Below are 57,671 nucleotides of genomic sequence, written 5' to 3' on the forward strand. Positions count from 1 at the left end.
GATCAACAAGCTCGGTTTACAAGCCAGCGCCCGTCCAATCGCCAACTGCTGTTGCTGGCCGCCGGACAGATCGCCTCCCCGGCGATGCTTCATCTCCAGCAGGACCGGGAACAGGTGATAGATGTGGTCGGGAACCTGTTTGGCTTGGCTGCCCGGGAAGCGCGACAGCCCCATCAGCAGGTTTTCCTCCACCGTCAGGCGAGGAAAAATATCGCGACCCTGCGGGACATAGGCAATGCCCGCCTGCACCCGCTGGTGGGGTTTACGGCCATTGATGGTTTCTCCCTGCCAGTTGATGGTGCCGGACTTGGCCGGGATCAGCCCCATCAGGCATTTCAGCAGCGTGGTTTTGCCAACGCCGTTGCGGCCGAGCAGGCAGGTGACTTCGCCGATTTTTGCCTCGAAGCTTAACCCGCGTAGAATATGGCTTCCGCCGTAAAACTGATTCAGTTCATTGACTTGCAGCATAATGGTTCCTCAGTTTTAGCGTCCCAAATAGACTTCAATAACCTGCTCGTTGGCCTGCACCTGTTGCAATGAGCCTTCCGCCAGCACTTGCCCCTGATGCAGCACGGTGACGTGGTCGGCGATGCTCTCCACAAACCCCATGTCGTGCTCGACCACCATCAGCGAGTGCTTGCCCGCCAGCTGCTTGAACAGCTCGGCGGTGTATTCGGTTTCGGCGTCGGTCATCCCGGCGGCAGGCTCGTCGAGCAGCAGCAGGTGCGGCTCCTGCACCAGCAGCATGCCGATTTCCAGAAACTGCTTCTGGCCGTGAGACAGTAACCCCGCTAGCCGATGGCGCTCACCGGCAAGGCGCAGCGTCACCAGCATTTCGTCGATTCTGTCGCGTTGTTCGCTGTTCAGTTTGGCGCGCAGACAGGCCCACACCGACTTATTGGTTTTCTGGGCGATCTCAAGGTTCTCGAACACGGTTAGTGCTTCAAACACCGTCGGTTTCTGAAATTTCCGCCCAATGCCTGATTGCGCAATCCGCTCTGGATCAAGCTGGGTAAGGTCAGTGGTCTGGTCGTAAAATACCCGGCCACTCTGCGGCTTAGTTTTGCCGGTGATCACGTCCATCAGGGTGGTTTTCCCCGCGCCGTTAGGGCCAATTACGCAGCGCAGCTCGCCCACGCCGATGCGCAATGACAGGTTGGTCAGCGCCTTAAAGCCGTCGAAACTGACATTGATATTTTCCAGCAGCAAAACCGGGTCGGTCTGCTGGCGAAAACGGTCAGACGGATAGGATTGCGTGAACAGCTCTTCGGTCATAGTCATTGAATTCATGAGGATTTTCTCTTACGCAGCAACCCAATCACGCCTTGCGGCAGGAACAGCGTCACCAGAATAAACATGCCACCGAGGATAAATTGCCAATACTCGGGAATTGCGACGGTGAACCAGCTTTTCGCGCCATTGACGATGCCAGCGCCGAGAATCGGGCCGATCAGCGTGCCGCGCCCGCCGAGGGCCACCCAGATTGCCGCCTCGATTGAGTTAGTCGGCGACATCTCGCTGGGGTTGATAATGCCCACTTGCGGCACGTACAGCGCCCCGGCGATGCCACACAGCATGGCGGAAACCGTCCAGACGAACAGCTTGAAGCCCTTCGGGTCATAGCCGCAGAAGATCAATCGGTTTTCGGCGTCGCGCACGGCGGTCAGCACTCGGCCATATTTGCTGCGCGCCAGAGCGAAACCCAGTGCCAGACTGGCGGCGAGCACGATAACGGTCATCAAAAATAGGCCGATGCGCGTGCCGGTTGCCGTGACCTGAAAGCCGAGCAGGGTAGTGAAACCGGTGAAGCCGTTGTTGCCGCCAAATCCGGTTTCATTGCGAAAGAACAGCAGCATGCCCGCGTAGGTCAGCGCCTGCGTCATGATCGAGAAGTAGACGCCTTTGATTTTCGAGCGAAAAGCGAAGTAGCCGAAGACAAATGCCAGCGTGCCCGGCACCAGCACAATCAGGCACAGCGCCCAGGCGAAATGCTGGGTTCCGGCCCAAAACCACGGCAGCTCGCTCCACGAGAGGAATGACATAAAGTCCGGCAGGCCGCTGCCCGCCGCCTGACGCATCAGGTACATGCCCATGGCGTAGCCGCCGAGGGCGAAAAACAGGCCGTGGCCGAGGGAGAGCAAACCGGCATAGCCCCACACCAGATCGAGGGCGATCGCGACGATCGCGTAACAGAGGATCTTGCCGACTAATGTCAGCGTGTAGGTGGAGACTGCCAGCGGGTTAGTCGCTGGCAGTAATGCCAGAAAAGGCATGACAATCAGCGCAATAAACACCAGTGCGCCAATCGTCAGGGCGGCTTTCGGCGCTTTTTGTACGCCAGAAACAGTGAGCGGTTGATTCATCAGTCGATCACCCTGCCTTTGAAGGCGAAGAGTCCCTGCGGACGTTTTTGAATAAACAGAATTATCAGCGCGAGGATCAGGATTTTCCCCAGAACCGCACCGATCTCCGGCTCAAGAATCTTGTTCACAATGCCCAGACCAAAGGCGGCGACCACCGTGCCGGCCAGTTGGCCCACGCCGCCGAGCACCACCACTAAGAATGAGTCGATGATGTAGCCTTGACCCAACTCCGGGCCGACGTTACTCAGCTGCGACAGCGCCACGCCGCCCAGCCCGGCAATACCGGAGCCGAGGCCGAAGGCCAGCATATCTACGCGGCCCGTGGGCACGCCGCAGCAGGCCGCCATGGCGCGGTTTTGCGTCACGGCGCGCACATTCATCCCCAGACGGGTTTTGTTCAGCAGCAGCCAGGTCAGGGCCAGCACCAGCAGCACGAAGATGATCACCGCGATGCGGTTATACGGCAGCACCAGATTCGGCAGCAGCTGGATACCGCCCGACAGCCAGCCGGGGTTGGCGACTTCGACGTTTTGCGCGCCAAAGAGTACCCGCACCGCCTGAATCAAAATTAGGCTGATGCCCCAGGTAGCCAGCAGGGTTTCCAGCGGGCGGCCGTATAAATGGCGGATCACCGTGCGCTCTAGCGCCATGCCAATTCCAGCAGTAATAAAGAAGGCCACCGGCAGCGCGACCAGTGGGTAGAGCGCCAGCAGGCCCGGCGCGTAGTGCTCAAACAGCGACTGAACCATATAAGTGGAGTAGGAGCCAAGCATCAGCATTTCGCCATGGGCCATGTTGATCACCCCCAGCAGGCCGTAGGTGATCGCCAGACCCAGCGCCGCCAGCAGCAAAATCGAGCCGAGCGACAGGCCGGTAAACGCCTGACCAATCAGGTCGCCGATCAGCAAACGGTGCTCAACGGCTTTCAGGCTAGCCTGCGCGGCTTTGCGCACATCGGCGTCGGCTTCGGTTTTCGGGTCAGTCAGCGCCTGAAGGCGGCCCTGCGTGTCTGGGTCCCCTGAAGCGCCCAGCAGCTCGACGGCTTTCAGCCGCACCTGCGGGTTAGCATCGGCGAGCTGCAAATTCGCCAGCGCGATATTCAGGGCATCATGCACAGCAGGGTCTTTTTCCAGCGCCAGACGATGGGTCAGCAGCGGCAACTGGTCGGCCTGCGCCTCGCGCTGCAAGGATTTGGCCGCCTGTAGCCGCACATTGTTGTCAGTACTGACCAGACGATGCGCCGACAGCGCGTTGGCAATCAAAATGCGTAAACGGTTGTTGAGCCAAACCTTCTTGGTGTCACCCTGCGGCTTGGCATCGCCATCTAGCGGGGTCAGCGCGTCGCCCTGTTGCACAAAGGCGTGTTTGGCGTCGTCGATCACCACATTTTCCTGCTTCAGCCCCTCCAGCAGTGGTAAACGCTCCGGCTGCGGGTCGGCGGCCCACTGCTGTAATAACGTGGCTTGCTGGCTGCGATTGGCCGCCGCAAAGTCATTGGCCGCCCCGGCCTGAGCCAGCAGCGGCAGGCAACAAAGCAGGAAAAGCAGTGGCCTGAAGTTAAATAAAAGTGTCGTCATGGTGTTTTCCCGTTGCCCAAAGTTATCGCTAGCATGCTCCCTCGCCTTTTTAAGCAGAGGACAGAGGTGAGGTTTATCACTTCGGATGGAAACCACCCCTCATCCCAGCCTTCTCCCCGTGAAGGGAGAAGGAGCAATCCAATCAGTTAGTGCTTTTCACCGGAGTGTCAGGCTTTTTGTCGTTACCGGCGATATACGGGCTCCACGGCTGGGCGCGGATAGGTTTGTCGGTCTGCCATACCACGTTGAACTGGCCGTTGGACTCAATCTCGCCAATCATCACCGGTTTGTGCAGGTGGTGGTTGGTGGCATCCATGGTCAGCGTGAAGCCAGACGGCGCGGCGAAGGTCTGCCCGGCCATGGCGGCGCGGACTTTATCGACATCCGTCGTTCCGGCCTTTTCCACGGCCTGCGCCCACATATGAATGCCCACGTAGGTGGCTTCCATCGGGTCATTAGTGACGGCTGTATCGGCGTTCGGCAGCTTGTGGGCCTTGGCGTAAGCCTTCCACTCGGCGACGAATTTCTTGTTCACCGGGTTATCCACGGATTCGAAGTAGTTCCACGCGGCGAGGTCGCCGACCAGCGGCTTGGTGTCGATGCCGCGCAGCTCTTCTTCCCCCACGGAGAAAGCGACAACCGGCACGTCGGTCGCTTTAACGCCCTGATTCGCCAGCTCTTTGTAGAACGGTACGTTTGAGTCGCCGTTGATGGTGGAGATCACCGCGGTTTTGCCCCCGGCGGAGAATTTCTTAATGTCGGAGACGATAGTCTGGTAATCGCTGTAGCCGAACGGCGTATAGACTTCCTGAATATCGCTGTCTTTCACTCCTTTAGAGTGCAGGAAGGCGCGCAGAATTTTGTTGGTGGTACGTGGATAAACATAGTCAGTGCCCAGCAGGAAGAAGCGTTTGGCACCGCCGCCATCTTCGCTCATCAGGTATTCCACCGCCGGAATAGCCTGCTGGTTTGGCGCTGCGCCGGTGTAGAACACGTTTGGCGACATCTCTTCCCCCTCATACTGCACCGGGTAGAACAGCAGGCCGTTCAGCTCCTCGAACACCGGCAGCACTGATTTGCGCGACACCGATGTCCAGCAGCCGAACACCGCCGCCACCTTGTCCTGCGTCAGGAGTTGGCGGGCTTTTTCGGCAAACAGCGGCCAGTTGGAGGCCGGGTCGACCACCACCGGTTCGAGCTTTTTACCCAGCACGCCGCCGTGGGCGTTGATGTCGTCAATGGTCATTAGCGCCACGTCTTTCAGCGGCGTTTCAGAAATCGCCATGGTGCCGGAGAGCGAGTGCATGATCCCAACCTTGATGGTGTCGGCGGCCTGCGCGCCCCAGGCCAACCCCATGCTGACCACGGTCGCAGAGAGAGCAAAAGCTTTAATAAAATGTCGACGATGCATAGTAAAACCCCTGTTAGTTATTGGTTTAAGTCGAAAAATTTTTATAAAAGTCCTGATGGGTTGCCCTCATCATTTCGAGCCTGATGCAGCATGTGCAGCGTGATTTTGCGTACCTCGGCCTTACTGACCGAGATATGGTCGTGAAGTTGACGCTGAGCCTCCTCGGTTTGCTGGTGCAAGATGGCGAGCAGGATGCTCGCGTGTTCGTGATACGTGGCATCAATGCGCGAGCCTTTGGTGAAATCGAGGCGGCGAATGATGCGGATTTTCTCCGTCAGGTCGCGGTGAATGCGCGCCATTTCGGCATTGCCTGCGGCCTCGACCAGCGTCATGTGGAAAGCCTCGTCATAGCGCGAGACTTCCTGCCCGTCCTCAAGGCGCGGTGCGTCCACCCAGAAGGCTTTGAGCTGGCCGAGTTGCCCCGGCTGCAAGCCCGCAGGCAGGGCGCACAGGCGTTTCACCGCCTCCAGCTCCAGCACTATGCGCAGGTCGTAAAGCTGCTCGAAATAGTCGAAGTCGAACGGCCTGACCTGCCAACCGCTGCGGAAAAACACCTCGACATAGCCTTCGCGCTCCAGCCAAAACAGTGCCTGACGCACCGGCGTGCGGCTGGTCTCCATGCGGTCTGCAACATCGTTCTCACTGAACCTGTCGCCCGGCAGCAGGCGAAAGTTGAAAATGTCGTCCTTGAGCTGCAAATAAATGCGCTCGGCCAGCCCTTCCGGGCGGATTTTGGTGCGTTTTTTATCCGCAGCGTTACGTGAATCAGTCAGTTGCATCTTGGCTCCTACTTCTTCGGGGCTTAGGCCGATTGCGCCACGTCTAGCCACAGCAGTGCGTCGCCAGGGCCGACCGGACGGCCTTGCTGGCAGCTGATTTTGCTCACCCGGCCCGCGCAAGGGGCGTAGACCGACAGCTCCATTTTCATCGCTTCAACTACGATCAGCGCCTGACCCTCTTCCACCTGCTGGCCCGGCTCGACCAGAATCTTCCACACGTTGCCATTCAGGTCGGCGCTCACCAGATGGCCGTCCTGTTCGCTTTGATCTTCAACCACTTGCACCGCGTTGGCGGCGGCTTCCACGGCGGCACTCTCCTGCGCGGCCCAGTGGGCGACTTCGGCGGTGAAAGCGGCGGATTGGCGCGAGCGGAAGTCGGCGATATCCTCCGCGTTGTCCGTCAGGAACTGGGTGTACTGGGCGAAATCAAACTCGGTTTCTTCAATCCGCACCTGCGCACGGCCTTCGCGGAAGGCGTCGCGCTGGGCGTCCAGTTCTTCTTCGGTCACTTCATAGAAACGCACCTGATCGAAGAAGTGCAGCAGCCATGGCTCGCCGTTTTTGAACTGGGCGTTCTTCAGATACTTGTTCCAAATCGGCAGGGTGCGGCCCACCAACTGGTAGCCTCCCGGCGAGTCCATGCCGTAGATGCACATGTACATGCCGCCAATGCCGACGGTGCCCTCGGCGGTGTAAGTGCGCGCCGGGTTATATTTCGAACTCAGCAGGCGATGGCGCGGATCGACAGGCACGGCGCACGGCGCGCCGAGGTAGACATCTCCCAGCCCGAGGATCAGATAGCTGGCGTTGAAGATGATGTCTTTCACTTCCTGACGGCTCGCCAGTCCGTTGGTGCGCTGAATAAAGTCGACGTTGTTCGGCAGCCACGGCGCTTCGGCGCGCACGGTTTGCTGGTAGCGCTCCACTGCGCCAAGGGTGGCGGAGTCCTCGAACGCCATCGGCATATGCACGATGCGGGTAGGGATTTTCAGCTGGCTGACGTCGGCCAAGTCGTGTTCCAGCGTCAACAGGTGCTGTAGCAGGCGCGACTGGTGAATCACCCGGCTGTCATAGCGAATTTGCAGCGAGCGTACTCCCGGCGACAGCTCCTCAATGCCCGGCTCGGCGGCTTCGCGAATAGCTTTCATCAGCAGATAAAGGCGCAGACGCAGGGCCAGATCCAGCACGCTGTCGCCGTACTCAATCAGAATGTAGCCGTCACCGGCCTGACGATATTGCACCGACGGGCGCTCGGCGCTGGCCGGAAGTTCAGCCAGCACGGTGGCGGACGCCGTGGTGTCAGGCAGCAGAGACGGCGTGGCCAGCGCCATAGCTTCGACCGGCATTAATGAGTCGATGGTGCCCTGCTGGGCCAGCTCCAGCGCCTGCGCTTGCTCAAAGCTGATAGGGTGGAAGCGAATTTTATCCCCCGGTTTCACCTGACCGACTTTCCACAGTTCGGCTTTGGCGATGGTAACCGGGCAGACGAAACCGCCGAGGCTTGGCCCATCGCGGGTTAAAATCACCGGGAAGTCGCCGGTAAAGTTGATCGCGCCAATGGCGTATTCGCAGTCATGCACGTTGGACGGGTGCAGGCCGGCTTCGCCGCCGTCCAGCCGCGCCCACTGCGGCTTTGGTCCGGTCAGGCGCACGCCGAGGCGGTTGGAGTTGTAATGCACTTGCCACTCGGCCTCGAAGAAGGCGTCGATGGACTCTTTGGTGAAGAAGTCCGGCGCGCCGTGCGGCCCGTAAAGCACGCCAATATTCCAAATATTGCCGTAAGTCGGCACCACGTGCGGCGCGGCGGCCTGCGGCAAATCTACCGGCGCGGGGGTGGTGCAGGCCTCAAGCTCAGGCTGGGAAACGGTGAGCATATCGGCGACGCGCAGCGTGCGGCCCGCGTGGCCGCCAAACTGGCCGAGGGCGAAGGTCGAGCGGCTGCCAAGGTAGACCGGCACGTCGAAGCCGTTGCGCACCGCCAGATAGGTGCGGCAGCCCTGAGTGGCGCGGCCGAGGGTTAATATCTGCCCGGCTTTGACCTGCACCGGCTGCCAATAGCCCACGGTTTCGCCATCAAGGTCTGCCGGGCAGAGTGCGCCGGTCAGCGCGATGGTGGCGTCGCAGTGGAAACGCAGGGTCGGGCCTTGCAGGGTGAATTCCAGCCCGGCGGCGTCGAGGTGGTTGCCCACGATGCGGTTAGCCAGACGGAAGGCAAAGTCGTCCATCGGGCCTGACGGCGGCACGCCGATATCCCAATAGCCGAGGCGGCCGGGGTAATCCTGAATGCTGCTGTAGGTGCCGGGCGCAATCACTTCGACGGCCTGCGGCGCGTACTCGAAGCTGTCGAGCATCCGCGTCCACATTTCGCCCTGGTGGAACACCGGCGTGGCGACCACCTGGCGCAGATAATCAATGTTGCTGCTGATGCCGTGCAGGCGGGTGGCGGCCAGTGCGCGGGACATCTTCTCAAGAGCTTCTTCGCGGTCTTTGCCGTGAACGATCAGCTTGGCGATCATCGGGTCATAAAACGCTGAAACTTCACTGCCGGTAGAGACCCAGCCGTCGACGCGCACGTCGTCAGGGAACACCACTTCCGTCAGCACACCGGGGCTTGGCTGGAAGTTTTTCAGCGGGTCTTCGGCGTATATACGCACTTCCATCGCGGCGCCCTGCGGGGCTTTTTCCATCGCGGCCCAGTCCAGCGGCTGGTCGGCGGCCACGCGCAGCATGCACTCAATCAGGTCCAGCCCGGTGACCATTTCGGTAACCGGATGCTCAACTTGCAAGCGGGTGTTCACTTCGAGGAAGTAAAATTCGTTGCGCGCCGGGTCGAAGATGAACTCCACGGTGCCCGCGCTGCGATAGCTGACCGACTCCCCGAGCTGCACGGCGGCGCGGTGCAAGGCCTCGCGCGTGGCCTGCGGCAGATTGGGCGCTGGCGTCTCCTCAACCACTTTTTGGTTGCGACGTTGCAGCGAACAGTCACGCTCGCCGAGGGCCACCACGCGGCCCTTGCCGTCGCCAAAAATTTGCACTTCTACATGGCGCGCGCGATCCACAAAGCGTTCTAAAAACACCCCCGCGTCGCGGAAGAAGTGCTCGCCGAGGCGTTTTACGCTGTCCCACGCGGCGCGCAGAGCGGCTTCGTCGTCACAGCGAGTCAGGCCGATACCGCCACCGCCCGCGGTGCTTTTCAACATAATCGGGTAGCCAATTTCCGTCGCCGCGCTCACTGCTTCTTCAATGCTGTCCAGCAAGCCGGTGCCCGGCGTCATTGGCACATTGGCGGCCCCCGCCAGCTCGCGCGCCCGGTGTTTAAGGCCAAACTCGCGGATTTGCGCCGCGCTCGGGCCAATAAAGGCAATGCCCGCTGCCTCGCAGGCGTCGGCGAACTCGGCGCTTTCGGACAGGAAGCCGTAGCCCGGATAAATCGCCTGCGCGCCGGTCTCTTTGGCGGCGGCCAGAATCTTGTCGATCACCAAATAGCTGTCGCTGGCTTTCTCACCGCCCAGCGCAATGGCGATATCGGCGTCGGTGACGTGCGGCGCATTGCGATCGGCGTCGGAATAGACCGCCACGCTAGTCACGCCAAGGCGTTTAAGGGTGCGAATTGCGCGGCAGGCGATTTCACCGCGATTTGCCACTAGTACGGTAGTCAGCATTGTCGTGATCCTCAGGCGTGATTCAGGGAGGCGAGGTGGGAGATGTAGCTTCTCCAGCCGCCAAAATGGGTGATGTCGGTGGCGTCGGAAATCGCCCACGGCTCGCAGATAAAGCCTTTCACCGTGCGGCCGTCGGCCAGTTGCAGCGAGCCAATGCCCAGCGGCGCGGGGATCTCCGCAACGAACTCGCCAAAGCGCGCCAGCGGGATGTCCCACAGCTCGACGATGATGGCGCTACCGCCCTCGGCGCGAACCAAGCCCGGTTTTGGCGGCTGGGTGTTGGCCAGCGCAAACAGCTTGTAGTTGGCGGCGGTGGTGGTCTGCTCGACCCGCACGGCTTTGCGCTGGGTCAGTTGGAAGTTCAGCGGCATGCCGGTCAGGTGCGCCCCCACCACGGCGACGCGCACGTGGTCTTTACTGGTCGGAATGGCGTGCATCAGCGCGTTGGCGCTCAGCTCGCGGCCGGTCGCGCCGAGAGGCAGAGAAAGGCTGCGCTGCCACTGGCGACCAAAGGCAGCTAACGCGTCGTCGTGCCATGCTGGAGCAATCAGCGTGATGCCGGAAGGCAGGCCGTCGGCGCGAATGCTGGCAGGCAGCGCCAGCGCAGAGAGGTCTGCCAGATTGGTGAAGTTGGTATAGGTGCCGAACTGTGAGTTGTAGCGTACTGGCTCCTGCGCCATCTCTTCCAGCGTGCGAATGGTCGGGGAAGTGGGCACGATCAGTGCGTCAAAACCTTCGAGCGCCAGATTGATTTTGCGCGCCAACTCGGCGCGCAGATATTCGGCCCGCCACGCATCGCAGGCGCTGTAATTCAGGCCATTCGCCACAATGCCGCGCACCGTGGGGTCCATCACTTCTGGCGTTTCTTCGAAAATTTTGCCCACTGCCACCGTGCGCTCGGCCACCCACGCGCCGTAATAGAGCTGCTCCGCCAGTTCGCGGAACGGCGTGAAGTCGATAGGTACCAGCGTCACGCCGCTGGCCGACAGGCGCTCAAGGGCCTGGTCAAATTCAAACTCCGCCAGCGCGTCGCCGAAGAATTCCAGACTATTCGGCACGGCGAAGCGCGGATGGGCCGACATGGCGGCTGGCGCGGTGTGCGGGTTGGCGCGCGAATAGGCGTCGGCGGCGTCATACCCGCCGGCGGCGTGCGCCACGGCTTGGGCATCTTCCACGGTGAGGGCGAAAACGGAGACGGCATCGTTCAAACGGCAGGCCGGAACCACGCCTTTATTTGACAGCCAGCCTTTGGTCGGTTTCAGGCCCACAATATTGTTAAAACCGGCCGGTACGCGGCCAGAACCGGCGGTGTCCGTGCCTAAAGAGAACGCGACCAGCCCGCGTGCCAGCACCGAGGCCGAGCCGGAGCTTGAGCCGCCGCTGACGTAATCCGGGTTGAACGTGTTGCGCACCGCCCCGCGCGGAGAGCGAGTGCCCACCAGGCCGGTGGCGAATTGGTCGAGGTTAGTTTTGCCGACCACGATCGCCCCTTTGGCGCGCAGATTGGCGACCACGGTGGCGTCGTCTTGGGCGACGTAGGTGAATTCAGGGCAGGCGGCGCTGGTGGGCCAACCGCCGACGTCGATGTTGTCTTTAACCGCGAAAGGCACGCCAAACAGCGGCAGGGAAGCCAGCGAGCCATTGGCGTCGCGGCGCAGCTGCTCCAGATGAGCAAACTGTGCCTCGAGCTGGGCGGGCGTCGCCAGAAAGAGCCAGGCGGTGTCTTGCGGGTTCAGGCTGGCTACAACCATTGACAGCGAAGTGCGCAAACTGTCCGGTGCAGAAAGGTAGTGCCGTTGCCAGTCAGATAACGTGAAGGCATGAAAAGGGGGAGTTACCGAGCTTTTGCTGTCGTTCATTGGTTGAATTCCATCTGGTACACAAGATTGAATTCAACAAAGCAAAGGCTGTGCCATATTTTTACTTTTTGATTTTAAAGGACTTTGTAAGAGGTTAGATCCCTACTGCGCAAATGTTGCACCAACGTTGCAATGCAAATGACCGAAAATGGCGCGGGAATTTTGCGAGTTGCCACGCACAAAATAGATAAAATCGGCTTTCTATTCCCTGCGATGTATAGATAATTGCATAAATGATTTATTGTTGATTACAGGAAAGTGAGCTGACCTATGGCACAAGAGATGATTGACCACGCATTACTTACCCGTTTGAACGAGGCGGGCGTAGTGAGTCAGGTAAGTGTGATAGCCCAACATGGAGGATGGACAGTAATGATTAAATATGGCGAAAGTCAGGCGGCCCTTATGGCCCAACGCAGTGGTAAGGTGCGCGTTTTCAAACGGTTTGAGACGCTCGCCGCCTACTTAAAAGAGTTCGGTATCAATCGCTTTGAAGTGGATATTACTGACTTTGACCCCGCAAACGGTGGAGGAGTTACCCGCCCGGACCGTTCCCAAGCCCTCAAACGCGCCCACGAGGCAGCGGCTCTTGATGCTTGGCTCCGCGAGCAGGTCCAAGAATCACTTGATGACCCACGGCCCACCGTTGCTCATGAAGACGTCAAAGCTTACTTCGCAGCCCGTAAAGCCGTGCTGAATAAAAAAGAGAGTGAATAAACGTTAAGGAAAACTATGCAACTGGTATGGAAACCAATGGCACTCGAGGACCGTGAACGCATTTTTGACTGGTTATCAGCCCAGAATGTGCAGGCTGCGATAGCGCTTGATGATGAGTTTGACCTCTTTTCTGAGCGGGTCTGTATCGACCCGCTAATTTATAGAGAGAGTAGAGTCGCGGGTTTACGTGAGGCAGTGATTCGGCCAAATTACATTATGATTTATCAGATACGGGGCGTTGAACTTCATATCGTTAGAATCATTCACACTGCCCAGCGCTGGCCCTAGGGAATACTGACTTCATGCACTTTCGAAAATTGTCGCGGCGTTTGAAAAGAGCGCTATTTGCCCTGTTGCTGGTGGCGCTAACTCTGTTTGGCGTCCGTGTTTATGACTCCCTTCAAGGAGCACCGCTGGAGCCGTGGCATCGTTTAGTGCCGGATGAACTGACCGATGTGCAGCTTGATAAAAGCACTTGGGCGGATTATCTCAAGGCAGAACAGCGCGCATTTGAAGAGGTAAAACAGCAGGTTACGGATAAGCTGGAACCTGAAGATCGCATTCCTTTGAATCGCTATTACAACCGTAGCCCGATTTATCCCGAGCATTTTGCCACTGACTGGAATCGGTCTTACGAGCTGATGCCCGAGGGGAAGCCCCGAGGCGCAGTGGTGCTGCTGCATGGCCTGACCGACTCGCCTTATAGCCTGCGGCACATCGCTCAGGATTATCAGCGGCGCGGTTTCGTGGCGGTGGGCATTCGTCTGCCGGGGCATGGCACCGTGCCGGGCGGGCTGACCAATGTTGATTGGCCGCAGTGGCTAGCGGCGACAAGGCTCGCCGTGCGCGAAGCCCGCCGCGCAGCGGGTCCTGACGTCCCGCTGCAAATGGTCGGTTTCTCTAACGGCGGGGCGCTGGCGGTGAAGTACGCGCTGGATGATGCATCGCTTGAGCGGCCTGCGCGTTTAGTGCTTATCTCGCCGATGATCGGCGTCACCAGCTTTGCGCGCTTTGCCGGTATCGCGGGCTGGCCGGCGATTTTCCCCGCCTTTGCCAAAACGGCGTGGTTAAATATTTTGCCGGAGTTCAATCCATTCAAATACAACTCATTTCCGGTGAACGGCGCGCGACAGTCCTATCAGTTGACCCGTGCCTTGCAAAAGCAGGTCGGCGCCGATGCTAAATCAGACAAACTGGCGCAACTGCCGCCGATTCTGGCTTTCCAGTCCGTGCTGGATTCCACCGTCAGCACTCGCGCGGTGGTCACGCACCTGTTTAATCTGTTACCCGCTAATGGCAGCCAGCTGGTGCTCATTGATATCAACCGCAATGCCTATGTCGGGCCGTTGTTGCGTACGTCCAGTGAAACGGCCATTGAGCGGCTGTTGCCCGCCGGGCCGCGACACTATCAAACCACGGTTATCACCAATGCATCGCCAGAACAGGCAGCGACGGTGGCACAAATCACCGAGGCGGGGCAGACTCAAACAATCACTACGCCGCTCGGCATCGATTATCCTGCGGAGTTTTATTCTCTATCCCACGTGGCGCTGCCTTTCCCGCTGGACGACTCGCTGTACGGGCGAAATCCGCAGGGCGCACCACAATACGGTATTCACCTTGGGCGCTTAGCCGCGCGAGGTGAAAGCGGGGCGCTGGTGGTCAGCATGGATCAGTTAATGCGCGTGTCATCCAACCCCTTCTATCCCTACATGCTGCAAAGAATTGCCCAATGAAGGGTGGATGTTGTCATGCAAATGAATGACAATAAGGGCTTAATGCCCAATGAGGAAAACATGATGCCAAATGCTCTGGTTCAGGCGCGTATCGATTCAGAAATTAAGGACAAAGCAAGCGCAGTGCTTGAAAGTCTTGGTTTGACCCTCTCTGATGTTGTGAGGATTTTATTGACGCGAGTCGCCAATGAAGGAGGGCTGCCAGCCGGGTTTGTCTCGGATTCAAAAGCTTACGATACATGGTTTAAGGCTAAAGTTCGGGAGTCCCTGGAAGACGACTCGCCGAGCATACCTCATAAAGAGGTGGAGGCGTATTTCGCCAAGCGCAGGGAAGAATTGCTAAAAAGGTAGAGGGATGATGCTCGAATGGTCAAAGCAGGCGCTAAAAGACAGGGAAAACATATTCGACTATATCTCAAAGGAAAATGTGCCAGCAGCAATACGCACTGATATTCGGATCAGAGATCATATCTCTCAGTTGCTGATTTTCCCTGAATCGGGAAGAAAAGGTCGTTTAGCGGAAACCCGCGAACTGATTGTTCCGGAAACACACTTCATTGTGGTCTATGCTGTTCTTCCATCAACTCCTAACAAGATCAAGATATTGCGTGTTTTACACAGCGCACGACAATGGCCCGAATAGCTTTCGAGCAAAATGACGTCAAAAAATGCTTGCGATAAAATCGCGCACTATATATATTGAGGCCCATGAAGACGAAAACTGAATCACCAATATCGACCAATGCTCTGCTCCATCTGGATCAACAGATGTGTTTTGCACTGTATTCCGCGAATCTGGCACTGCATAAAGTCTACCGTAAGCTGCTGGGTGAGCTTGATCTGACCTATCCGCAATATCTGGTGATGCTGGTGCTGTGGCAGCGTGATGACGTGATCGTATCGGAAATTGGCGAAAAGCTATTCCTTGATTCCGCGACCCTGACGCCGCTGTTAAAGCGTTTGGAAACTGCCGGTCTGCTGGTTCGTAATCGGGCTAAAACCGATGAGCGCCAGGTGATTATTACCCTGACCGATGCCGGCAAAGCGCTGAAAGAAAAAGCAAAAGGTATCCCGGAGGCGATTATGTGCGCCACTGAATGTGATATCGATGAAATGTCAGCCTTGAAGGGCCAGCTTGAGTCCCTGCGTGAAAGGCTGAAAGATAAGTCCTGATTGCTGAATATCAGGCAGCGAGAAATTCTTTGTAGTCAGCAGACAAGTCCGGAGTAGAGCTTCGAGTTTGTCTGCGAATGATTAACAAGTCGTGCGCTATTAAATAGCGATATTAATTCTTGCCCTAAACCCAACCTGTCTTAAAGGAATGAAATATGTCTATCGAAAAAGTAATGTACCGCGCTCATGTCTCTTCCACCGGTGGTCGTGATGGCCGTGCGGTTTCTGACGACGGCCTGCTGGATGTCAAACTGGGCCTGCCGAAAGAGATGGGGGGATTGGGTGGTGCAACGAACCCTGAGCAGCTGTTTGGCGCGGGTTATTCAGCCTGTTTCCTCGGTGCTCTGAAAGCCGTTGGCGCGAAAGAAAAAGTGAAAATCCCTGCCGACGCTAAAATCGAAGCGACCGTGGGTATTGGTGAAATCCCTGGTGGCTATGGCTTAGAAGTGCAGCTGGATATCACTCTGCCAGGTATCGAACGCAGCGAAGCCGAAGCTCTGGTGGAGAAAGCGCACCATGTCTGCCCTTACTCTAATGCCACTCGCGGCAACATTGATGTCACTCTGAACGTAAAATAAAATAATGGCATCAGTGGAAACCCATTAGTCACGCGTTTGCCACACCAGGTTTACCCACAAAGGAGGCTTCGGCCTCCTTTTCTCGTTTGGGGCTTCGCCTAATGCAGATCATTCTGGAAATCCTAGCCAAATCTCGTTTCTGACCAATATGGGTGAACCACCGGCCAACAAACATGTCACAATGATTCAGAATCTTTCTAAAACTGTCTGGAAAACCACATTACATGAATAGAGTGAAGACTCTATCGCAGCAAAATCTCTCCTTCTTGTTAGCGATTTACATCGGCATTTTCCTCAATGTCTCCGTGTTTTACCGCCGCTTTGCACCGATGGCCCATAACCTCAATCTGACTGAAGTGGTTCAAGCCTTCACAGAAGTGGTTGCCATCGTGCTGTTCACCTTCTTCTTGCTCCGCCTGTTATCACTGGGCGGGCGCCTGTTTTTCCGCATCATTGCCAGCTTTTTGCTGCTGATATCGGTGGCCGCCAGCTACTACATGGTGATGTTCAACGTCGTCATTGGCTACGGCATTATTGCCTCGGTCATGACCACCGACATTGACCTGAGTAAAGAAGTGATTGGCTGGTATTTCTTCTTGTGGATGGCCGTTGTCAGCATCATTCCTTTGATACTTATTTGGAAAAATGACCTGCGGCTGACGCTGATTGAGCAGATGAAAACGCCGGGTCAGCGCCTGCTCCCGCTGGCTATTTTGCTCGCCGTGGTGGCGCTGGTATGGCTGCCGCTGCGCATGCTGGATCGCCAGCAGAGTTTGAATGAAAAACTGACCAACATTGACTTGCCGAGCTACGGCGGCGTGGTCGCGCACTCTTATTTACCCTCTAACTGGCTGGCTGCGCTGGGGCTTTTTGCCTATACGCAGGTGGATGAAAGCAATGACGCCAGTAACTTGTTAGACCCGGCGAAAAAGTTTACCTACATTCCTCCGGCCGGAATTAATGACACTTATGTGGTGTTTATCATCGGCGAGACCACCCGCTGGGACCACATGGGCATCCTCGGCTACGAGCGCGATACCACTCCGCGTTTGTCGCAAGAAGAGAATCTGGTGGCGTTTCGCGGCACCTCGTGCGACACCGCCACTAAGCTCTCGCTGCGCTGTATGTTCGTGCGGGAAGGCGGGGCAGAAGATAATCCACAGCGCACGTTGAAAGAAAAGAATGTGTTTTCAGTGCTTAAGTCACTGGGCTTTAGCTCTGAACTGTTTGCGATGCAAAGTGAGGTGTGGTTCTACAACAACACCAATACTGACAATTACTCTTTCCGCGAAATTATCGCCTCGGAAAAGCGCAATGACGGCAAGCCGGTAGATGACATGCTGCTGGTAAACGAATTGCAAGAGTCGGTGAAAAACCATCCGCAGGGCAAACACTTAGTCATTCTGCACACCAAAGGTTCGCACTATCAGTATTCGCAGCGCTATCCGCGCAGCTTTGCGCGCTACACGCCCGAGTGCATGGGCGTAGATCGCTCCTGTTCAAAGGCGCAGCTAATTAACGCCTTTGATAATAGCGTCCTGTATACCGACACCTTCATCGGCAACGTAATTGACTCGCTGCGCGATAAAAAGGCCGTGGTGTTCTATGCCGCCGACCACGGCGAGTCGATTGATGAGAATTCCCACCTGCACGGCACGCCGCGCCAGATGGCTCCTGACGAGCAATTCCGCGTACCTATGATTGCCTGGGCGTCCGACAGCTTCCTCGCCCAGCCGGACCATCAGGAAGCTTTCGACAGGTTAAAAGCCCAGCAGCGCGTGGGGGGTAAAAAACGCCACGAGGAGTTATTCGACTCAATTCTGGGTTGTCTGGGATATACCTCGCCCGACGGTGGTATCAATCCCGCCAATAATTGGTGTGCTAAACCTCAGTCTGCTGACAGTATTTAAGGCTGAAAATGCCGGTTCCGCTGAATTTCTAAGCAGTCAGCAGAGTTGTCATAAAAAGGCGTTGACGCTCTGAATCAGCAGCAGTAACATGCGGCCCAATTCGGCGAGTAGCGCAGCTTGGTAGCGCAACTGGTTTGGGACCAGTGGGTCGGAGGTTCGAATCCTCTCTCGCCGACCACATTTGAAAAACCTGCTTTTTAAAGCAGGTTTTTTTTCGTCTGGAGTTTATGAGGATGAGAACCTCCGAAGGAGGTTTGAGCCGAGCGCAGCGAGACCACGTTGCTTTAGCAACGGCCCGTAGGGCAAGCATCGTAGATGCGCGTAATCCTCTCTCGCCGACCACATTTGAAAAACCTGCTTTTTAAAGCAGGTTTTTTTTCGTCTGGAGTTTATGAGGATGAGAACCTCCGAAGGAGGTTGGGAGCTATTTCATTAGCTTTAAATCAGCCTTCCGATGATTCTTCTGATCCTGATAGAAGTTTTCATGAGAATCCAGACTCAGCAAATACAGTGCAATTTTATCTTCTACCCAGCTGTAGCCTATTAGCGCGAGCTGGTTGTTGAGTTGGAATTTGTGCACCCGCAGGTAATTCAAATCCCCTTTCTTTAACTCGCCGATAGTCGGGTTGTCCTGTATGCGCTCAATCTCATCCTCCACCACGGCTTGCTGCTGTTGCGGTAAGCGATTTAATGCCTTTGAGAAACGATGAGACTCAAACGTATCAATCCTTTGACCGCTCTGTCCTTCTGACATAACGCGTTACCTTGTGGTTATCAATTTCACTTTTGGCTAAGAGGGTTTCCATAATAAATCGATAGGTAAGGTCAGGGTTATCTTCGGCAATCCGGCCTATTTTCGCCCAATGCTCGATCTGCTTTGGGATACTGCGATGGGTGGCTTCTGCGTGGATTTTTACTTCACTGACAAAATCATCATCAAGCCTGATGCTGGTTGCCATAATTTCACCTTTTTTCATGTGTGCATGCTGAGACTCAGGTTGCGGCATAATGTCGCTATATGCAACAAAATGTCGCAAATAAAATTCTTTCACTCGGAAACAATCACTATTTCCCCCTCTGCACCAAAATAGAGCGAAGGCCCTATTTTGGCGTCCATCTGCACCCTATTCTGGCGCGTTCGCGGCAAATTATCTCATCCGTCCTCAGCATTTTCCGCTGGCTTATGGCCCGATCACACCAATAACCGTTCATATAATCATCATTTGGCAAGAAATTTTTTTCGAAAGAAAACGGGGTAAAGCGCTGAGATGATTCTGTTAGGTAGGTGAATGTGTTGACTTTCTGCCATATAACTGAACTTTCATCCTGCATATGTTAAAGAAAGGTTTTTTTATGTTTGTTTGCTGTTACTCACAGTCTTTGTAAATGCCTATTGGTTATATTGACGTCATCCATCAGAGTTGCCAAATTGATAGCCCGAAGTAAGACCAGAAGATTTTTCCGGTAATTTTTTGTAACGCTAAGTTTACGAGTTTTGCCTGAGAAAACGCCTCCTCGGCGTTCCTCCCTTTTTCTGGAAAGACTTTCCGCAGCGAATTGGGCAACACAGCCTCCCGTCTATAAAAAATAAAGGGGGGCGTGAGCTGCAAATACAACACACACATCCACATCACCATTAATAGATGGAGCACAAGCGATGAAAATCTCCTTGGGTAAAGCAGGGCTACTGAAATTCAGTATGGGCCTGATAGCGCTGACCGTGGCCGCCAGCGTCCAAGCCAAAACTTTAGTTTATTGTTCTGAAGGCTCGCCTGAAGGCTTTAACCCACAGCTGTTCACCTCTGGTACGACTTACGATGCCAGCTCCGTGCCTATCTACAACCGTTTGGTAGAGTTCAAAATTGGTACCACTGAATTGCAGCCGGGTCTGGCTGAGAAGTGGGACATCTCCCCAGATGGCAAAACCTACACCTTCCACCTGCGCAAAGGCGTGAAGTGGCAAGACAGCAAAGATTTCAAACCTACTCGCGATTTCAACGCGGATGACGTGGTTTACTCCTTTGAGCGTCAGTTAGACAAAAACAACCCATACCACGGCGTTTCTGGCGGCAGCTATGAATACTTCGAAGGCATGGGCATGCCTGACCTGATCAGCAAAATCGTCAAAGTTGACGATTACACCGTGCAGTTCGTGCTGAACCGCCCTGAAGCGCCATTCCTGGCTGACCTGGGTATGGACTTCGCGTCAATCCTGTCTGGCGAATATGCGGCTAACATGCTGAAAGCCGGCACGCCGGAGAAAGTCGACCTGAACCCAATCGGTACTGGTCCATTCCAGTTGCTGCAATACCAGAAAGACTCCCGCATCCTGTACAAAGCCTTCCCAGGCTACTGGGGCACCAAGCCGCAGATCGACCGTTTAGTCTTCTCCATCACGCCTGACGCTTCTGTGCGTTATGCCAAATTGCAGAAAAACGAATGTCAGGTTATGCCGTTCCCTAACCCAGCTGACATCGCGGCAATGAAGAAAGACAAAACCATCAACCTGATGCAACAACCGGGTCTGAACGTGGGTTATGTCTCCTTCAACGTTGAGAAAAAACCGCTGGATGACGTGAAAGTGCGCCAAGCACTGACCATGGCTGTGAACAAACAAGCCATCATCGACGCGGTTTATCAGGGTGCTGGCTCTGCGGCTAAGAACCTGATCCCACCAACTATGTGGGGCTACAACAAAGACATCGTTGATTACCCATACGATCCAGTTAAAGCCAAAGAGCTGCTGAAAGAGTCTGGCCACGCTGACGGCTTCACCATCGACCTGTGGGCAATGCCTGTTCAGCGTCCATACAACCCGAACGCTCGCCGCATGGCTGAGATGATTCAGGCTGACTGGGCGAAAGTGGGCGTGAAAGCCAACATCGTGACTTACGAGTGGGGCGAGTATCTGAAACGCGCCAAAGCGGGTGAGCATCAGGCAGTGATGATGGGCTGGACCGGCGACAATGGGGATCCAGACAACTTCTTCGCCACTCTGTTCAGCTGTGCAGCGGCGAAAGACGGCTCTAACTACTCTCGCTGGTGCTACAAGCCGTTTGAAGACCTGATTCAGCCAGCTCGTGCTGAATCCGATCACGCCAAACGTGCTGCGCTATACCAACAGGCTCAGGTTGTGATGCATGACCAGGCGCCTGCGCTGATCGTGGCTCACTCCACCGTTTATGAGCCAGTGCGCAAAGAAGTCAAAGGCTATGTGGTAGATCCACTGGGCAAGCACCACTTCGAAAACGTTTCTGTGGAGTAAAGCTTACTGAATGACCCGGGAACCGCGTTGTGCGGTGCTCGCAATCTTCGCCTACCTAATGGTATGTCTTGATTGCTGCGCTCCTCCGCCTTGTTCGCGGGCCATTCACTACAGCCTTGAATCCATTAGTAAAGAAATAAATGTGAGCTAACAATAAGCCCGGCGAGCTACGGTTCTCCGGGCATTTTATACAAGAGAGTACGGGATATGTTTCAGTTCATACTCCGACGTCTGGGGTTAGTTATCCCAACGTTTATCGGCATCACTTTGCTGACTTTTGCCTTCGTGCACATGATTCCAGGCGACCCGGTGACCATCATGGCCGGAGAACGCGGTATTTCTGCTGAGCGCCACGCACAGCTGATGGCCGAAATGGGCCTCGACAAGCCGCTGTATCAACAATACTTCCACTATGTGACAGGGGTGCTGCACGGCGACCTTGGCGTCTCGTTAAAAAGCCGCGTCCCTGTTTGGCAGGAGTTTGTGCCACGTTTCAAAGCCACGCTGGAATTAGGCATTTGCGCCATGATTTTCGCGGTGATCGTCGGTATACCCGTGGGGGTATTGGCAGCGGTGAAGCGCGGTTCCATCTTTGACCACACCGCCGTAGGTATCTCATTGACGGGATACTCGATGCCGATCTTCTGGTGGGGGATCATGCTGGTGATGCTGGTCTCGGTGCATCTTAACCTCACGCCCGTGTCGGGGCGAATAAGCGACACCGTGTTCCTTGATGACAGCCAGCCGTTAACCGGCTTCATGCTGATCGACTCCTTAATCTGGGGCGAGCCGGGTGACTTCAAAGACGCCGTGATGCACATGATCCTGCCTGCCATCGTACTCGGGACTATCCCGCTGGCGGTTATCGTACGTATGACCCGCTCTTCCATGCTGGAAGTGCTGGGCGAAGACTACATCCGCACCGCGCGTGCCAAAGGCGTGAGCCGTATGCGCGTCATCGTGGTCCACGCACTGCGCAATGCGCTGTTGCCCGTCGTGACCATCATTGGTTTGCAGGTCGGTACGCTGCTTGGCGGCGCCATCCTGACGGAAACCATCTTCTCTTGGCCAGGACTCGGCCGCTGGTTGATTGATGCATTACAACGCCGCGACTATCCGGTCGTGCAGGGCGGTGTCTTGCTGGTCGCCATTCTGATTATCGTGGTTAACCTGCTGGTAGACGTGCTCTACGGCGTGGTCAACCCGCGTATTCGCCACAGAAAATAAGGGGCTCACTATGTCTCAAGTTACAGAGCCCGTTGCTAACGAAATAGTGACGGCAGCGCCGACGCCGATGCCGCCAATGCGCGAATTCTGGCACTACTTTAAGCGCAACAAAGGGGCCGTGACTGGCCTGGTTTACATCATCATCATGCTGGTTATCGCCATTGGCGCTAACGTGATTGCACCCCACGGCCCGGCGGAACAGTTCCGTGACGCGCTGCTGCGCCCACCGGTTTGGCAGGAAGGCGGAAGCTGGAAGTTCCTGTTAGGCACCGACGACGTGGGCCGCGATATCCTGTCTCGCCTGATGTACGGCGCGCGCCTGTCGCTGCTGGTCGGCTGTCTGGTGGTAGTGCTGTCGCTGATCCTTGGCGTTATTTTTGGCCTGTTCGCCGGTTACTACGGCGGCGTGGTTGACGCCACTATCATGCGTATCGTTGACATCATGCTGGCGCTGCCAAGCCTGCTGTTAGCACTGGTACTGGTGGCGATTTTCGGCCCGTCGATAGTCAACGCCTCGCTGGCTCTGACCTTCGTCGCCCTGCCGCACTATGTGCGTTTGACCCGCGCTGCGGTGTTGGTCGAAGTGAACCGTGATTACGTGACGGCTTCTCGCGTGGCGGGTGCCGGTGCCACGCGCCAGATGTTTGTGAACATTTTACCTAACTGCTTAGCGCCGCTGATTGTTCAGGCCTCGCTCGGCTTCTCCAACGCCATTCTGGATATGGCGGCTCTCGGCTTCCTCGGCATGGGCGCACAGCCGCCAACGCCTGAGTGGGGCACTATGCTGTCCGACGTATTGCAGTTTGCTCAGAGCGCGTGGTGGGTGGTGACCTTCCCGGGCGTGATCATTCTGTTGACGGTACTGGCATTTAACCTGATGGGTGACGGTCTGCGCGACGCCCTTGACCCTAAACTCAAGCAGTAAGGGACGAGAGATGGAAACCACATTGATTAAAGATGTACCGGTTGGCAAAACCCTGCTGACCGTAGATAAGCTTTCCGTTCACTTTGGTGACGAAGGCACGCCGTTCCGCGCGGTTGACCGTATCAGCTACAGCGTTAAACAGGGCGAAGTGGTCGGCATTGTTGGCGAGTCCGGCTCGGGTAAATCCGTCAGTTCACTGGCGCTGATGGGGTTGATCGACTTCCCCGGCAAAGTGATGGCTGAGACGCTTGAGTTTGGTGGTCGCGACCTGCAAAAAATGAGCGAAAAAGAGCGTCGTCAGATTGTCGGTGCCGAAGTCGCGATGATTTTCCAGGACCCGATGACCAGCCTCAACCCGTGCTACACCGTAGGGTTCCAGATCATGGAAGCCATCAAGGTGCATCAGGGCGGCAACCGCAAAACGCGTCGTCAGCGCACTATTGACCTGCTGACGCTGGTGGGCATTCCTGATCCCGCTTCACGCCTTGATGTTTATCCGCACCAGCTTTCGGGCGGCATGAGCCAGCGCGTGATGATTGCCATGGCGATTGCTTGCCGTCCAAAACTGTTGATTGCCGATGAGCCGACCACCGCGCTCGACGTGACCATTCAGGCGCAGATCATTGAGCTGCTGCTGGAGCTGCAACAGAAAGAGAACATGGCGCTGATGCTGATCACGCACGACCTGGCACTGGTTGCCGAGGCCGCGCAGCACATCATCGTGATGTACGCCGGGCAGGTGGTGGAATCAGCCCGCGCCTCGGAAATTTTCCGCGCGCCGCGCCACCCGTACACCCAAGCCCTGTTGCGTTCCCTGCCGGAATTTGCGGCGGACAAGGCCCGTTTGCAGTCATTACCGGGCGTCGTGCCGGGTAAATATGACCGCCCGAACGGCTGCCTGCTCAACCCGCGCTGCCCGTATGCTAACGATCGCTGCCGTAAAGAAGAACCTGCACTGCGCGACTTGAGCAATGGACGCCAGTCGAAGTGCCACTACCCGCTCGATGATGCCGGGAGACCAACCTATGAGTCATGATAATTCTGTGAAGTCAGAGCCGCTGCTGCAGGCGATTGACCTGAAGAAACACTATCCGGTGAAGAAGGGGCTGTTTGCTCCTGAGCGCACGGTGAAAGCCCTCGACGGCGTCTCTTTTGACCTCGAACGCGGCAAAACGCTGGCAGTGGTGGGCGAGTCTGGCTGTGGTAAGTCCACGCTGGGCCGCCTGCTGACCATGATTGAAATCCCCACCGGCGGTGAGCTTTACTATCGCGGTCAGGATTTGCTCAAGCCAGACGCCACGGCCGAAAAGCTGCGCCGCCAGAAGATCCAAATCGTGTTCCAGAATCCTTACGGATCGCTGAACCCGCGTAAGAAAGTCGGGCAGATCCTCGAAGAGCCGCTGCTGATCAACACCAAGCTGTCAGCCAAAGAGCGCCGCGAAAAAGCCCTCGAAATGATGGCCAAAGTGGGCCTGAAAACCGAGCATTACGACCGCTATCCGCACATGTTCTCCGGCGGCCAGCGTCAGCGTATCGCCATTGCCCGCGGTCTGATGTTAGACCCGGACGTGGTGATTGCCGATGAGCCAGTTTCTGCATTGGACGTCTCGGTGCGCGCGCAGGTGCTGAACTTGATGATGGACTTGCAGAAAGACCTCGGTCTGTCTTACGTCTTCATTTCGCATGACCTGTCGGTGGTAGAGCATATCGCCGACGAAGTGATGGTGATGTACCTCGGCCGTTGCGTGGAGAAAGGCTCGAAAGACGCCATCTTCAACAATCCGCGCCATCCGTACACCCAAGCGCTGCTCTCCGCCACGCCGCGCCTGAATCCGGATGAACGCCGCGAGCGCATCAAGCTGACCGGCGAACTGCCAAGCCCGCTGAACCCACCGGCCGGTTGCGCGTTCAACGCCCGCTGCCGCCGCGCCTTCAGCACCTGCAAGCAGTTCCAGCCGCAGCTCAAACAGTACGGCGACCAGCTGGTGGCCTGCTTCGCCGTCGACCAAGACGAAAACGGCCAGACGCAAACCGTGGCCTAACAACCGGCTTCGACTCCTTTGCTGAAAATCAAAAAGCCCGCGATTGCGGGCTTTTTTTCGTCCAAATCATATTAAATATGCAATGGATACTCAGCCAATCCATTGCATTTATACAATTATTTCCCCTGACTCGCCCACCAAGCCAGCAGTTGCAGGGTCGAGGAGTAGTAGTCATCTTTTGGTGCGAGGTCGGGGCTGATGGCGCTGCGATTTGCCATGGTGAAATCGCGGATTGCCAGCAGGCCGGGGGACATATTGTACTCCGCCTTGGTGCCGGTCATGACGTCAACCCAGGCAGGCGTGGCGTCGCGTGGTGATTTCTGCCACCACTGGATATAAGGCGCGAGCCCAGGGCTACCAGCGTGTGCCCAGCCGAGGTAGAGCGGGATGCGCACCGCGTCGTAGCTAAAGCGCGGCGGCCATTTGCTCGAGGGTAGCAGAGTGCCGTCGGCTTGCAGCGTCACCCAGTCGGTCGGCAAACGCAGTTCGCCAAAGGTCATCTTGCCGAGCAGCGCGACGCCGCTTTCATCGAGATCTTTCCACACTTTCAAATGACTGTGCTGGTAAAACGCCTGCCACGCGGGGAACAGGAAATAGGACGGGTTGAGGGTTATCGAGCTGGTCTGGTTAAAGCCCGAAACGCCCGGCAGCATCACTTTATATCCGGCGTAGTCGATCACCGTTTTCTTGATGAGCGCCGACTGGAGTTTGTCCGAAGCCTGCGTGTAGCGCGGGTCATGCCAGCGATCGCCCGCCAGCAGCAGCGCCCAGGCCATTAAGGTATCGCCATCAGAGGCGTTATTCTTGTCCGCTACTTTGGGAGTGGCATTTGGGTCATAGCGCCACGAATAGAGGCCAATATCCTTGCGATAAAGGTTCTTATTGGCCCATTGCCACAGCTGGTCGAAGGTCCCCTGATCATTGTTGTACACCGCCAGCAGCATGCTGAAACCCTGCCCCTCGGTATGACTCACGCCTTTGTTGGCGGTGTCGGCAATGCGCCCGTCGGCCAGCAGAAATCGGCTTTTATACTCTAACCAGCCATTGCTCTGCGACCAGCCACTGTTCTGTGCCATTACAGCCGTTGAAAACAGCGTCGCTGAAACCAGCGAGCAGAAAACGCCAAGCCACAACAGCAGGCGACGTGCCCGAACTGACAACATAAAAATTCCTTACAATCCATTTTGATAACGGAAAAGCAGCACACCTTCACGGCCGCTTTCCTGCCAGCGGAGTGATACCGAAGCCTGCCCGCCCTGGGCCAGTAGCCATTCGCCATATGCCCCTTCCAGTACCGCAACCAGCGCGATTTGCCACAGGGCCTCATCACTGCCCTGCGGGGCCGCAGGCCAGGCGATATGGGCCAGCGTCAGCTGCTGGTTGGTCGCCTCAATCTTCACCACGCCCCAGTCGAACTGGCCGAGCAGCTGATTGAGCTGGTCTTCCAGCTCACCCAATGTGGCCGCCGTCGGAAGAGGATATTGTCTGGCTAAATTGCTGCCCATCAGTGCCAGAAAGCGTCGCCCGTCTTCATCATCCGCTGAGGAAAGGATCCCTGAGAACAGCACCTGCACCAGATTTTGCCAGCCAGACGTCTGTTTACGCTGGCGATAATACTGCTGCTCGACCCGTGTATAGTCTTGTTGTTGCATGGTTTTTTCCATCACTGAGATCAATTCTGGCCCATAAGATAGCGGAAGTAGAGCTGAGCTTTGCTTTCATTGTAGTCGCCGAAAGTGTCATAGCCCACTTGCCCGCCAATCTGCATATTTTTGTTCAGGTGGTAGTTGCCGCCGACACCCGCGTTCCAGCCGATGCCGTTTTTCGAGCCGCCGGAGTAGAAGGCTTCCTGCGCTTTGCCATCGGCAACCAGCTGTTCCAACTGGCTTTGCAGGTTTGCGTCTTCCGGGAAGTACGGGCTTTCGTCCTGAGTGTAAGACTGATAGCCGACCGAGCCGCTGAGCTTCAGGTCCCAATCGTTATATTTCTGGGTGTATTCCACCGGGAATGACACGCTGACGTAGTTTTGCGGGCTGAAGTAGCCACCCTGACCATAGCTGAAGTAGCTGAGGTTTTTGTCGAAATTCATATAGCCGACGTTTACCCCGGTTTTCAGCTCGCGGTCGTCATAACGATAAGGTCGGATATATAAACCGACGTTGGCGTTAACCGCCTTGTTCGAGGTGACGTGGTCGCCCAGATAGCTGTAGTAGCCGCCACCGGCATAGAAACCGGCGTCGCCGTCGTCATAGGATAAATTGACGCTGCCGCCGTTTTTGGTGACTTGCCCCCACTTGTCGCCGGTGTAGGCATCTCGGGTGCCGACGTAAGAGAGCAGGCTGTCGTTGACGGCGCGGCGCTCGGCGGTCACGGTCAGGGTGGTGAAGTCGCCTAGTTTCGGCGCCCACTGTGCGCCGCCGACCAGCGAGGTTAAATCCTGACCCAGCGGCGTGGAGCCGACGTCCACTTTGTAGTTATCGCCACTCAGCGCGGCGTTCAGCTCGACGCCGGATTCACTCTGTGAACCCGAGGACTCTTTGGCAATGTACTGCGACGGCGAGGCCGGGGTATTGGAGGCATTTTGCTGCGCCTGAGCCAGCGGGCTGAGCTCGCCGTGCAGCGCGCCAGTACCAAAGCGATTATTGGCGCTGTCGCTGCTTGAACCGGCGTCCAGCGTGACCGGCGTGACCCCCAGCGTGACGCGCGACGAGTCAAACGGCACGAAGGAGAAGCTCATCGGCGCTTTGGCCTCGGTCAACTGGCTCAGACCACTTTCCCCATCGCGCCCGCGCACCGACAGTTCGCCCTGTACCCAGTTGGCGGTTCTGTCTTGCAGCTGGTCGAGCATGTCGTCGATCTGCTTTTCAGTAGCGTTGCGCTGAACCACGGCGGTCGGCGTCGCACCCGGCAGAGGCGCCGTGCTGGTGGAAGCCGTTTGGTCCGACTGCTGCCACGGCATCACCGTGCCATACACCGACTGCGTGGTGCTGCGCGAGGTGCGGGTAGAACGGTTGATGAACGGGTTGTCGCTCAGTTGCAAACCGGCGATCTGCGACGAGCCGCCGTCAGCGCCTTCCAGCCCAATCATCTTGCCTTTCGCCGAACGCAGCAGCGCCAGCGCCTGCTGATGGTCGCCTTCGGCTTCGGCCACTCGCGCCGCCAGCAGCAGTCGCTCTGGGGTGCGCGGGCCGGTTAAACCGTTCATCAATTGCTGCGCCCGCGAGGTGTCGCCTTCGGCCAGCGCGATGTTAATCGCACCCACCCTGGCGTCCTGCGTCGGCGTATCGTTGCTCATCAGGTAGTTATAAACCTGACCGGCCTGTTTATTCATTTTGCCGGACTGGTATAGACGGGCCATCGCCAGCATCAGGTCGCGGTTTTGCGGATCGGCCTGCAGGGCGACAACCAGCTTGTCGTAAGCCGCCGCGTACTGGCCCTGCTCGCGCAGGTCGTCGGCCTGATTAATCACAAAGCCGTTGCGCATACCGGCCATTTCCGTTGGTGTCGAGCTGGCCTGAATCTGAGGGTTTTGCAGGAATGCCTGCGCCTCGCCGCTCAGCCCCGCCTGATTCAGTACGGTGATTTGGTCGGCATAGTCTCCGGCATTGCCCTGCACGCCCTGACGCATATTCTGGCGCACAACCTGCACCGCCAGCGGAATTTGCCCGGTGGCGGCTAAGTTCTTCGCCAGCACGCCCGCATCGGCAGGGGCCGACGGCGGGTTCTGCGCTAAGGCGCGAAGGGTGTTGGCGGCGGCAGCGCTATCCCCTTGGCGTAAGTAGCTTTCTGCCGAAGCCATCTGCTGATTGAAATTCGCCCGTTGGCCCAGTTCACGCATGGCGGTGGTCTGTCTGGCTCGCGGAATGCGCGCCAACAGGGCGCTGGCGCTGGACCAGTTTTGGGTTTCTGAAGCGAACAGGGCAGCGGCATACAGCTCGGTGGCCCCCGCGCCCGGCTGATTCGCGCCCGCCATCAGTGACTGCGCCTGCGCGGTTTGCCCCTGTTTTTGCAGAATGCGCGCTATGTCCAGCTTCACCCAGACGTTGTTCGGCTGCCTCTCGCGCGCCTGTTGCAGAATCATCAGGGCGCGCTGCGGGTCGTTGTTGGCGACGGCCTGCGCGGCCTGACGGCGCATTGGCTCGATGACGTCAGCCACCGCCGGAGGTTGCAGCTTATTGCGCAGCGCGGTCGGCAGGGTTTGCAGTACCTGATTGGCCTCGGCAGTTTTATTCTGCTGGCGTAAAACGTAGTACAGCCCCGCGCGGGCATCGGGATTGTCACCCAGCTGGCTGTACTGCTGCTCGGCGGCGGCCAGATCCCCTTTGCGGCGCAAAATGTCGGCGCGCAGCAGGCTGGCGGACAGCCCTTTGTCGCCACCGGCCTGGGTCAGCGGCGTGACGCTGGCCAGCGCGGCGTCGAAATTGCCCGCTCCGGCGTCATTTTTGGCTTTGCTCAGTTGGGCATAAAACTGCGAGTCCTGCGCCTGCGTCGCCAACTGGGCGCTGTTGGTGCCGCCCTGTTGCGCCGCGCGGGAGAGGTAATCCGCCGCCGCCGCAAAATCGCCGTTGCGCTGCGCGATATAACCCAGCCCGGCGAGGGCATCGGCATCGTTAGGATTGCCATTTAAGACGGTCTCGAACCGGGTTTTGGCATCATTAACATTGCCACTATTCAGCTCATCGAACCCCTGACTTTTCGCCGCGCCGCCAATATTCTTCTGGAAGTAGGCCATCACGCTGGTGTCATTGGGGTGACGCGCCTGATAACCCTGATACAGCTCGCGGTCGCTTTCGCGCGGCACCATCCACAATAACGCCTGACGCAATGAGCGATCGGCCTCCGGGCTATTGGCCGCCATGCTGCCGAGCAGATTAATGCCGTCGCGGCGGGTAGATTCTTGATAAGTCAGCACTTTGCCGAGCGCGAGGCGCGCCGTGGCATCTTCAGGATGCTGGGCCACGCGCTGTTGCAAACCCTGAATCGCCTGAGGTTGCAGTGACTTGTCGCCCGCCATGGTCAGGTAATATTCGTTCGCCAGACTGTCCAGCGGCTGATCGCCATTGAACAGCGTGCGGTACGCCGTCAGCGCGCCGCTGATATTGCCCTGCGTCGCCATCTGCCGTGCGGCGGCCAGCTGGGCCGGGGGAATAGATTGCACGGCTTTCGCATTGCTTAGCGAGGCAAGACGCGGATCCTGCGGCGACACGGCGCCCAGCTTGTCCCGCCACTGGTTGGCGGCGGCCTTATCGCCACTTTGCAGGGAATAGAGCGACATCAAATAGAGCGCCTGCGCGTTATTCGGGTCAACCAGCAGCACTTTGTTCAGCGCGTCTTTGGCTAAATCATCGTGGGCGCGATCGTGCCAATAGGCCGCCTGATCGAACAAGGCTTTCAGCGCCGGATTTGAGGTGTCCGCCGCATGGGCTGCCAGCGCAGCACTTCCCAGTCCGGCGATCCCTACCAGATAAATCGCCCTGAACACCGCCAGAGATAGCTTATTGTTTTTCATGGTTAACTCCGGTGATCGCCGAGTCAGATATCATTGTTATTGTTATGTTCATTGTGCCGACTTCTTACCGAGACGCTTCGCCGCGTGCCTTGCCAGCAGGACATACAGGCTGAGGCCAAGCAGCAGGGAGATACCCACGGTGATAAGCGACAAGATCACGATATGCGAGCTGGCGTACCAGATGACCATCATGTACCACGGCATCTGCCCGGCCGGGAACTGCTTGCCGACGGTGAAGCTGCGAATGCCGTTTTCATCCGTAACAATGGCTAAATCGCCGCGCACCCCGGCGTTAATCTTCGAGGATTTAAGGTCACTGTGGATTTTCAACAGCTGCTGGTCATCGGTGCCGGTGGCAACCACCACCACGTGGGACGGCGACCAGGGCGAGCGATAACTGGCAAAGCCGCGCCACGCGCCCGTTGAAGAGAGATAACGGTCAGCATCCAGAGGCTGGCGATACCAGTCGCCGGTCAGGGCATCGAGCACGCTTTGCCACTGGCTCGGCGTTTTCACACTTAGCGAACTGTTGTTGATGACAAACGGCGAGTCGTGCAGCAATTGCTGATTAAACGGCGAATCACCCAGCGTGCTAATAGCTAAAATATTTCGATCAAACAGCGGGTTATCCTGCTCATTGTCTTTCAAACCAAAAGCCACTTCCACGTGATTGACCGGCACGCCCGTGGCATTGCCCGCGCGCGCCGCCATGTTCAGCAGGGTATGAACCTCCCCGGCCGACGGCGTTTCTGGCAGCAGCATCAGCGTGTCGGCGAAGTCAGCCTGTTTGGAGAAAGGGAAGGACGCGCCGACGAAGTAAGAGAGGTTAGGCAGCTGGGCAAAGTGGTAGCTGTTGCTCAGATCGATGTAAGAGTTGGGGTCGATGCGGCTCTTAATGTTGTCGCTGCTCGTGATGCTGCACGGCGCGTCTTTTTTCGGCTGAATGTCGAAGTAGAACGCCAGCTGGTTATCACCGTAAATCAGGTACGGCTGAAGCTGTAGGTTGTAGCTCTCCTGGCGACTGTCGAAGCCAATGCGCCGCCAGACGTTCTCCAGCAGGCCGACTTTATTCACCGTCAGATTGCGCAGGAAGGTGCCGTTAATCGACACATTGAGCTGCGAGTTATCTTCATCAATCCAGTTTTCCGTTGGGAAACGGTAATCGATTTTCACCGGAATGGTGTGCCCATCCCACATAAAGAGGTCCGGCGCGGCGCGGAACGGAACGTGGATTTCATTATGGTAAATGCCGGTGGCGGTCAGCGGATTTTGGTCACGGGCAACCAGTTCGCCCAGCGTGACCGGGCGCGTGGTGTCAATCCAGTGCGGCGCATCGTAAGGCTGGCGCGCCGGAATGGTCTGCTGGGTGACGTCGAGATATTCGGTATTGGCCGGAAGCGGGGCGCTAATCAGACGATAGGCGGCCTGGCGCAGTTGGTTTTCGTCATTGCCGGTGATCAGCAGCAGTTTGTAGACCGGATTGTTTGGGTTATCAATTAGTTGAATGCGCGGCCCCTGACTGACAGGCAGCGTTAGCGAGCCGATTTTATCCCCCGGCTTGCCAAAGATAATGCCACTTTGCTGGGGTAAATCATTCAGCACCACCGGAAAATCCACGCCGCGATAGTCTGACAACACGCCCAAATAGGAGGCGACCATCGCCGCCGCGCTGACATCCTGCGGCTGTAGCGACGAGGTGAAAGCCATCGGCACGATGGATTCTTGCATCTGCAGGGCGTCGAAGAACGGGCGCGGGAACTTGCCGAGGTCGCGGCCGATATTCAGCTGCTGGCCTTCCAGATTGAGATGCGAGGTAGGCCGCACTTGGACCCAATACTTGTCCGACTGGTCCTTCTCACAGGCCATGGTGTTGTTGTCATGCACGCGGAAGCTGAGGTTGTTGCGCGACACCACCATGGCTGACGGAATATCCAGCTCGAACAGGTCGCCGGCGCTGCTCTCTTCACTCAGCGGCAGGCTGCCCAGCGGCTGGCCGTTGAGCATCAGCTCTAGCGTGGTATTGCGGGCAATCAGCGCCGGGGAGATTTTCAAAGCCAGTGAAAGCTTGGCGTTGGTTATCACCTGATCGGTCGGCAGGGTGAAAATAATCCCCGACTGTAGCTGACCGCCGCTCAGGGTTAAGCCGTTTTTCTGGCCCATATCGGCCACGCTGATGCTGTTGGCGAAGGGCTGAACCATGGCCGCAGGCGCTGTTTCTACCTGAGCTGGCGTGACTTCGACGGGCGCAGGAGCGGTTTCAACAGGTGCAGGGACGTCCGGCAGCGGCGTCGCGGTTTCCACGGCGGATGCCGCCGGTGCGGGTGGCATCCACGAGGGGGCAGCAGGCAGGGCGCTGGCGTCAGCGTTGGCGGCCGGCGGGGCCTCTTCCGCGTTGGTTTGGGCCAGCGGCAGCATGCCTAAGGCCAGCAGCACGCCTTGGGATACGCGGCGATAGAACCCAGAAGCTGTTGATTTATGAGGTAATGACTTCATGCTGCCTCACTCTTAGTGGCTGATTTTTGCAGCTTGTTTTTGGCGCGGCGCTCGCGCCAGGTGCCGAAGAACAGGTCAAAGACGCAACGCACAATGCCAAATAGCGAGTGCAGTGGGCGGTCTTGCGGGTATTCATCGCCAATCCACGCATCGGCGCGCGACAGCACCACGCGCACCAGCTCACGGCGTTTGTCCAGCGGCAGATTTTCAAATTGCAGGCGGATACGGTCTTTATTGGCGCTGATTTGGCTGACCGGGAAGCTCTCTGCGCCCGAGGCCAGCTGGATTTCCACCTCTTCAATCTCTTCATTGATATAACGCTCGTCCGGCGTCACCAACTGCACGCCGCCCATCGACATATCAATGGTTTGGGTGCGCAGGGAGATGCCATTGGCGTAGTGAATAATGGCCGGAATGGCGGCTTCGACGCGAATGGTTTTGCGCACCTGACGCGTCTCTTTCGCCACGGCGATGGCCGCCAGCAGGATCAGCACGCTAAAGCTGCCCCACGCCACGTTAAGCGCGATGACGCTCGGATCGACATCAAAATAGTTGTGGAACACCACGCGAATAAGCCCCCAGCCGATGCCCATCAGCATCAGCGTCAGCGCGATGATGTGCGGCTTAACGATGTGGAAATCGAAGAAGCCGTTGTCGAGCAGCCCGCCTTTGTCCGTTACGTTGAATTTGCCTCTTTTCGGCGAAACCAGCGTCAGCAGGGTAGGGATAATCAGGTGGAAGGCCATGACGGTGTCATACACCTCGCCCCAGAAGGAGTAGCGGAATTTGCCGTTAAGCCGCGAGTTCATATAAATCGACATCACCAAATGCGGCAGGGCGTAGGCAAAAATCAGGCTCGAAGAAGAGGCAATGATATTTAGGTTGAACAGCAGGAAGGCGATCGGCGCGGTCAGGAACACCACGCGCGGCAAACCGGACTGGAAGCTTATCATCGCGTTCAGGTAGCACAGGCGCTGTGGGAAGGTCAGCCCGAGACCAAACAATGGATTATCCATGCGCAGGATTTGCGTCATGCCGCGCGCCCAGCGGGTACGCTGGATGACGTGCAGGCCCAGTCGCTCGGTGGCTAAGCCAGCGGCCAGCGGAATAGCCAAGAAGGCCGACTTCCAGCCCAGACGCTGCATTTTCAGCGCGGTATGGGCATCTTCGGTGACGGTTTCTACGGCAAAACCGCCAATTTCATCCAGCGCGCTGCGGCGAATAACCGCGCAGGAGCCGCAGAAGAAGGTGGCGTTCCAATTGTCATTTCCTTTCTGAATTGGGCCGTAAAACAGCGAGCCTTCTTTGGGAATATTGCGGCCAATTGACAGGTTGCGCTCGAAAGGGTCGGGGGAGTAGAAATAGTGCGGAGTCTGCACCAGCGCCAATTTTTCGTCTTTCAGGAAACCGCCCACGGTGGCCTGTAAAAAGACCCGGGTCGCCACGTGGTCGCAGTCGAAAATACAAATAAGCTCGCCACGGGTTAATTTCATCGCATTATTTAAATTGCCGGCTTTGGCATGGGCATTATTATTACGGGTGATATAACCCACGCCGACGTCGGCGGCGAACACCGCAAATTCATCGCGCTTGCCGTCATCCAAAAGATAAATTTTCAGCTTATCCTGTGGATAATCAATGCATTGTGCCGCCAGCACGGTATCGCGCACCACGTCCAAACTTTCGTTATAACTCGGGATATAAATATCTACCGTCGGCCATAACGACATGTCGGCAGGCAGAGGTTCGATGGTGCGATTCAATGGCCACATGGTCTGTAAATAGGCCAGCATTAAGACCACCCAGACATAAATATCCGCCAAGAATAGGCCCAGGCCCAAAATGGTTTCAATAGTGGAGTTGAAATGCAGGGTTTCAGTGGCCCGATAGTAGATATATCGGGTGGACATCAGTACCGACAGAATGACCAGCACAATAGAAATGCGGCGGTGTTTGATTCGACCCAGAATAAATAACAGGCCGATACTGATTAAGCCAAAAATATACTGTTTCTGGCTATCCATAGGGGTAATGATAATAACTGCCGCAACGGGCAGTAAAAGAAGTACGAGCAGGGAGAATAGGAATTTATTCATCGCTTTTAGGATCGCTTTCTGCTGGAGCTATTAATAATTATCTGGTTTTGGAGAGGCATGTAATTCCCCATCACCGACTTTGATCCCTAAAATAGCGGCGACTTTTTTGCTGATCAGTTCAATATCAAAGGCCGAAGCCGATACCGGGCTGAAATCAATAATCGATCGCTGCGAGGCATTGGCCTCTGGCACGCATTCATCCCTGTGGATGGTGCCTAACAAGCGTTCATTCAAACGCTGCTCGAAGAATTGGGTGACGTCGCGGCTTAGTGTCCGGCGATTGTCACTTTGATTCACAACGTAATACTCACCTTTTTTATTATTCAAAGGTGTGCCAATCAGCCGATTTTTTTCCATCAAAGGTAATAACGACAGCGACGCCGTGTCCGCCAGCATCACCACCACGTGGAGATCGGCCAGCGCCTGCACGGCTTTCAACGCCGGGCTTGGGCCGGGAGGGAAATCAGCAATAATCACCAAGCCTGGATAGTTCAGCACGGTATTCAGACCGCGCTGCAGGAAGTGGGGATCGAGGGTTAACTGCTGCTCGAACTCCATCCGCTGCTCTTCGGTGACTTCGCCGTAAGGCAGCACGAAAGTGTTTGAACCGGCTTTGAGGATGAACTGGCTCCAGTCGGATTCATTCCCTGAGCCAGCGACAAAGCCGCGTGTGTCAGAGATGGGCACGCCAAAGTGCAGGCGCAGGGCGTTCTGTACGTCGAAATCGATAACCAGCACTTTGCTGCCGCTGCGGGCAAGTGAATACGCCAGATTCGACGCGACCGTGGTTTTACCGACCCCGCCTTTTGGGGAACACACACAAACTAACGGCATGAGGCAATCATCTCTAACAAGGGTTGAAGCGGCGTGTCGCGAGGCAGAGTGTTCTCCTCGCGCTGCGGCGCTTTTTGTTTAAACATTTGGCGAAATTGGCTGCCTGCCTCTTTATGCTGTGTGGCAGCCGCAGGGGCTTGGCTGGCAGCGAAAGGTGAGGCGGCCTGAGGTGCAAGCGGTTGCGCGACCGGCGGCGCGGCATCAGGCTCCGGCAGGGCGGCGCGCAGCGTGTCCAGAATATTCATTCCTGCGGGGACAATCGACGAGCTAACGATGTCGGGCGAGGCATTTTTAGGCTCGGCTTTAGCATTGGCAATGCTCGCGGAGATCGGCGATGGGATCTCGGCTTTATGCGCGACGGGTGCAAGGTTTTTGAACTCTTCCCGGTTCACCGGCTGTGGCGTGGGCTGGGTGGTGCGGCCATTGTCCAGCGCCCCCTGAGGCTCATCGCCAGAGGAAATCTGCTTAATCAATGTCCATTTATTCATCGAGCTGGTAATGCCGTTGCCCATCGACTTTGCATTTATTTCTTTATAATCAATGTCTTCTGTTTTTGATTTTTCCATGAAACGCTTAATGTCGTCATAATTATTCATATATTTTGCCTGATAGGAATTTTGTTATAAGAGGTATTAGGCGTAAGACTTCCCTGCTTAAAGCCACTATTTTCAGAATGTCTTAGTTAAAATCTAGATTATTTATGACGTAGGAATAATCTTAATGTAACAGTTATCGTACAGTTTGAACCAGTATTTACGAAAAATATGCATCTGCCTCAAATATGCCGATTTCAAAGTAACTCAATGTTAAACAGTGACTTAGGCGTGTTCTGCTATTGTTTGCTGCTGAACCATTCATTCATCTCGTTTTTCACTGCCTATATAGCACACTAACCCCTTTGGTATCCCCCGCGTTAGACTAATAGCCGATTTTGCTCACGTTATTAGCCGCCGCATGGCTAAGGCGATTAATATTAACTATTTATAATAGGGATACCATGAACCCTTCAGGGATTAAGTCACTATTATTCTTTGATATAAAAAGAGAATTTTAATGCATAAAACCCTCGCTTAAGGCATGAGAAAGGGGGCTTATCAGGTATACTGCGCCAAGCTATTGTTCCCCCGTTTGCACTGTTAGGATAGGCGGGTTGATCAGGTTGGCAAGTCATGGAGAATTAGGTTGCGGGTCAGGCGTTCATTAACTATTAAACAGATGGCGGCGGTATCCACCGTTGCGGTGATCACTATCTGTATTTTTATCCTCATCCAACTGTTTCACTTTGTGCAGCAGCGGAGGGAGGATTACGCCCAACAGCTTGAAAATATTGCGCATTCAGTGAGAAAGCCGCTTTCTCAGGCGGTGCTTGATGTCAACCTGAATGAAACACAAGACATTCTCAATACCCTGCGTCCGGTAGGTATTCTCAGCCGCGCTGACGTGGTGATGCCCAATGAAATTGCCGCGCTGCATACTAATTTCCCCGCGGGCCGCCCCGTGCCTGAATGGATCACTCGCGGTTTTAACCTGCCGGTGAAGATTTCCGTGCCGCTCTATTCGGCGGCGGCCAGCCCGAAAGATCCCAAACCTTTAGCGTATTTAGTGCTGCAAGCCGACTCCTATCGGATGTACCAGTTCATCATCAGCGCGCTCTCCACCATGCTGACGACTTATCTCTTGCTGGCGCTGATTTTGACTATTTCTGTGAGCTGGTGCGTGAATCGTCTGGTGGTAAAACCCTTGCGGGCCATTGCGCGAGAGTTGGAATCCCTGCCTGAAAACGAAATTTGCAGCCATCAGCTGGCTCTGCCCCCACGCCACGAGGATGATGAGTTTGGTATGCTGATCCGCAGTTATAACCGCAATCAGCAGCATCTGCTTAAAATGCAGCAGAAGATGCAGGACATCACCTCGACGACCGACAGCTCGTTAAACAATGAAGCGCAGTTTATGGCGCAATTGCAGATGCGGCTGAACGCCACGACGAAGGAGAAAGATTTCCATCTGCTGCTGATTGGTATTGAAAGCCTGCGCGACGATGGCCATCTGAGCTGCCCGCTGATTAACGCTATTATTGACGTGCTGCCTGCCAACTGCGTGCTGGCAAGGCTGAGTTACAACGAGCTGGCCTTGCTGGCGAGTGACATTCCCCGCCCTTTTATGGCGATGCGGCTGGCGCGCCATATTATGGAGCGCATCAATGCCCCGCAGCAGAGCGATGTCACGCCGCTGGCGCTGCACCCGACGGGCAGTATCGGCATTGTGCATTTTGATGGTGAAGCGCCAGTGACCGCCACGCAGTTGATGGCGAATGCCCGCGCGGCGCGCGTTTCCGCCTACCAACAAGGCAAAAATCAGATTCTGTTCTTCGAGCCAGAGCTGACCGACCGAATTCAAAAACGGCTATTACAGGAAAACGAAATCCTGCACGCCGTCGGCCAAAACGACTTCATCCTGTTTATTCAGCCCCAGTTCAATATGCAGACCGGCAAAGTGATGGGGGCCGAAGCCCTGCTGCGGCGCAGAATGGTGGACGGCAGTTATGGGCTGGAGAGTGATTTCATCGTGCTGGCGGAAGAAATAGGCGTGATGGGGCTGTTGGGTTATAAAGTGCTGGAATTAGGCTGCGGCATTTTGGCGGATTGGCAGCAGAGGGGAATTACTCTGCCGCTGTCGGTTAACCTGTCTGGAATTCAAATCCAGCAGCGAAATTTCTTACCTGAACTGCGCAGTTTGCTCAGCCGTTATAAAATCAATCCGGGCCAACTGGTGTTAGAAATCACCGAAACGGCGCGCATTGAGGATTTGGATCGCGCTTTAATCCTGTTAAGTGAATTGCGCGCCGCCGGCGTCTCTATTGAGCTGGATGATTTTGGCCTGGGCTATTCCGGGCTGGAGTATCTTAATCGCCTGCGCAGCTTGCCAATTGATGTCATCAAAATCGACCGCAGCTTTATCAACGTGCTGCCAGAGGATGATGTGATGGTGAACATTGTGGCTTCCATCGGTAAAGCCATGGATATTCAACTGATTGCCGAAGGCGTCGAAACCAACGAGCAGCGCCAATGGCTGCTGGAAAACAATATTATCTTTGGTCAGGGTTATTATTTCTCTCCCCCATTGCCGCAAGCTGAATTCGAAAGTAAGTTTTGCGGGAAATAACTTTAGTTTTAAAACTAAAGTTAGCGCGAGTTATTTATCTCCAATAAATGCCTCCCTTCTTTTAATAGCAAAAATAGCGTTAAGGTTTTAGTGACTTCCCCCCGTGGGGCAACAGTTCTTATGTATTTTCTCGCCTATTACTTTTTAACTGAATCGTTTCAGCTCTTATTTTAAAACAAAGATAATTACAAAGCGGAACAAGTTATTTCCATCTTGTTATGGCGGTGTTATTTTCCCGCCTATCAATTTTGAGCGGTAGCCTTGGTATTTATCACGGCTGTTGTATCTATACAGGGTGGGCAATAAATGAAAAAAAGTCTCTTTAAAAGCCTCTATTTCCAGGTATTAACGGCAATTACGCTGGGCGTGTTGCTTGGGCATTTCTATCCGGATCTAGGCGCACAGATGAAGCCGTTAGGTGACGGCTTTGTTAAATTAATCAAGATGATCATCGCTCCGGTGATTTTCTGTACTGTCGTAACCGGCATTGCCGGAATGGAAAGCATGAAAGCCGTGGGCCGCACTGGCGCCATTGCTCTGCTCTATTTCGAAATCGTCAGCACCATCGCGCTGATTATTGGTCTGGTGATCGTCAACATCGTCCAGCCGGGCGTGGGGATGAACGTTGACCCAGCCGCGCTGGACGCCAAAGCCGTCGCGGTGTACGCGGAACAAGCGCAGAGTCAGGGGATCATTCCTTTCCTGTTAGACATTATTCCGGGTAGCGTGATTGGTGCCTTTGCCAGCGGTAACATCCTGCAAGTGCTGATGTTTGCTGTACTGTTCGGCTTCGCGCTGCACCGTCTGGGTGACAAAGGCCAACTGGTCTTCAACTTCATCGACAGCTTCTCAAAAGTCATTTTCGGCATCATCAACATGATCATGCGCCTTGCTCCACTGGGTGCATTCGGCGCGATGGCCTTTACCATTGGTAAATATGGCGTTGGCTCTCTGGTGCAGCTGGGCCAGCTTATTCTCTGCTTCTACCTGACCTGCGTGCTGTTTGTGGTAGTGGTGCTGGGGCTGATTGCGCGCTTCACCGGCTTTAGTATCTTCAAATTTATCAGCTATATAAAAGAAGAGTTGCTGATCGTTCTCGGCACCTCTTCGTCTGAATCCGTTCTGCCACGCATGTTGAATAAAATGGAGCGCCTTGGCTGTAAGAAGTCAGTGGTGGGTCTGGTTATCCCAACCGGCTACTCCTTCAACCTTGATGGCACCTCGATTTACCTGACCATGGCGGCGGTGTTTATTGCTCAGGCAACCAATACCCACATGGATATCTGGCACCAAATCACCCTGTTGGTGGTGCTGCTGCTCTCCTCTAAAGGTGCGGCGGGCGTGACCGGCAGTGGCTTCATTGTTCTGGCAGCAACCCTGTCAGCCGTCGGCCACCTGCCGGTTGCCGGCCTGGCGCTGATTCTGGGTATCGACCGTTTCATGTCCGAAGCGCGCGCCTTGACCAATCTGGTGGGTAACGGTGTTGCCACTATCGTGGTTGCCAAATGGTGTGACCAACTGGATGAAGGTCAATTGAACGCCGAGCTGTCCGGTAAAAATAACGAGCTTGCGGCGGGGAAAACGGTCTAATCGGATCCGTTCTTCTTAAAAGTTGATTAGAAGTTGTAAAAAGGCAGGTTGGATCACTCCAAACCTGCCTTTTTCATGCTTAATTTCCCTATAAATCCAACGGTTGCTTGATGTAACCCTAAGATTATCTTCATAATGTGCATCCCCGATGTCCCTGCGGCAGTTTTTTCTTAAAAATTTTCATGTGAACGGTGACATCGGCGAAAACGTGCGGTCTAACACAGTGCTAAACTTTGCCGTCTTCGTTTCAACACATCGATATCCTGTGGGCCAGTCGTCAGACACCGGCAGGACAGACAAATTGAAAATTGGATTGTCATTACGTAGGGGTTCACATGCAGGGCACCAAAATTCGTTTACTCGTTGGTGGATTGCTGCTGGCAGTTGCCGCAAGCAATGTTCAGGCTGAGGCGCTACAACCCGACCCAGCCTGGCAACAGGGTAAATTAGACAATGGTTTTACCTGGCAGATGCTGGCAACGCCGCAACGCCCAAGCGATCGCATTGAATTACGTCTTATTGTCCGTACCGGCTCTTTAGCCGAATCAAGCCAGCAAACTGGCTTCGCGCATTTCCTTCCTCGTATCGCCTTAACGCATTCCGAAGGGTTTACCAGCGCACAATTACAGTCTTTCTGGCAACAGGCTATCAGCACCGTAAGACCTCTTCCGCCAGCCGTCTCTTCTTATGATTTCACCATGTACAACATCAGCTTGCCAAACGGCCGTGCTGATCTGCTGAAAGAAGCCCTGTCATGGTTGGCGTCAACCGCCGGTCAGTTGCCTATCACTCCAGATACTGTTAGCGACGGCGCGCGCATTTCCCCTGATCCCGTGGGCTCGATCCCGATGGATACTCAGGATGCCTGGTGGCGTTATCGCCTGAAAGGTTCAACATTATTAGGTCATGATCCAAGCCAGCCTCCGGCACATCCGGTCGATGCCAAGGCGCTGAGCCAGTTCTATCATCAGTGGTACACCCCGGACGCCATGACGCTGTACGTGGTGGGGAATGTCGATAGCAGCCGCAATCTCAGCGAGCAGATCAATAAAACCTTCTCCAAGCTGAAGGGCACTCGCGAGACGCCGCAGACACTACCAACGCTCGCCAGCCTGCCGCCAAAAGCCATGACGCTGATGGATGACTCCATCACGCAGGATAAGCTGTCGCTATTGTGGGATACGCCGTGGCAGCCGATCCAAGACTCACAGGCATTGAGCACTTACTGGCGCAGCGATTTAGCGCGGGAAGCCTTGTTCTGGCATTTACAGCAGGCGTTGAAAACCTCGCCTGACGGTAAAGAGTCAAAAGCCAGCGCCGATATGCCGGTGCCTAACTTAAGTTTCGACTGCCGCGTGCAATACCAGCGCGCCCAGTGTGCAATCCGCATGGACGCCGCCCAAGACAAGATGCTTGATTCGCTGAAGCACCTGTCACAAGAGCTGCTCAAAGTGCGCGATACCGGACTGTCTCAGGCCGAGTTTGATGCCTTGATTGCGCAGAAGAACGATCAGCTTAGCAAGCTGTTTGCGACTTATGCCCGCACCGACACTGACGTGCTCATGAGCCAACGCCTGCGTTCCCAGCAGAATGGCGTGGTGGATATCGCTCCAGAGCAATATCAGAAACTGCGTCAGGAGTTCCTCTCTTCCCTGACCCTGCCGGTATTGAATCAGGAGCTGAAACAGCAGCTTTCTCGCGACCCGGCCTTGTTGCTGGTTCAGCCGAAAGGCGAGCCAGAGATGAGCGTCAAGCTGTTGCAGGAAACCTACGATCAAATCATGGTCCCTGCTGTAGCCCCTGAGGCGGCACCTGCCGATGCGGCGAGTAATGCCGCGGGGGCGGTGCAGGGGCAATAAAGTTTTAGAGTTTTTAGCTCCTTCTCCTCTGAGAGGAGAAGGAGCAAACCCACTCCCATCCTGAACTAACCCGACCTTCCCAAAAAACTTTTTACCCAGTTTTTTTCAAAAAGCCACATCCTCAGGAATAATAGCCCCGCGATGTTGGATAACCGTGCTGGCTGTTTTGTGGCCGCGAATGGCGGCTTCTTCTGGGCTGCCGCCGTTCAGGCGGACGGCGAGATAGCCGGCGCTGAAGGAGTCTCCGGCGGCGGTGGTGTCGATGACTTTCTCTTTCGGCAGCTTCACCGCAGGCACGTCATACAGCTTGCCGTCAGAGGCGGAGACGATGCAACTCTCTGCGCCGCGCTTGATCACCACTTCGCTGACGCCGAGCGCGTGAGTGCGGGCGATAACTTCGTCATACGGCTTCGCGCCCCACAGCATGTCTTCGTCATCCAGCGTCAGGAAGGCGATGTCGGTGCAAGAGAGCATCGCGTTATAAGCTGACTGGGTTTGCTCTTTGCTGGCCCACAGGCGTGGGCGGTAATTGTTATCGAAAATGACTTTGCCGCCGCGTGAGCGGCAAGCTTGCAATAAAGTCATCAGTCGCTCGCGGCTTTTATCGTTAAGAATAGCGAGGCTGATGCCGCTGAGGTAAATGTAATCAAATTCAGCCAGTTGCTGACAGATCTCGGCGGACTTCGGGCTGTCGAGCCAGTAACGCGCGGCGGCGTCATTACGCCAGTAATAGAAGGTACGCTCGCCCGTTTCATCAGTTTCAATCACATATAAACCCGGTAGTTTGTTATCGAGACGCTGGGTCAAATCAGTTTTCACCCCTTCCTGCTGCCATGCTGACAGCATCTCATCGCTGAAACTGTCCGTGCCCAATGCCGTGACGTACTGCACTTCCAGCGCGTCTGCGGGAACCTGGCGGGCGATATAAACCGAGGTGTTGAGCGTGTCGCCGCCAAAGCCGCGATGCAGGGAGGAGCCTTTCTGAGACAGTTCAATCATGCACTCGCCGATAACGGCAATTTTTCTGGTCATTGAAACGGGCCTTGTCTTAAGAGATGGAAGCGACTGTTTGGCGCAATCAAGCTGGCGAAATCATGCACGTAGTCTCTTCGCTGACGAGGGGGCAGTCAATACTATTAAAACGCAGTTTTACTTTTTTTCGAGGCGTCTCGAAGAAGTGAAAAATAGCCATTAAAAAAGCGAAAGCCGGAGAGCTTTCGCCGTTATCTTGGTGACGAGAAGTGAAGCTTATTTGGCTGCGTTGCGACGCTCGGTCACGCTCTGCCCGCCAATGCCCCAGTTGTCAGTGTCGATCTCGTCGATGATGACCGTGGTGGTGGCTGGGTTTTTATCGAGGGTATCCACCAATAATTGGGTAACGCCTTCAATTAGCGCCTTTTTTTGCTCAGCGGTGGCACCATCGCGGGTAATTTTAATATTCACGTAAGGCATGGCTTTCTCCATATTTATAAGCGTTGTTAAGTCATCAATGTAGAGCCTGAGAGGGGAGACGTCTAGCCTGATAGCGGGCTATTTTGTGCTGCTGCGCGCGGTACCGGGCAAGGTGATTAAAGTTTCCTCCGGCGACGCCGATAGTTATCACTACGAAGTGGAAACAGGGGGGCGGGCTGTCCGTAGAGCCACGCAAAGCATGTTGCCGCATGTGACCTGATTGGATGATTTTTATTTCTGGCAACAGAAAGTATGGCGGCATAAAAATATGATAACGAAGATGATGTTAGGTCTGATGATGCCAACATTTTCTGTCATCGAACGCGTCAGGGCACAGTCCTACTGGCGCCAATGTCAGAGGGTGTATCGCTTTCAGCCCATTTACCGCACGTCTGGAAAGTTACTGGGTATTGAATTACTTACCGGGATTTTCCATCCGTCGGCACCACAGAAATTTGTCTCGCCAGAAGAGTACTTTGTCGCCGTTGCGATAGGCAAACGTGTACAAATCGTTCAAGAACAACTCGATTTATTGCAGCAATGGCAGCAACTGTTTATCGAGCACGGCCTGCTTGCTTCCATTAACGTTGATGGGCAAGTGCTGGAGGCTTTGCAGTCCGATAGCGCCCTGAAGCGGCAGATCAATACCATGCCCTACGTGCGCTTCGAGTTAGTCGAAAGCGCTGAACACGCGCTGAGCATCCCACTTTCCAAAATTGAGCAGTCTGACCGGCTATGGCTCGATGATTTCGGTCAGGGCATCGCCAACTTCTCTTCCTTTACCACCTGGCATTACGAATACATCAAAATCGCGCGCGACCTGTTTATTCTGCTGCGCCAGAGTGAAGAGGGATCGAGGCTATTTTTCACCCTTGTCACGCTGATGAATCGCTACAGTAAAGGGGTGATTATCGAAGGTGTCGAGACGGCGCAAGAGTGGGCGATGGTGCGTGAATCTGATGCGCTGGCGGCTCAGGGATACTACTTATCGCGGCCGAAAACCTTCGATCAACTCGATAAACTGCCTATACATTTCCCAGAATAATCACGTTCTGTCACGTTTTTCCCTCCCATGCCGATTATGCAAGCTGCGGCAAACTCAACTATGGTTAGGTCTATGAATCAGTTAACTCTCTGATAGGAATAGACTAATGACGCGCACAGGTAAAGTGGTTAGCTGGGTGGTGGGGATCATCGTTATTTTATTGATTGCCATCGTGATTTTCATCTCGCTGTTTGACTGGAATCGCCTGAAACCCACCATCAATCAGAAGGTCTCTGCCGAATTAAACCGCAGCTTTGCGATACGCGGAAACCTCGGCGTCGACTGGTCGCGTCAAAAAGATGAAGCAGGTTGGCGGGCCTGGGTGCCCTGGCCGCACGTGCATGCCGAAGATATTGTCTTAGGAAATCCTGAAGACGTACCGGGCGCCACCAAAGATGCACAAATGGTCACGCTGGCCCGCGTAGACGCCAGTCTGGCGCCGCTGGCCCTGCTGCATAAAGAAGTGCTTATTCCGCGTATTTGGCTCAAACAGCCGAATGCTTCGCTGATCCGCCTCGCCAACGGTAAAAATAACTGGACGTTTAATCTGGCGAACAGCGACACCAAAGATAAAGACCAGCCCGCCTCGCCGTGGTCCTTCACCCTTAATGACATCGTGTTTGACCGTGGGCAGATTGATTACAAAGACGCGCCGCTCAAGGCGGATTTCCGCGCGGTGATTGATCCCCTAGGCAAACCGCTGCCTTTCACCGAAGTGGTCGGCGAGAAGGGCGACAAGAAGACGGCGGATAAAGGCAAAACGCCAGATTACGTTTTCGGCTGGAAAGTGGACGGTAAGTACAACGGCGAGCCACTGTCGGGTAGCGGCAAAATCGGCGGCATGCTGGCGCTGAAAGATCCAGACTCCCGCTTCCCGCTGCAGGCTGATGTGCGTTCGGGCAACACCCGCGTTGCCGTCGCCGGGACACTGACCGACCCGATGAACCTTGGCGCTCTGGATTTGCGCCTTAAATTCTCCGGCCAGACGCTATCCGACCTCTACGGCCTGACGGGCGTGCTCTTGCCGCAGACTCCTTCCTATTCCACCGACGGCCATTTAACCGCGACGCTGCACGACAAAGATGGCGCGGTTTATCGCTATCAGAACTTCAACGGCCAGATTGGCGACAGTGATATTCACGGCTCGCTGACCTATCGCGCCAGTAAACCTCGCCCTAGCCTGAGCGGCAGTGTGGAATCCAAGCAGCTGCGCTTTGCTGACCTCGCGCCGCTGATTGGTGCTGATTCCAACAAAGACAAGGCCAAGCGTGGCGAAACCACCCGCCAGCCTTCAGACAAAGTGCTGCCGGTTGAGAAGTTTGATACCAAGAGTTGGGACGTGATGGATGCTGACGTGAAGTTCAGCGCCAAACGCATTGAACACGGTAAGTCGCTGCCGCTGAGCGACCTGAGCACCCATCTTAAACTCAACAACGGCGTTATCCTGATGGATCCGCTGCGCTTTGGCGTGGCGGGCGGCAATCTCAACTCCACCGTGCGACTGGAGGGGGACAAGTCGCCAATGCGCGGCCGAGTGGATATGCATGCGCGCGGCTTGAAGCTGAAACAGCTGCTGCCGAACGTCCAGTCGATGGAGCGCAGTCTGGGTGATTTGAATGGCGATGCTACTTTGTCGGGCACCGGCAACTCGGTGGCGGCTCTGCTGGGTAGCAGTAATGGCGACATGAAACTGCTGATCAATGACGGGGTCATAAGCCGCAGCCTGATGGAGATCGTCGGCCTGAACGTCGGTAACTACGTAGTGGGTAAAATCTTCGGCGATGACGAAGTGGCTATCAACTGCGCGGCGGCCAATGTGAATATCAAGAACGGTTTAGTTTCGCCACGGCTGTTCGTCTTCGACACGGAAAATGCGGTGATCAACATTACCGGCACCACCAACATGGCAACCGAGCGTCTCGATTTAACCATCGATCCTGAGAGTAAGGGAGTTCGCGTGCTGACCCTGCGCTCGCCGCTCTATGTGCGGGGCACCTATAAAAATCCAGACGCCGGCGTGAAGCCTGGTCCTCTGATTGCTCGCGGTGCCGCCGCCGTGGCTCTCGGCGCGGTCGTCGCCCCAGCCGCTGCCCTGCTGGCACTGATTTCCCCAAGTGATAATGAGCAAAACCAGTGCGGCCCAATCTTACAGAAGATGAAAGAGAAGTAGCAGCAACACTGGCATGCCCTTCTAAACCCTCTCTTATAGGAGAGGGTTTAATCAGTGCAAAAATCATGCAAATTGTTTATTTTATGGCTCGTTGTGATCTACAAATGCCACGGATTGCTTTACCCATTTACATCGAGGTAAAAAGAAATGATTAGCGACGCCATCAAAGCGACTGAAGAATTGGTTAACGCGGTACCTTTGCTCGGGCAGCACGCCAGCGAAAAGGACTATCGAGAAGCATTGGATCTGGTGGAGTATTTATTGATGAATAACCCACACAGCCCGCTGTTGGATATTGTCAGCAATAAAATCCGAGAATATGAAAATAACCTGCCAGAGGTGGTTGCCTTCCGTACCCAGATGGAAACACTGCCGAGCGGGATTGCTGTGTTGGCGACGTTAATGGAGCAATATGGCCTGAAACAGACCGATTTTCAGGACGAGATCGGAGGCAAATCCCTCGTCTCTCGCATCCTGAGTGGTCAACGTCAGCTCACCGTTGACCACATTGATAAACTGGCAAAGCGGTTTGGGATCTCACCCGCTCTTTTTATCTGAGTTTATCAAGACTTCGGCACTGGATTGAGGACTGCGCAATCGTGGTCCTGAATCTCTTCGGTCGAGGCGTTGTTCATTTTGAGCAGGTTACGCTGGTTCGCCAGCAGCAGGAAATCCCCGCCAGACAGGCTCACCATCGCCATACCGAAATGCCCCATCTTCTCGCGGGCTTCCGGAACACCCTCGGCCAGCAGGCGGAAAGCTCCTTTTTGATTCAACTCGGCAGGCGCGACTTTGCGCACTAAGTAGGTGTGGCCAATCAGCTGATCCGGCAGCTCTTGCCAGCGATAACCTATCTGCCCAGCGTCTTTCACCAGCGTGTTTTTCACCTCTGGCAGCAGGCAGGAGATATGGATATGCAGCTGGTTTTGGGTGCGGCCATACTGCGAGTTAATGGCGAGCGAGACATTGCTGTCATCAATAGGTTTACCGTATTTATCCGCCATATAGTGCCGCGCTTCCCACGCCTGGCTGAAGTAGTTCGGCGTGGCGTCTTCGAGCAGCGCCGGGCTTTCCATGCCGGTGACTTTAGCCGTCGGCATCAGCAGGAATTGCAGCGGGCCGTTTCTATCCTTCATCACCACAAAGCCTTGTTTTTCATCTACCTGAGAGCAGGGAGCGGGCTGCCCGTTGGCGCGCTGGTTGGGCACACACTTCTGGCTAATGATGTTCCACAGGGCATTTGTGTTGGATTTATTGGGCAGGAAAAACCATAAACCGGCGGCGATAATGACGGCCAAAATCACCAGCGGAATGAGGGAACGGCGAGTCAAACGCATGAGGGATAAGTCCTTAGAAAATCCCCGCACCGAGTGATGCGGGGGAATCAATCAGAGTGACTGGTCGCGAGTCTCTTTCGACAGCAGTAGCGCGATCAGGGTGATCAGCGCCATGGAAGCCAAATAGACGCCGACATAGAACAGGCCGTAGCGGGTTGCCAGCCAGGTCGCGATGTAAGGCGCAACCGATGCACCAAGAATCGATGCCACATTATAAGAGAATGACGCGCCGGTATAGCGAACTTCGGTCGGGAAGAGTTCTGGCAGCAGGGCGCCCATCGGGCCGAAGGTCAGCCCCATCACCACAAAGCCGCACAGCAGGAAAATCATTACCAGCGTCTGTGAACCCGAACCCAGCAGGGAAGGGAACAGCAGGGCAAAGACAATCATCAGCAGAGTAATGCAAATCATGGTTCTGCGACGGCCAAAGGAGTCCGCCAGCTGGCCGGCAATCGGCACCATCACGCCAAAACCAACCACGCCAATCATCAGCATCAGCAGGAAGTCATTACGGGTAATGCCCAAGCCCAGCGGCTTCGGCTGCGTGCCGTAACTCAATGAATAGACAGTCATAATGTAAAACAGGGTGTAAGTCGCCACCATGATGAACATGCCCAGTACGGTGGCTTTCAGGTGCTTGCTAAACAGGGTGCCGATAGGGATGCGAACCTGTTTTCCGGCCTTAGCAATTTTAGCGAACACCGGCGTTTCATGCAGAGAAACGCGGACATACAGGCCAATCAGTACCAGCACGGCGGAGAGCAGGAAAGGCACGCGCCAACCCCAGTCGATAAATTGCTGTTCAGTCAGTAACCACGACAGCAGCAGGAACATGCCGTTGGCGAAGAAGAAGCCAATCGGCGCGCCAAGCTGCGGGAAAGAGCCGTAAAGCGCGCGCTTCTTGGCTGGCGCATTCTCTGTCGCCAGCAGCGCCGCGCCGCCCCATTCACCACCCAGACCCAGGCCCTGACCAAAACGCGCCAGTGCCAGCAGCAGAGGAGCGAAAACGCCGATGCTGGCGTAGGTTGGCAGCAGGCCGATCACCACGGTTGAAATCCCCATGGTGAGCAGCGAGGCAACCAGCGTGGCTTTACGGCCAACGCGGTCGCCGAAGTGGCCGAACAGCGCCGAGCCAATTGGGCGGGCGATAAAGGCAATGGCGAAGGTCGCCAGAGACTGTAGCGTTGCCGCCGTTGGGTCACCCTGCGGGAAGAAGATATGCGGGAAAACGATCACCGCCGCCGTGGCGTAGATATAGAAGTCGAAAAATTCGATGGCCGTGCCGATCAGCGACGCAACGATGACTTTGCCGCGGGAGTTTTGGCTGACCAGGTGGGCGTCAGCTGCTAATTCTGGTGTGACTGAGGCTTGCATAAGCGATGATTCTTATTGTGATTGAAAGGATGGATGTTATGTAAAGAAATGTTTGCTAAAGGCATATTAAGCAGGGAATGTGACGTTTTCAACGCCAGAGGGCGGAGGGAGAACGGCGCAATTGCACCAAATGGGGGAATGTTTTCCATCTGAAGTGATATCAGGTTTATCTGTTCAATAAATGGATAAAGGTTAGAACAACTCACTGGTAAATGGCCAAATAAAATGCCAGACAACGAATATTGTCTGGCACGATATAAATCAGGGCACTTATTGAGCGGCGTTATGAGTCTCAGGCTGCTCGATTTCCTTATCCCCTTTGTATTGCGCGGTGGCGATCCAGGCGGCGACAAACAGCGTTAGCCGGGCGAAGAAGTAGAAGAAGGCCATCAGGCCGATAACCGAGCCGAAAGCCGCGCCGGAGGGCGAGCTTGCCAGCCGTGGCAAGGTCATGGTCATGACGAACTTGATCACTTCAAAGCCGATGGCCGCCAGCAAAGTGCCGCGCAGCAGGGCTTTTTTACGCGGCTTGTGGCGCGGCAGCATCCAAAATATCCACAGGAACAATAAATAGTTAGCCGCAATGGAAATCACCAGCGTGACCGAGGTCATCACCGGGCGAAGCCACTCAATGCCGCCAAGGCCTAAAGCATCAACAATCGATTTCTGCGCCGAACCGGCAATCGAGGTTAGCGACAGCGTGATGATCAGCGCCAGCACCAGACCCGTCAGCGAGATGAAGTCGCGAATATAGCGCTTGTAAATCACCTCTTTATCCTGCGGATTGCGCTCCCACACGTCGCGGGACTGGGCGCGGATCGCTTCGCGCAGATTCCCCATCCAGCTAATCCCGGAATAAAGCGCAATCAGCAAACCGGATAGCCCCACCGCCGTACGCTGCTGAATTGCCGTGTTGACGGTGTTTTTCAGCGTGCTGGCAAGGTTGGGATCGCTGATGCTGTTGACGATTTTGCCAATCAGTCGCGCCAGCAGGTCGGGGTTGGAGGCCAGAATGAAACCCACTGCGGCAAAGGACACCATCAAAATCGGGATCAGCGACAAAAAGGAGAAATAGGTAATGGCCGCGCCGAACTGGCTGCCGAGGCGATCGTTGAATCGCTCCGTGGCCCGCAGCAAATGGGCGACCCAGCCCCATGACTGGATGCGCGTCACCAGCTTCGAAGCCCGAGTAATATTTTTATCCACAGTGTGATTGCCGGTTTTGATATTAATCAGCGGCTTAGCGTCTTCCTGTTCGAGCGTTTCTGGTTTATTGGTGGTTGGCATTAATCCACGGAGTCCTTATTTTTGAGATTTTCCATCAGTTTAGTATAGCTGCTCAATCGCGCCCGCTGCCGGCCAATGGCTGATTGCTCAGCTACTGCTCAAGAGGCCGGCCCTATTTGAGATGGGCATGGGTGATTTCGGTCAGCCAATCCATAAACACTTTGGCGCGCCGTGAGAGGTTCAGCCTGTGCGGGTAAACCAGTGAGATGGGCATCGGCGGCGCATTGTACTGCGGTAAGATTTTGACCAACCGGCCTGTCTCAAGATAGTCACGCATCCCCATCATCGGCACCTGAATAATGCCTAAACCCGCCAGACAGGCGCTGGAGTAAGTCTGGGTGCTGTTGACCGTCACCGCGCCGCCGGTCTTCACCGAACGCAGCGTTTTGCCTTCTAAATATTCAAAGCTGGAGGTCCGCGCGCCCAGCGTCTGCTCGTAATGCACCATGGCGTGCTGGGATAAATCGTCCGGATGCAGCGGCGTGCCGTGGCGTTGGAGATAAGCCGGACTGGCGCAATTTATCATGTTGAGTTGCCCGAGCGGGCGAGCGATCAGCCCCGAATCCTTCAGCGCGCCGACGCGGATCACGCAGTCAAAACCTTCGCGAATGACATCAACCCGATGGTCGGTGCTGCTGAGTTCAATCTCAATGGCCGGGTAGCGGTTGAGGAATTCGCCCAGCTTTGGCAGCACAAAATCGCGCGCCATGGCGACCGACATATCTACCCGCAGGCGGCCGCTGATGGTCGCAGGGTTAGCCTGAAACAGGGTTTCCATCTCCTCGACGCTGGCCAGCAGCTCTTTGCAGCGGTCGTAATAGACCTGACCGTCCTGCGTCAGTTGAACCCGGCGGGTGGAGCGATGCAGCAGGCGCACGGCAAGTTGGCTTTCCAATTGCTGAATTAGCCGCGAGACGCTGGCCTTGGGAAGACTCAAACTTTCGGCGGCGCGAGTAAAACTGTTCAGCTCTGCGACGCGAACAAACACCTGTATCGATTGAATTTTATCCACATTTCCGCCAATTGTTGTTTTATATGGAACAGTGAAACTCATTTACTCCTGTTTATCGTTATTCATTCTGCCAATAGACTCTATTTCATACAACGAGTACCCACAATATTCACTACGGAGTCTGATATGAGCAATAAAATCGCGATAGTGACCGGCGCAAGCCGTGGTTTAGGCAAAAATGCCGTTGAAAAACTGGCAGATCAGGGCGTGGATGTGATTTTGACTTATCACAGCCAGCGTGAAGAAGCCGACAGCATTGTCCGCGCCGTGCAGGCCAAAGGAGGCAAAGCCGCGGCGTTGCAGCTGGATGTCGGCGACAGCACATCTTTTATCGCGTTTGCCGCGCAGGTGAAGACCCTGCTGGCGGATACCTGGCAGCGCGAAAGCTTTGATTTTCTGGTGAATAACGCCGGTATTGGTTTAGGCGTGCCTTTTGCGGAAGTGAGCGAAGAGCAGTTTGACCTGCTGATGAATATTCATCTAAAAGGGCCGCTGTTCTTGACCCAAAAACTGCTGCCGCTGATTGCGGACGGCGGCCGTATTCTCAACGTCTCTACTGGCCTGACGCGTTTCTCTCTGCCGGGCTACTCGGTGTATGCCTCAATGAAAGGCGCGATGGAAGTGCTGACCAAGTATCAGGCGAAAGAGCTGGGCGCGCGCGGGATCCGCGTCAATATTCTGGCACCGGGGGCGATTGAGACTGACTTCGGCGGCGGCCACGTGCGTGACAATAAACAAACCAATCAGATGGTGGCATCCAACACCGCGCTGGGGCGCGTCGGCCTGCCGGATGATATCGGCCACATGGTGGCGCTGATGCTCAGTGACGCGGGTGGCTGGATGAACGCCCAACGCGTGGAAGCATCGGGCGGCATGTTCTTATAAGACTGATTGAGTCATTAATCGCGGAAGCGTTTCGCTTTCTGATGCTGCTGCTTTTCCAGCTCAAATATCGCCCGTTGCAGGTCGCGCTCCTGCGCGGGGGATAAATAAGGAAAACGGAAACTGAGCCGCTGGCTGGTGACCGTTTCTCCTTTACTGCTTACCGTTTGCCGGTCCATCGCGCTGATAAATTCCAAATCCAGTTTGAAAGAGCCAAACTCGGCTAATTCCACCAGAGAGTCTTTAATCACCGTGCCAGCTTCAATCGCCAGTGGCATCACTTTGTCGACGTGCAGGCCGATGCCTCCCAGCGAGATATCTTTCAGGCGAAAGCTGAAATCACTGGTGTCGGGGAATTTGCCGCGACAGACATAAGTCGGTTGCAGCGGAATATTGACGCGGAAATACTCGCGGCGCTGAATGAAATAGAGCTCCGGCGGGATTTCGCAGCTAAAGGTCGGCAGATTTTGCCAGCTGATTTCCTGCGCCTGTCCCGAGGTGAACTCGACTTTTGCTCCTGCCGGTTCCGCCACGAAATTCAGGGTTTGCGCCTCTTTTGCCAGCTGGTTGTCGTAATCACCACTGCCCAGATCAAACAGCAATTGGTTGGTATCCGGCAAAACGTCCAGAATTTTGCTGATAAATTGCCCGCGCCCGTGGGACACCATGACCAGCGTGTTGTTCTTCTTCAAATCACGCAGAACGGCCAAAATACCCAACTTATTGCGACGGACAAACTGCTCTTTAGATGCTTCGTTCACCAGCGATACCCCACCTGACAGTTTTTATGATTGTAATGGTTTTAATTTGACTTAAAGGATGTGCATAACGGTTATCGGCAGGCCTGATGGAAGCTTGATGCTTTTTTCTCTTTATTGCGAAATCGCCGCCAATACAAAAATCGAAAAAAATTTCTAAAACCATCGAATAAAAATCACCACTCAAGTGTTTACTGACAAATCGGACACTTATGGGCCTTTCTCTATGCAAAACACTTCAGCTCCAACGCTGCGCCGTCGCTATGACGGCCTGACGATCCTCCTGCACTGGGCCACCGCGCTCATTGTTATCTTCATGTTTGCCAGCGCGCATATTTGGGAATTGCTGGATCGCGGCACCCCGCTGCGCAAAGGGCTGCAATCCGTGCATATCTCCGTGGGCATCCTGCTGGCGGTGATCATTATCGGACGTTTGCTGTGGCGCTTATTCACCGTGAGCACCGGCCGCAGCAAGCAGGAACCTATTGCCATGCCGACGGCGATGAAAGCCGCGTCGCACCTGACCCATCTGGTGCTCTATCTGCTGCTGATTTCGCAAATAGTGCTCGGCTTTTTATTCCGCTGGGCGCAGGCCGAGCCGTTCTACTTCTTCGGTTTATTCCCGATCCCCGACGTTTTCGATTTCGACAGCGTGATGCCGCGCACCTTCGGCATGCTGCATAACAACGTGGCGTGGGCACTGATTATTGTGGCCGGGGTGCATGCTCTGGCGGCGCTATTCCACCATTACGTCTTACGCGACGGCACGCTGCGTCGCATGCTACCGGGCAGCCACGGCCGCTCATAAGAAACAAAGCCAACACCTTGCTACTCAGGACCCTACAATGAAAAAAAATAATAATCTCACCACGCTCTCCGCCCTGTGCCTGTGCGCGGGCCTGTCGATGTTCTCAATCGCGGCCCACGCCATGGGCGATGACTCGGAGAAAACGCCGGACTGCCCGAAAGGTCAGGTTTATGACAGTAAAACCAAAAGCTGTATGGTAGAAAAAGGCAGTAAGATCTCTGATCAAGATAAGACCCAATATGCTTATCATCTGGCAAAAACCGGTCGCTTCCAGGAAGCCTTAAATTTGCTCGATACGCTGCAACAGCCCAACACCCGCGAAGCCTGGAATTATCGCGGCTATGCCACGCGTAAATTGGGGCGCACGGATGAAGGGATCGGCTATTATCAGCGTTCCATCGCGCTCGACGGGCATTACGCCAAAGTGCGTGAATACCTTGGCGAAGCGTACATGATCAAAGGCCGTCCGGACTTGGCCAAGGCGCAGCTCGCCACGATTAAAGGGATTTGCGGCACCGGCTGTGAAGAGTATCGCGACCTGAATGCCGCGATCGAGGGCCACCCGGAATCTTAAAATCGATTGACCACGAGGTAGTGAAAAATCACATCCACCGAGATCCGGCATGAATTAAGCCTCTGTCTGGCGCGTCTTTGGCGTTACGGCATGGTGTTGTCGCGAAAACGCGATGTGGCTGATGATTTAGTGCAATCGACCTGCGTGCGGGCGCTTGAGCGCAGCGCGCAGTTCGAAGAGGGCACGCGCATCGATCGCTGGTTATTTTCGATTTTGCATTCGATTTGGATCAACGAGCTTAGGGCGCAGCAAGTTCGTCAGGGACAGGGATTTGTGGATATTGATGACGTGAGCACCTCAAGTGAGTCCGGTGATTTTGAAAGCCGCCGCTGGCAATTGCAGGTGATGCAGCAGGTCGGCGGCTTACCCGAAGCCCAGAGAAACGCGGTTTTTCTGGTGTATGTCGAAGGTTTTACCTATCAAGAGGCCGCCAATACGCTGGCTGTGCCGGTGGGAACCATCATGAGTCGGCTGGCAACCGCCAGACAAACCTTGGCGAAATCCGCCGTGACGCCTTTCCAACCACAACAGGGAGAGAAAAAATGACGCAAGAACGTCTGCCGATCCCTTTCCCTGATGAAGTGCTGGTGGCCTGGCTCGACAATCAACTGAGCGAAGCCCAGCGCGAACAGGTTGCTCAGCGATTACAGAGTGACGAAGTTTTGGCCGATCGCCTCAATCAACTCTCTTACAGCAATCTGCCTTTCCATGAAGCCTATGAGCCTTTGCTGTCCGAAGCGCCAATTGCCAGCTTGCAGGCCCGGCTGGATGCCATTCCAGATCCCGTTAGTGCGCCAAAAGTTGCGAATAAACAGGGCGTTAGCCGTCGCCACCTGCTGGCCGCCGCGGTGAGTTTCCTTGCAGTAGGGATTGCCGTCGGGCGCTACGCCGTGCCTTTTGCCGAGCCTGAGCAAGATCTCGGCTGGCGCAATCTGGTCGCAGAATATATGTCGCTCTATTCCGCCGACACGCTGGCTGATATCAATGAATCTCCAGCACAGCAGCAGCAAGAATTGCAGCGAGTGAACGCCTCGCTGGGTACCAGCTTGACTCCTGCCAGCCTTGCCCTACAGGGCGCGACGCTGAAAAATGCCCGCCTGCTCAACTATGACCAGTACAACATTGCGCAGATAACTTATCTCGACGCCACCCACGGCCCGATGGCCCTGTGCATCACTCGCTCATCCCAGCGCGGCGACACCTCCCAGCAAAGTGAAATCCGCCGAGGTATGAATGTTATTTATTGGCGCGCCAAAGGTTTTAACTACATGTTAATTGGACATAATCCTGCCGACCAAATGGCACTGCGCGGACAAATATTGTTGAGTGCGCTGAGTTGAAACTAACTTATTAATTTCCATAAGAAACTACTTTGCTGAATTAGTTTAATAATTAAAGTTATTTTTAGCTGACGTAGCGTTAATGTTACATTGGTTGCGAAAGGTCGATATTTGGAATATCTAGCAACAACAATGTGTGTTTAATTTGTTAACACATTCCGCAGTAAATAAAACCCTTTCATTCTGTCAGGGATAATCGCTTATCTCTGTACGCATCAGGTTATTGATTTCACCAACTACAATGAAATCTGGGCATTTTTCACCTGAAAGACAAAACTAAACTTAAGAGATACAGACGTCATGAGAAAGTTACTCGTCATGATCCTCTGCCTTAACGCTATGGCGCTAACCCCGCGCGCGTTTGCGGCAGAAGAAGAAAAATCCGTCGATGTGTTACTGATCGGCGGAGGAATCATGAGTGCCACTCTGGGTACTTACCTCCAGGAACTTGAGCCAGACTGGTCGATCAACATGGTCGAGCGTCTTGATGGCGTTGCTGAAGAGAGTTCTAACGGCTGGAACAACGCCGGTACGGGCCACTCGGCATTGGCTGAGATGAACTACACGCCGGAAAAAGCCGACGGTTCAATCGATATCTCCAAGGCAGTCGAAGTCAACGAAGGTTTCCAGATTTCCCGCCAGTTCTGGTCTTACCAGGTTGAGAATGGCGTTCTGCACGACCCACGTTCCTTCATCAACAGCGTGCCGCACATGAGCTTTGTATGGGGCGACGCCAACGTCGACTTCCTGCACAAACGCTACTTGGCTCTGCAAAAAAGCACCCTGTTCCGTGGTATGGAATACTCTCAGGATCCAACCAAAATTAAAGAGTGGATCCCACTGGTCATGGAAGGTCGTGACCCGA

General features: G+C 55.3%; 49 protein-coding genes, 1 tRNA gene and 1 other RNA gene (2 of these 51 running past the window's edge). 27 read left to right on the forward strand and 24 right to left on the reverse strand.

What is annotated here, in order from left to right; genetic code table 11:
* The 8 genes from urtE to atzF all read right to left on the reverse strand — a co-directional run.
* A protein-coding gene (urtE, locus tag ACT3RT_RS15080; protein ID WP_396131782.1) for an urea ABC transporter ATP-binding subunit UrtE crosses the window boundary here: on the reverse strand, positions 1-468 show its 5' portion. It extends 231 nt beyond the left edge of the window; the window shows 468 of its 699 coding nt (coding positions 1-468); the start codon lies at positions 466-468; its stop codon lies beyond the left edge, outside the window.
* Between the two features lie 15 nt (positions 469-483).
* Complete coding sequence (urtD, locus tag ACT3RT_RS15085; protein ID WP_496203322.1) at positions 484-1,281, reverse strand: urea ABC transporter ATP-binding protein UrtD; 798 nt, start codon at positions 1,279-1,281, stop codon at positions 484-486.
* A gap of 5 nt (positions 1,282-1,286) precedes the next feature.
* Positions 1,287-2,363, reverse strand: a complete 1,077-nt coding sequence (urtC, locus tag ACT3RT_RS15090) for an urea ABC transporter permease subunit UrtC (RefSeq protein WP_486031762.1) — start codon at positions 2,361-2,363, stop codon at positions 1,287-1,289.
* Positions 2,363-3,940: an urea ABC transporter permease subunit UrtB gene (gene urtB, locus ACT3RT_RS15095; RefSeq protein WP_496203252.1), complete on the reverse strand. Its 1,578-nt coding sequence runs from the start codon at positions 3,938-3,940 to the stop codon at positions 2,363-2,365. The genes urtC and urtB overlap by 1 nt, the downstream gene beginning before the upstream one ends.
* A gap of 142 nt (positions 3,941-4,082) precedes the next feature.
* Positions 4,083-5,351 carry an urea ABC transporter substrate-binding protein gene (urtA, locus tag ACT3RT_RS15100; RefSeq protein ID WP_353503711.1) on the reverse strand — a complete coding sequence of 423 codons (1,269 nt, stop codon included), beginning with the start codon at positions 5,349-5,351 and terminating at the stop codon, positions 4,083-4,085.
* 41 nt (positions 5,352-5,392) lie between these two features.
* Positions 5,393-6,130, reverse strand: a complete 738-nt coding sequence (locus ACT3RT_RS15105; protein ID WP_496203253.1) for a GntR family transcriptional regulator — start codon at positions 6,128-6,130, stop codon at positions 5,393-5,395.
* 23 nt (positions 6,131-6,153) lie between these two features.
* Positions 6,154-9,792 (reverse strand): urea carboxylase, encoded by a 3,639-nt coding sequence (gene uca, locus ACT3RT_RS15110; RefSeq protein WP_496203254.1) that lies wholly within the window; start codon positions 9,790-9,792, stop codon positions 6,154-6,156.
* An 11-nt stretch (positions 9,793-9,803) separates the two neighbouring features.
* Positions 9,804-11,651: an allophanate hydrolase gene (gene atzF, locus ACT3RT_RS15115; RefSeq protein ID WP_485902984.1), complete on the reverse strand. Its 1,848-nt coding sequence runs from the start codon at positions 11,649-11,651 to the stop codon at positions 9,804-9,806.
* Between the two features lie 270 nt (positions 11,652-11,921).
* On the opposite strand from atzF, the gene ACT3RT_RS15120 reads away from it, so the two are divergent.
* From ACT3RT_RS15120 to ACT3RT_RS15165, 10 genes are all read left to right on the forward strand, one after another.
* Positions 11,922-12,368 carry an antitoxin PaaA2 family protein gene (locus ACT3RT_RS15120; protein WP_485902985.1) on the forward strand — a complete coding sequence of 149 codons (447 nt, stop codon included), beginning with the start codon at positions 11,922-11,924 and terminating at the stop codon, positions 12,366-12,368.
* A 15-nt stretch (positions 12,369-12,383) separates the two neighbouring features.
* On the forward strand, positions 12,384-12,656 hold the full coding sequence (locus ACT3RT_RS15125; protein WP_496203255.1) for a type II toxin-antitoxin system RelE/ParE family toxin: 273 nt from the start codon (positions 12,384-12,386) through the stop codon (positions 12,654-12,656).
* Positions 12,657-12,670: 14 nt separating this feature from the next.
* On the forward strand, positions 12,671-14,104 hold the full coding sequence (locus ACT3RT_RS15130) for an alpha/beta hydrolase (protein WP_496203256.1): 1,434 nt from the start codon (positions 12,671-12,673) through the stop codon (positions 14,102-14,104).
* Between the two features lie 15 nt (positions 14,105-14,119).
* The gene (locus ACT3RT_RS15135; protein ID WP_496203257.1) at positions 14,120-14,455 is read left to right on the forward strand and encodes a type II toxin-antitoxin system RelB/DinJ family antitoxin; all 336 of its coding nucleotides are present in this window, start codon (positions 14,120-14,122) and stop codon (positions 14,453-14,455) included.
* A 4-nt stretch (positions 14,456-14,459) separates the two neighbouring features.
* Entirely contained in the window at positions 14,460-14,747 is a 288-nt protein-coding gene (locus ACT3RT_RS15140; RefSeq protein WP_485902989.1) for a type II toxin-antitoxin system RelE/ParE family toxin, read from the forward strand.
* Between the two features lie 65 nt (positions 14,748-14,812).
* Positions 14,813-15,277: a MarR family winged helix-turn-helix transcriptional regulator gene (locus ACT3RT_RS15145; protein ID WP_353503703.1), complete on the forward strand. Its 465-nt coding sequence runs from the start codon at positions 14,813-14,815 to the stop codon at positions 15,275-15,277.
* 155 nt (positions 15,278-15,432) lie between these two features.
* On the forward strand, positions 15,433-15,855 hold the full coding sequence (locus ACT3RT_RS15150; RefSeq protein ID WP_034794086.1) for an organic hydroperoxide resistance protein: 423 nt from the start codon (positions 15,433-15,435) through the stop codon (positions 15,853-15,855).
* Between the two features lie 224 nt (positions 15,856-16,079).
* Positions 16,080-17,765 (forward strand): kdo(2)-lipid A phosphoethanolamine 7''-transferase, encoded by a 1,686-nt coding sequence (gene eptB, locus ACT3RT_RS15155; protein ID WP_496203258.1) that lies wholly within the window; start codon positions 16,080-16,082, stop codon positions 17,763-17,765.
* Positions 17,766-17,866: 101 nt separating this feature from the next.
* Positions 17,867-17,943 (forward strand) — tRNA-Pro (locus ACT3RT_RS15160).
* A 35-nt stretch (positions 17,944-17,978) separates the two neighbouring features.
* A non-coding RNA gene (locus ACT3RT_RS15165) (RtT sRNA) lies at positions 17,979-18,107 on the forward strand.
* Between the two features lie 82 nt (positions 18,108-18,189).
* Here the strand turns inward: ACT3RT_RS15165 and ACT3RT_RS15170 are convergent.
* Together ACT3RT_RS15170 and ACT3RT_RS15175 are read right to left on the reverse strand one after the other, a co-directional pair.
* Positions 18,190-18,519: a type II toxin-antitoxin system RelE/ParE family toxin gene (locus ACT3RT_RS15170; RefSeq protein WP_353503701.1), complete on the reverse strand. Its 330-nt coding sequence runs from the start codon at positions 18,517-18,519 to the stop codon at positions 18,190-18,192.
* Positions 18,488-18,724: a ParD-like family protein gene (locus ACT3RT_RS15175; RefSeq protein ID WP_034794079.1), complete on the reverse strand. Its 237-nt coding sequence runs from the start codon at positions 18,722-18,724 to the stop codon at positions 18,488-18,490. The genes ACT3RT_RS15170 and ACT3RT_RS15175 overlap by 32 nt, the downstream gene beginning before the upstream one ends.
* Before the next feature lie 698 nt (positions 18,725-19,422).
* Between ACT3RT_RS15175 and dppA the strand changes: the two genes are divergently transcribed.
* The 5 genes from dppA to dppF all read left to right on the forward strand — a co-directional run bounded on the left by dppA (position 19,423) and on the right by dppF (position 25,224).
* The gene (dppA, locus tag ACT3RT_RS15180; RefSeq protein ID WP_353503700.1) at positions 19,423-21,030 is read left to right on the forward strand and encodes a dipeptide ABC transporter periplasmic-binding protein DppA; all 1,608 of its coding nucleotides are present in this window, start codon (positions 19,423-19,425) and stop codon (positions 21,028-21,030) included.
* Between the two features lie 207 nt (positions 21,031-21,237).
* On the forward strand, positions 21,238-22,257 hold the full coding sequence (dppB, locus tag ACT3RT_RS15185) for a dipeptide ABC transporter permease DppB (RefSeq protein ID WP_353503699.1): 1,020 nt from the start codon (positions 21,238-21,240) through the stop codon (positions 22,255-22,257).
* Positions 22,258-22,267: 10 nt separating this feature from the next.
* Complete coding sequence (gene dppC, locus ACT3RT_RS15190; RefSeq protein WP_485902993.1) at positions 22,268-23,182, forward strand: dipeptide ABC transporter permease DppC; 915 nt, start codon at positions 22,268-22,270, stop codon at positions 23,180-23,182.
* 10 nt (positions 23,183-23,192) lie between these two features.
* Positions 23,193-24,218 carry a dipeptide ABC transporter ATP-binding protein gene (gene dppD, locus ACT3RT_RS15195; protein WP_353503698.1) on the forward strand — a complete coding sequence of 342 codons (1,026 nt, stop codon included), beginning with the start codon at positions 23,193-23,195 and terminating at the stop codon, positions 24,216-24,218.
* A complete protein-coding gene (gene dppF, locus ACT3RT_RS15200; RefSeq protein ID WP_034794069.1) occupies positions 24,208-25,224 on the forward strand; it encodes a dipeptide ABC transporter ATP-binding subunit DppF in 1,017 nt (338 codons plus the stop codon). The genes dppD and dppF overlap by 11 nt, the downstream gene beginning before the upstream one ends.
* A gap of 116 nt (positions 25,225-25,340) precedes the next feature.
* On the opposite strand, the gene ACT3RT_RS15205 is transcribed toward dppF, so the two are convergent.
* The 7 genes from ACT3RT_RS15205 to bcsO all read right to left on the reverse strand — a co-directional run bounded on the left by ACT3RT_RS15205 (position 25,341) and on the right by bcsO (position 36,752).
* Complete coding sequence (locus ACT3RT_RS15205) at positions 25,341-26,300, reverse strand: family 8 glycosyl hydrolase (protein WP_485903061.1); 960 nt, start codon at positions 26,298-26,300, stop codon at positions 25,341-25,343.
* Positions 26,301-26,396: 96 nt separating this feature from the next.
* On the reverse strand, positions 26,397-26,876 hold the full coding sequence (gene bcsD / locus ACT3RT_RS15210) for a cellulose biosynthesis protein BcsD (protein ID WP_396131795.1): 480 nt from the start codon (positions 26,874-26,876) through the stop codon (positions 26,397-26,399).
* A 20-nt stretch (positions 26,877-26,896) separates the two neighbouring features.
* Positions 26,897-30,733 carry a cellulose synthase subunit BcsC-related outer membrane protein gene (locus ACT3RT_RS15215; RefSeq protein WP_496203259.1) on the reverse strand — a complete coding sequence of 1,279 codons (3,837 nt, stop codon included), beginning with the start codon at positions 30,731-30,733 and terminating at the stop codon, positions 26,897-26,899.
* 48 nt (positions 30,734-30,781) lie between these two features.
* Positions 30,782-33,226: a cellulose biosynthesis cyclic di-GMP-binding regulatory protein BcsB gene (gene bcsB / locus ACT3RT_RS15220; RefSeq protein ID WP_496203260.1), complete on the reverse strand. Its 2,445-nt coding sequence runs from the start codon at positions 33,224-33,226 to the stop codon at positions 30,782-30,784.
* Positions 33,223-35,322, reverse strand: coding sequence for a UDP-forming cellulose synthase catalytic subunit (gene bcsA / locus ACT3RT_RS15225; RefSeq protein ID WP_496203261.1), 2,100 nt, complete (start codon positions 35,320-35,322; stop codon positions 33,223-33,225). The genes bcsB and bcsA overlap by 4 nt, the downstream gene beginning before the upstream one ends.
* Positions 35,323-35,352: 30 nt before the next feature.
* Positions 35,353-36,156: a cellulose biosynthesis protein BcsQ gene (gene bcsQ / locus ACT3RT_RS15230; protein ID WP_353503692.1), complete on the reverse strand. Its 804-nt coding sequence runs from the start codon at positions 36,154-36,156 to the stop codon at positions 35,353-35,355.
* Complete coding sequence (gene bcsO / locus ACT3RT_RS15235; protein WP_496203262.1) at positions 36,147-36,752, reverse strand: cellulose biosynthesis protein BcsO; 606 nt, start codon at positions 36,750-36,752, stop codon at positions 36,147-36,149. Before bcsO ends, bcsQ begins: the two co-directional genes overlap by 10 nt.
* Before the next feature lie 586 nt (positions 36,753-37,338).
* On the opposite strand from bcsO, the gene hmsP reads away from it, so the two are divergent.
* The 3 genes from hmsP to ACT3RT_RS15250 all read left to right on the forward strand — a co-directional run bounded on the left by hmsP (position 37,339) and on the right by ACT3RT_RS15250 (position 42,767).
* Positions 37,339-39,318 (forward strand): biofilm formation regulator HmsP, encoded by a 1,980-nt coding sequence (gene hmsP / locus ACT3RT_RS15240; protein WP_496203263.1) that lies wholly within the window; start codon positions 37,339-37,341, stop codon positions 39,316-39,318.
* Positions 39,319-39,624: 306 nt separating this feature from the next.
* Positions 39,625-40,908: a dicarboxylate/amino acid:cation symporter gene (locus tag ACT3RT_RS15245; RefSeq protein ID WP_486031724.1), complete on the forward strand. Its 1,284-nt coding sequence runs from the start codon at positions 39,625-39,627 to the stop codon at positions 40,906-40,908.
* Positions 40,909-41,243: 335 nt separating this feature from the next.
* Complete coding sequence (locus ACT3RT_RS15250) at positions 41,244-42,767, forward strand: M16 family metallopeptidase (protein ID WP_353503688.1); 1,524 nt, start codon at positions 41,244-41,246, stop codon at positions 42,765-42,767.
* Between the two features lie 105 nt (positions 42,768-42,872).
* On the opposite strand, the gene ACT3RT_RS15255 is transcribed toward ACT3RT_RS15250, so the two are convergent.
* Positions 42,873-43,799 carry a sugar kinase gene (locus ACT3RT_RS15255; protein WP_496203264.1) on the reverse strand — a complete coding sequence of 309 codons (927 nt, stop codon included), beginning with the start codon at positions 43,797-43,799 and terminating at the stop codon, positions 42,873-42,875.
* Positions 43,800-44,015: 216 nt separating this feature from the next.
* Positions 44,016-44,231, reverse strand: coding sequence for a 2-hydroxymuconate tautomerase family protein (locus ACT3RT_RS15260; RefSeq protein WP_154145740.1), 216 nt, complete (start codon positions 44,229-44,231; stop codon positions 44,016-44,018).
* A 268-nt stretch (positions 44,232-44,499) separates the two neighbouring features.
* Here ACT3RT_RS15260 and pdeH point away from each other — a divergent pair, with 268 nt between their 5' ends.
* The 3 genes from pdeH to ACT3RT_RS15275 all read left to right on the forward strand — a co-directional run bounded on the left by pdeH (position 44,500) and on the right by ACT3RT_RS15275 (position 47,992).
* Positions 44,500-45,264 (forward strand): cyclic-guanylate-specific phosphodiesterase, encoded by a 765-nt coding sequence (pdeH, locus tag ACT3RT_RS15265; protein WP_496203265.1) that lies wholly within the window; start codon positions 44,500-44,502, stop codon positions 45,262-45,264.
* A gap of 106 nt (positions 45,265-45,370) precedes the next feature.
* Positions 45,371-47,434 carry an AsmA family protein gene (locus ACT3RT_RS15270; protein ID WP_485903001.1) on the forward strand — a complete coding sequence of 688 codons (2,064 nt, stop codon included), beginning with the start codon at positions 45,371-45,373 and terminating at the stop codon, positions 47,432-47,434.
* Between the two features lie 147 nt (positions 47,435-47,581).
* Positions 47,582-47,992 (forward strand): helix-turn-helix domain-containing protein, encoded by a 411-nt coding sequence (locus ACT3RT_RS15275; RefSeq protein WP_496203266.1) that lies wholly within the window; start codon positions 47,582-47,584, stop codon positions 47,990-47,992.
* 5 nt (positions 47,993-47,997) lie between these two features.
* Here the strand turns inward: ACT3RT_RS15275 and ACT3RT_RS15280 are convergent, their stop codons facing one another.
* From ACT3RT_RS15280 to ACT3RT_RS15295, 4 genes are all read right to left on the reverse strand, one after another.
* On the reverse strand, positions 47,998-48,771 hold the full coding sequence (locus ACT3RT_RS15280) for a CDP-diacylglycerol diphosphatase (protein ID WP_496203267.1): 774 nt from the start codon (positions 48,769-48,771) through the stop codon (positions 47,998-48,000).
* A gap of 51 nt (positions 48,772-48,822) precedes the next feature.
* Positions 48,823-50,145 (reverse strand): MFS transporter, encoded by a 1,323-nt coding sequence (locus ACT3RT_RS15285; protein WP_485903005.1) that lies wholly within the window; start codon positions 50,143-50,145, stop codon positions 48,823-48,825.
* 270 nt (positions 50,146-50,415) lie between these two features.
* Positions 50,416-51,432, reverse strand: coding sequence for an inner membrane protein YhjD (gene yhjD / locus ACT3RT_RS15290; RefSeq protein WP_396131808.1), 1,017 nt, complete (start codon positions 51,430-51,432; stop codon positions 50,416-50,418).
* A 112-nt stretch (positions 51,433-51,544) separates the two neighbouring features.
* Positions 51,545-52,444, reverse strand: a complete 900-nt coding sequence (locus ACT3RT_RS15295) for a LysR family transcriptional regulator (protein ID WP_496203268.1) — start codon at positions 52,442-52,444, stop codon at positions 51,545-51,547.
* Between the two features lie 126 nt (positions 52,445-52,570).
* Between ACT3RT_RS15295 and ACT3RT_RS15300 the strand changes: the two genes are divergently transcribed.
* The gene (locus tag ACT3RT_RS15300; protein ID WP_496203269.1) at positions 52,571-53,329 is read left to right on the forward strand and encodes an SDR family NAD(P)-dependent oxidoreductase; all 759 of its coding nucleotides are present in this window, start codon (positions 52,571-52,573) and stop codon (positions 53,327-53,329) included.
* A 14-nt stretch (positions 53,330-53,343) separates the two neighbouring features.
* Here the strand turns inward: ACT3RT_RS15300 and ACT3RT_RS15305 are convergent, their stop codons facing one another.
* Complete coding sequence (locus ACT3RT_RS15305; protein ID WP_353503678.1) at positions 53,344-54,087, reverse strand: flagellar brake protein; 744 nt, start codon at positions 54,085-54,087, stop codon at positions 53,344-53,346.
* Positions 54,088-54,310: 223 nt separating this feature from the next.
* On the opposite strand from ACT3RT_RS15305, the gene ACT3RT_RS15310 reads away from it, so the two are divergent.
* The 5 genes from ACT3RT_RS15310 to ACT3RT_RS15330 all read left to right on the forward strand — a co-directional run.
* Positions 54,311-54,892 carry a cytochrome b gene (locus ACT3RT_RS15310; protein WP_496203270.1) on the forward strand — a complete coding sequence of 194 codons (582 nt, stop codon included), beginning with the start codon at positions 54,311-54,313 and terminating at the stop codon, positions 54,890-54,892.
* A gap of 37 nt (positions 54,893-54,929) precedes the next feature.
* Entirely contained in the window at positions 54,930-55,466 is a 537-nt protein-coding gene (locus ACT3RT_RS15315) for a tetratricopeptide repeat protein (RefSeq protein ID WP_396131812.1), read from the forward strand.
* Positions 55,467-55,556: 90 nt separating this feature from the next.
* On the forward strand, positions 55,557-56,012 hold the full coding sequence (locus ACT3RT_RS15320) for a sigma-70 family RNA polymerase sigma factor (RefSeq protein WP_353503676.1): 456 nt from the start codon (positions 55,557-55,559) through the stop codon (positions 56,010-56,012).
* Complete coding sequence (locus ACT3RT_RS15325) at positions 56,009-56,806, forward strand: anti-sigma factor family protein (RefSeq protein WP_496203271.1); 798 nt, start codon at positions 56,009-56,011, stop codon at positions 56,804-56,806. Before ACT3RT_RS15320 ends, ACT3RT_RS15325 begins: the two co-directional genes overlap by 4 nt.
* A 300-nt stretch (positions 56,807-57,106) precedes the next feature.
* Positions 57,107-57,671, forward strand: partial view of a malate:quinone oxidoreductase gene (locus tag ACT3RT_RS15330; protein ID WP_496203272.1) — the start only. It continues 1,103 nt past the right edge of the window; the window shows 565 of its 1,668 coding nt (coding positions 1-565); the start codon lies at positions 57,107-57,109; its stop codon lies off the right edge, out of view.

The organism is Ewingella sp. AOP9-I1-14 (assembly GCF_052375995.1).
GTDB classification, from domain to species: Bacteria; Pseudomonadota; Gammaproteobacteria; order Enterobacterales; family Enterobacteriaceae; genus Ewingella; species Ewingella allii.

What these genes read in the sequence shown, in the direction of transcription:
- urtD (WP_496203322.1), bottom strand. Translation starts at nt 1,281, where the DNA reads ATGACTATGACCGAAGAGCTGTTCACGCAATCCTATCCGTCTGACCGT.
- urtC (WP_486031762.1), bottom strand. Translation starts at nt 2,363, where the DNA reads ATGAATCAACCGCTCACTGTTTCTGGCGTACAAAAAGCGCCGAAAGCC.
- urtB (WP_496203252.1), bottom strand. Translation starts at nt 3,940, where the DNA reads ATGACGACACTTTTATTTAACTTCAGGCCACTGCTTTTCCTGCTTTGT.
- urtA (WP_353503711.1), bottom strand. Translation starts at nt 5,351, where the DNA reads ATGCATCGTCGACATTTTATTAAAGCTTTTGCTCTCTCTGCGACCGTG.
- ACT3RT_RS15105 (WP_496203253.1), bottom strand. Translation starts at nt 6,130, where the DNA reads ATGCAACTGACTGATTCACGTAACGCTGCGGATAAAAAACGCACCAAA.
- uca (WP_496203254.1), bottom strand. Translation starts at nt 9,792, where the DNA reads ATGCTGACTACCGTACTAGTGGCAAATCGCGGTGAAATCGCCTGCCGC.
- atzF (WP_485902984.1), bottom strand. Translation starts at nt 11,651, where the DNA reads ATGAACGACAGCAAAAGCTCGGTAACTCCCCCTTTTCATGCCTTCACG.
- ACT3RT_RS15120 (WP_485902985.1), top strand. Translation starts at nt 11,922, where the DNA reads ATGGCACAAGAGATGATTGACCACGCATTACTTACCCGTTTGAACGAG.
- ACT3RT_RS15125 (WP_496203255.1), top strand. Translation starts at nt 12,384, where the DNA reads ATGCAACTGGTATGGAAACCAATGGCACTCGAGGACCGTGAACGCATT.
- ACT3RT_RS15130 (WP_496203256.1), top strand. Translation starts at nt 12,671, where the DNA reads ATGCACTTTCGAAAATTGTCGCGGCGTTTGAAAAGAGCGCTATTTGCC.
- ACT3RT_RS15135 (WP_496203257.1), top strand. Translation starts at nt 14,120, where the DNA reads ATGCAAATGAATGACAATAAGGGCTTAATGCCCAATGAGGAAAACATG.
- ACT3RT_RS15140 (WP_485902989.1), top strand. Translation starts at nt 14,460, where the DNA reads ATGATGCTCGAATGGTCAAAGCAGGCGCTAAAAGACAGGGAAAACATA.
- ACT3RT_RS15145 (WP_353503703.1), top strand. Translation starts at nt 14,813, where the DNA reads ATGAAGACGAAAACTGAATCACCAATATCGACCAATGCTCTGCTCCAT.
- ACT3RT_RS15150 (WP_034794086.1), top strand. Translation starts at nt 15,433, where the DNA reads ATGTCTATCGAAAAAGTAATGTACCGCGCTCATGTCTCTTCCACCGGT.
- eptB (WP_496203258.1), top strand. Translation starts at nt 16,080, where the DNA reads ATGAATAGAGTGAAGACTCTATCGCAGCAAAATCTCTCCTTCTTGTTA.
- ACT3RT_RS15170 (WP_353503701.1), bottom strand. Translation starts at nt 18,519, where the DNA reads ATGTCAGAAGGACAGAGCGGTCAAAGGATTGATACGTTTGAGTCTCAT.
- ACT3RT_RS15175 (WP_034794079.1), bottom strand. Translation starts at nt 18,724, where the DNA reads ATGGCAACCAGCATCAGGCTTGATGATGATTTTGTCAGTGAAGTAAAA.
- dppA (WP_353503700.1), top strand. Translation starts at nt 19,423, where the DNA reads ATGAAAATCTCCTTGGGTAAAGCAGGGCTACTGAAATTCAGTATGGGC.
- dppB (WP_353503699.1), top strand. Translation starts at nt 21,238, where the DNA reads ATGTTTCAGTTCATACTCCGACGTCTGGGGTTAGTTATCCCAACGTTT.
- dppC (WP_485902993.1), top strand. Translation starts at nt 22,268, where the DNA reads ATGTCTCAAGTTACAGAGCCCGTTGCTAACGAAATAGTGACGGCAGCG.
- dppD (WP_353503698.1), top strand. Translation starts at nt 23,193, where the DNA reads ATGGAAACCACATTGATTAAAGATGTACCGGTTGGCAAAACCCTGCTG.
- dppF (WP_034794069.1), top strand. Translation starts at nt 24,208, where the DNA reads ATGAGTCATGATAATTCTGTGAAGTCAGAGCCGCTGCTGCAGGCGATT.
- ACT3RT_RS15205 (WP_485903061.1), bottom strand. Translation starts at nt 26,300, where the DNA reads ATGGCACAGAACAGTGGCTGGTCGCAGAGCAATGGCTGGTTAGAGTAT.
- bcsD (WP_396131795.1), bottom strand. Translation starts at nt 26,876, where the DNA reads ATGCAACAACAAGACTATACACGGGTCGAGCAGCAGTATTATCGCCAG.
- ACT3RT_RS15215 (WP_496203259.1), bottom strand. Translation starts at nt 30,733, where the DNA reads ATGAAAAACAATAAGCTATCTCTGGCGGTGTTCAGGGCGATTTATCTG.
- bcsB (WP_496203260.1), bottom strand. Translation starts at nt 33,226, where the DNA reads ATGAAGTCATTACCTCATAAATCAACAGCTTCTGGGTTCTATCGCCGC.
- bcsA (WP_496203261.1), bottom strand. Translation starts at nt 35,322, where the DNA reads ATGAATAAATTCCTATTCTCCCTGCTCGTACTTCTTTTACTGCCCGTT.
- bcsQ (WP_353503692.1), bottom strand. Translation starts at nt 36,156, where the DNA reads ATGCCGTTAGTTTGTGTGTGTTCCCCAAAAGGCGGGGTCGGTAAAACC.
- bcsO (WP_496203262.1), bottom strand. Translation starts at nt 36,752, where the DNA reads ATGAATAATTATGACGACATTAAGCGTTTCATGGAAAAATCAAAAACA.
- ACT3RT_RS15245 (WP_486031724.1), top strand. Translation starts at nt 39,625, where the DNA reads ATGAAAAAAAGTCTCTTTAAAAGCCTCTATTTCCAGGTATTAACGGCA.
- ACT3RT_RS15250 (WP_353503688.1), top strand. Translation starts at nt 41,244, where the DNA reads ATGCAGGGCACCAAAATTCGTTTACTCGTTGGTGGATTGCTGCTGGCA.
- ACT3RT_RS15255 (WP_496203264.1), bottom strand. Translation starts at nt 43,799, where the DNA reads ATGACCAGAAAAATTGCCGTTATCGGCGAGTGCATGATTGAACTGTCT.
- ACT3RT_RS15260 (WP_154145740.1), bottom strand. Translation starts at nt 44,231, where the DNA reads ATGGAGAAAGCCATGCCTTACGTGAATATTAAAATTACCCGCGATGGT.
- pdeH (WP_496203265.1), top strand. Translation starts at nt 44,500, where the DNA reads ATGATGTTAGGTCTGATGATGCCAACATTTTCTGTCATCGAACGCGTC.
- ACT3RT_RS15270 (WP_485903001.1), top strand. Translation starts at nt 45,371, where the DNA reads ATGACGCGCACAGGTAAAGTGGTTAGCTGGGTGGTGGGGATCATCGTT.
- ACT3RT_RS15275 (WP_496203266.1), top strand. Translation starts at nt 47,582, where the DNA reads ATGATTAGCGACGCCATCAAAGCGACTGAAGAATTGGTTAACGCGGTA.
- ACT3RT_RS15280 (WP_496203267.1), bottom strand. Translation starts at nt 48,771, where the DNA reads ATGCGTTTGACTCGCCGTTCCCTCATTCCGCTGGTGATTTTGGCCGTC.
- ACT3RT_RS15285 (WP_485903005.1), bottom strand. Translation starts at nt 50,145, where the DNA reads ATGCAAGCCTCAGTCACACCAGAATTAGCAGCTGACGCCCACCTGGTC.
- yhjD (WP_396131808.1), bottom strand. Translation starts at nt 51,432, where the DNA reads ATGCCAACCACCAATAAACCAGAAACGCTCGAACAGGAAGACGCTAAG.
- ACT3RT_RS15300 (WP_496203269.1), top strand. Translation starts at nt 52,571, where the DNA reads ATGAGCAATAAAATCGCGATAGTGACCGGCGCAAGCCGTGGTTTAGGC.
- ACT3RT_RS15310 (WP_496203270.1), top strand. Translation starts at nt 54,311, where the DNA reads ATGCAAAACACTTCAGCTCCAACGCTGCGCCGTCGCTATGACGGCCTG.
- ACT3RT_RS15315 (WP_396131812.1), top strand. Translation starts at nt 54,930, where the DNA reads ATGAAAAAAAATAATAATCTCACCACGCTCTCCGCCCTGTGCCTGTGC.
- ACT3RT_RS15320 (WP_353503676.1), top strand. Translation starts at nt 55,557, where the DNA reads ATGGTGTTGTCGCGAAAACGCGATGTGGCTGATGATTTAGTGCAATCG.
- ACT3RT_RS15325 (WP_496203271.1), top strand. Translation starts at nt 56,009, where the DNA reads ATGACGCAAGAACGTCTGCCGATCCCTTTCCCTGATGAAGTGCTGGTG.